The organism is Nocardia sp. NPDC052316, from assembly GCF_044547795.1.
Classification (GTDB): Bacteria; Actinomycetota; Actinomycetes; order Mycobacteriales; family Mycobacteriaceae; genus Nocardia.
On the sequence record NZ_JBIUBB010000002.1, the window covers coordinates 172,582 to 230,252 of the forward strand.

The following is a 57,671-nucleotide window of genomic DNA, read 5'->3' on the forward strand; positions in this document are numbered from 1 at the left end:
GCATGACATTGCCGGGATGCGGGTCACCGCAGAACTCGAAGTCCGCGAAGAGCGAACTGATGTAGAAGCGATAGATCAGCTCGCCGATCCGATTGCGCTCCGTGCTCGGCAACGCCCTGATCTGTTGGTACGGTTCGCCTTCGAGAAATTCGGTCACCAAAACGTGTGGCCCACAATATTCTTCGATGCTGTCCGGGACCGTGACGAACGGGTGGCCGCGATAGCGCCCGGCGACCCGGTGCTGTGTGCGCGCCTCGCGCACATAGTCGAGCTCGCCGCCGATGTTGCGCGCGATCTCGTCGAGCACGTCGGTGTCGGCGGCGCTGGGCAGCATGGACTTCCACAGCCTGCTGAACATTGCCAGATTGCGCATGTCCGCCTCGACGGCGTCGTCCACGCCCGGATATTTGACCTTGACCGCGACCGCACGCCCGTCGTGCAGCCGGGCCCGATACACCTGACCGATCGACGCCGCGGCGATCGGGATCTCGTCGAAGTCGGCGAACACCCGTGCCATCGGCCCGAGATCGTCCTCGATCACCGCGCGCATGGCCGGGAACGCCACGGTCGGTGCCTGATCGCGCAGCTCGGCGAGCTTGACCCGGAACATTTCCCGGTGCGCCTCCGGCAGCAGGTCCACGTCGAGCACCGACAGCATCTGGCCCAGCTTCATCGCCGCGCCCTTCAGCCCGCCGAGCACGGTGACGAGTTGCTGCGCCGCCTGCAGAGTCGACCGTTCGGCCAGCACCTGCCGGGCCTGTTCGGTGCGCCCGATCATCGACAACCGCGTGCCCATCCCGCGCAGCGCCTGGCCCGCCGCCAATCGGCCGAGCTTGCTCCCGCGCGCGAGCCGACCCTTCGGCACCCGATCGCCCACTGTCGTACCTCCATCGGCCCACCTGCCGCTCGTCGCGGTGGCATCACTCTCGCACATCCGAGGCCCGACTAAACTGAGCAAAGCTCATTTCGAAGGAGTACGCGATGCCGCCGAAAGCTGTGGGTCAGCGCCGCCGTCCCACGCAGGAACGGGCCAAGGCGACCCGCGAGCACATTCTGGACACCGCCGCGCAGCTGTTCGGCGAGCGCGGTATCGCCAACACCTCGACCAACCGGATCGCGGCAGCGGCCGGGGTGAGCATCGGCACGGTCTACCGGTACTTCGCCGACCGCTCGGTGATGGTCGAAGAACTGCTGCGGCGCCTGTTGGAGAACATCGAACAGCGGTTCTCCCAGCGGGTATTCGGCCTCGGCGAGAAGCCGAGCGTCGAGGTGATCACCGGGATCCTGGAGGTCATCGCCGACGAGCTGGTGGAGAACGCCCAGCTGGTGCGGGCGCTGGTCGCGGGCGTGCAGTTCTACAGCAGCGGGATCCCCGAATTCGAGCCACGGCTGCGGTTGCTGGTGAAGGTGATGGTGATCCAGATGCTGGGTCCCGGCGACGATCACGAGTACGACGTGATGACCTTCGTCATCATCAACACCGGCTTCGCCGCGGTGCTGCGGGCGACGGCGCTGGAGGTAGACAGCGCGGCGCGGGCGGAGGCGCTGCAGATGACGGCGCGGATGATCGCGGCGTGGGTCGACGTGGAGACCAGAGCGGTGCGCGGGAAAAAGTGAGCACCTCGCTATCTACTGCCGAGGTCGTCGGTACCGGGGCCTGCTGCTGATCCGGTATCTCGCCTGGTGAGCGGGTCGAAATGCCGTCGGTGACGAGCGCTGAAAGAGGAGTAGAAGGTGAGCTGGCGCTCGGTTTACCGTTGCTTCCACACAGCAGGAGTCCGATAACAGCGAAGTTCTCGGTGTGGCAGAGGTTCAGTTGCTTGCCGTCGTCGTAGTCGCTGCGGTTCACGGCAGACAAGGAGGCCACCGGTGACGATCGAAAGTCTCGACCGACCCGAGCTCGGTGTGCTCGAGCGACAGATCTCCGCGACGGCGCGCGATCTCGACGAACTGACCCGCGCGGTGCTCGACCACGTCGCGGCGGCCGGGCCGTTGCCCACGGCCGCGCTGCACGGCGAGGTCAAGGTCGTGGTCCGGATCTGCCTCGGCTGGCTGATCCACCGGTTGAACGGGCACCCGGTGCGCACCGGCACCGACGCGCTCGAAGCCGCGGCGGCGGGCTGTGCCCGCGCGGGTGTTCCCGTCGACACGGTGCTGCACGCGGTCAATGTTGGCTGCAAGATGGGCCTCGACCTGATCGCGCGTTCCGGCCCGGCCGACCCGCTCGGCGTTGTCACCGGTATGAGCCGGGTGGTCGAGCTGTCCAAGCTGGTGACGGCCACGGTGTGCAAAGCCTATGTGCGCGAACACAAAGCCGACGCGGCCGAACATCACACGGCCACGCACAATTTGACGTCGGTGCTGCTCGGCGGCCAGCCGATGCCGCCGGAGATGCGTTTCGCCGCCGAATATTTCGTGCTCGCCATCGCGCTGCCCGCGCACCCCGACGAAAGCCGTCCCGGCCTCGACCGCCAGGTGGTCGCCCGTCGTAAACTGCGCCGCCTGCAATCGGCGCTCGCGACACTGCTCGGCGGCGAGGCACTGTCGCTGCTGTCCGTCGACGGGGGAACGGTGCTCGTGCCGAGTACCGCGCGGACCGACGCCGAACTCGACGGACTGGTGCAGGCATTGGCCGAGGCGGCGTGCGTGCCGATCACCGCCACCGTGGTGACCGCCCGGCCCGACGAGGTGTCCACCGCGGCCCGTCAGGCGCACGAACTCCTCGATACGGCGCAACGAATGGGACTCGAGCCCGGTGTGCACCGCTTCGCCGAATTGGCGCTGCAGCACCAACTCAGCCGCCCCGGTGTCGCCCGCGACCTGCTCGGTGACCACCTCGCACCGTTGGATGATCACCCGGAACTGCGCGAGACCCTGCAGATCTACATCGAGACCGATTTGAGCAGGGTGCGATCGGCCGAACGCCTCGGCATCCACCCGAACACCGTCGACTACCGCCTGCGCCGGATCGGCGAGCTCACCGGTTTCGACCCGGCCCGAGCCAGCGGGGTGTGGTATCTGCGGTCGGCGCTGGTTGCCCGGATGGGTGCCGCGCACGGTCGCCGGCCGAATGGTTCGCACTAGCTGGGGCACGCCGATGTGCCGCCAGGCGAGGCGAATTCGTTCGGCGCGATCACGGTTGAGCCAGACCGAGCATCAGTCGCTTCAGGTAAGCGTGGGCGATGAGGGTGCAGTAGTGCTGCCCCTTGAAGGCCTCCGGAATGTCGGGAGTAGCGAACGGCACGTAGAGGGACTTCGATCCGATATGTAGCTTTCCCGCGGAATCCATTGTGGCGGCGGGGAAGTCGGCCAGCCAGTCAGGGCCGTTGATTGCCGAAGTATCGGGGTCGATCTGAATGGTGTTCGGTCGGTGGACCAGAGCGTCGCGTTCTGCCGGGGTGAGCATTCGCGCTGTCTCGGCGAGGGGCTGGCGGTTCGCCGCGGCGCAGGTTCCCTCCGGGCCCGCGATATCGGCACCGTAGACGGCGGTGAGGTGGTCGGCGGACTTTCCTTTGCACCGCACTTGTTTCGGCTGCGTCGCCGCCGCGTCCTCGTAGCTGTTGTAGCGAGCGACGGTGAGCGGGCGAGCCGGCGGTTTGGCGGCGGCGAAAGAGGCGAGGTCTGGATACACGGCCTTTTCGAGAGCTCCGCCCGCACGTCGGTATGCCACCACATTCAGATTCGCCGTCTGTGATTGTGCCCGAATGCACAAGTCGCCGAACATTGTCGGGTCGGGCGGAGTTGCTTGGGCGAGGGTGGGGCTCAGTAGGCCGATCAGTCCGGCGGTGAGGAGAAAAGCCAGGCGGCGGACGGATAAGAACATCGGGGGCTTCCGATTCGCGAGGAGTTTCCGAGCGTCTATGGTGAGCGGGGTCGACTCCGTTGGGGGTCAACGACTTGCGTTGACCCCCAACGGAGTCCATCGGTTATGGCAGGGTTTGGATAATGCCGGCGGATCGTTGGGCTTCGTAGTACGTGCCGCCGGGGTAGTAATCGGCGGTTGCCGAGCCGGTGACGAAATCGCCCGCCCAGGCGGTGGCGAGGGTGTGCAGGGCGGAGACGTTCTTCGCCTGCGGGGTGCCACAATTGATCTTGTCGGGGGCTGGTGCACTAGACGCCTCGACATCGATGTGCGACCCGCTGGTGAGCCGGACACCGAGGAAAGGCCGGGAGATCTGTTCGATCAGCTCCTCGGTGCCGTTGCCGTTGCGATTGCAGCCATACGGCGGAGCCGAGACGGCCAGGATCGGCAGCGTGGTGTTGCTCAGATGATTGAGCGAACTGCTGAGGTTGTTTCCCAGGAAACTCTTCACCGGGTCGAACAGGATGAGCCCGCGGACCGAGCCGAAAGCGGCTGCGTAATCCTCGCGCAATACCTGGGTGACATACGGCACGGCCTCGCCTGCGGCGGAATGCCCGGCGAAAACCTTGGCGTTCGGTAGTGCCAGGTCCGGCCGCCCGGCCTTCTTCTTGGCGTCGGCGAAGCTGCGGCCGAGTTTGTCACCGGGGTCCGCGGACTTACCGAACAGGTCGGCCACGTTGTGCAGGAAATCGGTGTTGTTGGCCAGGTTCTCTACGGTGCAGCCGAAGATATTGGCGGTGGGCAGGGTCGGCGCGAAGACCAGAAAGCCTTGCGCGGAGAACTTTCTCGCGGTCTCGTCGACCGAATCATTGGCGCTGGCGAAGCCGTGTTGCAGCCAGAGCAGCGCCTTGGGGTTGCCCGCGGGGAAGTACCAGTCGCTGCTCTGACGCAGGATGGTGAACGCGCAACGGATTTCGATGGTGTTTTCCACCTTGGTCGCCGCCGGTTGAGCGTGCGCGGTGGGGACGGTGAATGCGGTGGCGGCGGCGATCAAGCCGATGGCGACCAGCAGACGTTGGATGATAACCAACGTGACTCCTGTGTTTCACTGTGAGAAACGGCGTTTCGTGTCTCGGAAGATAAATTTGGAGCCACGGACCCCGCTGCGTCAAGAGTGCGAACCGAAAGTATTTGGTCGCTTGTTCATTTCGGCTCGCGACGGGATCGGTTCTCGTTGGCCGCGCGAGATCGGCGCGCCGCTGGTCGGGGACTCGAACAACGCTGAGGGGCAACGACATTGCGGGCCGAAGAGAAGTCCGCATCTTGACTAGGGGACTGGACGGCAGGTTTCCGGTTCAGTGCCCACGTTGCGCGACGGCGTCGAGCCAGTCGCCGATCATGTCGGCGGTTTCGGCGATCAGGAGATCGCGGTCCACCTCCGGAGTCGGGCCGAGCGCGAAGCGCAAGCACGCCGCCAGTCCGGCGTTCACCATCACGAACGCTCTGACCTCGAGTTCCTGCTGCGGTGTCGGGCCGAGCTGGTGCAGCAGGTAAGCCCTGGTGAGCAGGAGCAGGCGACGTTCGAGATCGGGCAGTCCGACGCCGTGCGCGGTGGTGTCGGCGGCGAGGGCTCGGACCAGGCCCTCCCGCTCGGATACCACGTCCAGCACCGCGGTGAGGCTGTTGGCCACCGCCTCGCGCGGCGCGACGGCCACTGCGGTCACCACGGTTTCGGCGAAACGCTCCTCCAGCTCGGTGAGCAGCTCGGCGCGGAGCACGTCGATGATGGCGTTCTTGTCGGCGAAGTACCGGTAGAGCGACCCGATGCTGATACCCGCTCGGGCGGCGATGTGATTGGTCGACGTTTCCGCGATACCGCGTTCGGCAAAAAGCTGAGCAGCGTTGGCCACGATATGCTCCCTCGTTTCCCGGGAACGTGCTTGCTGTGGACGTTTTCGCTGATCAGATCGGTCGCTGGGGGTCATCTCGGGGCCGTCACAAACTAGAGTAGAAGGTGAGCATTTACTCAACTTACAGTCTTTTCATGACGATTGACGCCGAGCGGGCTCCCGCCGAGTTCCGCTACTGGGCCCGCATCACCGATCCGCGAGTGCAGCGGATGCGCCGGTTGATTCGGCGCGTCGCACGATTCGATCCCCAACCGGACGAGGAACTGGTCCGGAATTTCGCCGCCGCCTATTATCGGGCCGACCCTGTCGCGGAGGCCTTCGTCGACGAGGTGTACCTGGGTGAGCTCGGGCCCAAGGCAGGCCGGGCGATGCTCGATCGTGCCCTCACCCACGGGATCGACGCGGTGCCCGACGCGCCGTCGTCGCTGATCCGGCTGTTCGAGGAGTTCGATACCGCGCCGGACTGGTTGAACCAGGACCTGGTCGACCTCGGTGCCCGCGTCTTCCGCCGTTGGGGCACATCCGTATTCAGCTTCGCCACCACCAGCACCCTGGAAATGTACTCGGAGAGCTCCATCGCCAAACCGCTGTCCTACACCGGCGGTTACGCCGGCGAACGCGCACACAAGCGACAGCTCGAAACCGTCCGATTCTGGATCGATGTCTCCGACGCAGGCGGCCTGGCGCCCGGCGCCCGAGGACGCCAGACCGCGATGCGAGTACGGATCATGCACGTGTTCATCCGGCGCAAACTGATGCAGCGCCCCGAATGGGACCTCGACGCCTGGGGCGTACCCATCAGCGTCGGCGACGCGACCCTCACCCTGATGGCGGGCAGCGTGGTACCCGGCCTGGCGCTCTGGAGCCTCGGCTACCAGACCACCATCCGTGAGATCGAGGCGACCATGCACTTCTGGCGCTACGTAGGCCACCTCCTCGGCGTCCAACCGGACTGGTACCCAACCGATTTCAACGCGGGCGCCCAGCTGATGTTCGCCGCGATGGTCAAGCGCGCCAAGACCGCGGGCACCGATGGCGCCGAACTGGTGGAGTCCTACCTCCCCGCCTTCGCCCCGAAACCCGGCACCCCCTGGCGCAAACGCCTCCGCGACGAAATCAACTACCGCATCCAAATCGGCTACACCGCCGTCTGGCTACCCCCCACCACCTACGCCGAACACGTGATGCCCCACCGCTTTCCCTGGATACTCCACCCGATCGCCCAAGCTCCGTTGATCTTCACCTGGGAAACCCTGCGCCGCACGCTCCCCGGAGTAGACGCCCTCACCGACCGGATCCAGTGCCGACGACGCGAGGCGTGGTACCGCCACGAGGTCGGCGACCGCCACGCGGAGTTCCGCCCGATCGAGGAGTTCCGGCGCTGACAGCGGCCCGATTCAGGGCCCACAGGGCGGTGGCGCAGGTGGCGCCGATGAGGGTGAGGGTGGCCCAGATGAGGGTGGGGTGGCCGGAGTTGGTGAGGTAGTCGAAGACGGCGCCGGTGGTGAGGTTGCCGAGGAGGATGCCGACTCCGACGATGGTGTTGTAGAAGCCGTAGTGGGTGGCGACGAGGCGGCCGCGGGCGAGGGTAACGACGGTGTCCATCTCGCAGGGGAATACGGCTGCTGTGGCTAGGGCCAAGAGTGCGGCGCAGGTGAGGAGGGCGGTGGTCGCGGCGGGGACGCCGCCGGGGATGGTGGTGGTCGGGGCGAGCAGCAGGGGGAGGAAGGCGGCCGACATGAGGGTCATGCCGAGCATCAGGCCGCGGCCGGAGCCGCCGCGGCGGGCGAGCCACCTGGTCATCGGCAGTTGCCCGGCGATGGCGACGATGCTGCTGACCGCGAAGATCGCCGCGATCAGTCCGGTGTCGGATCTACCTGGGCCGACTACGATTCCGGCCTGCAGCGGCAGAGCGAGATACACCTGGAACGACAGCACGTAGCAGCCGACCATGGCGACCGAGAACAATAGGAACGGTCGATTGCGTACCACTATGCGCCAATTGGTGAGCACCGAGTCGCGCACGTCGGAGCGGCCGGTGTCGCGGGTGGTCGGCAACCAGCGCAGCTGCACCACGGTGAGTACGGCGAACACAGCGGCGGCCACCCCGGCGGTGGCGCGGAAATCCCAAGTCGTCAAAGCCAATCCGACCAGCGGGCCCGCGAGGATGCCTGCCTGATAGAAGATGTTGAACATGGCGAAGGCGGCCACCCGGCGCTCGTCGCCTGCGTCGGCGGCCAGGTAGGCGCGCACGGCGGGGTTGAACAGTGCGCCCGCGAATCCGGTTGCCGCTACCGCGATCAGTACGGCGGGCAGGGTGTCGGCCAGTGCGAGCAGCGCGAAACTCGCTGTGCGCAAGGCGCATCCGGCGACGATGAGCGGCTTGTAGCCGAATCGGTCGGCCAGCGTGCCGCCGACCAGAAACATGCCCTGCTGGGTGAAGTTTCGCACGCCGAGCACGAGACCGACTGTCCAGGCGGCCATCCCGAGCCCGCTGGACAGATGTGCTGCGAGGTAGGGCATCAGCATGTAGAAGCCGAGGTTGATGCCGAACTGGTTGACCATCAGCACCTGGCTCGGCCGGTCGAACGCGGCCCAGCGCCGCAACAGCCCGCTCACCGCGACACCGCCGCGGCCGGTGCGACGACCGTGGTGCAGCGGGTCCAGCACCGCACCACCTGCTCGTTCGGGTCGCCGACCACGTCGGGCTCGGCGGGCACCGGCAGGTCGAAGAATCCGTGCTCGGTGCAGTAGTCGTCGTTGTAGACGGTGTCGGTGTAGCGGTGCGGTCCATCGGGGAACACCGCGGCGATCCGGGTCCCCGCAGGCTGGGTGCGCGCCAGCCACCCCGCGACCAGCGCCACCGCGCCGACGCTCCACCCGCCGCTGCAATAGTGCGTGGCCGCCAATGTTCGTGCCGCCCAGACTGCTTCGTGCGGAGCCACCCAGTGCACCTCGGCAAAGGCCGGATAATCCACGTTGGCGGGGTGGATGCTGGAGCCGAGGCCGCGCATCAGCCGGGCCGCGGCGGGTTGCCCGAAGATGGTCGACCCGATCGTGTCGACGCCGACCAGCCGCAGCTCGGGCTGGAAGCGGCGCAGCACCCGGGCCACCCCAGCCGAGTGCCCGCCGGTGCCGACCGAGCACACCAGCACGTCGATGTGCCCGAGTTGGGCGAGCAGTTCCAGCGCCAGCGACTGGTAGCCGTCGACATTGTCCGGATTGTTGTACTGGTCGGGACACCAGGAACCCGGATAGGCGGCAAGTAGCTGCGCCACCCGATCGCGCCGCGCCTGCTGCCAGCCGCCGATCGCGCAGGGTTCGGTGACCAGGTCGACGGTCGCGCCGTAAGCGGTCAGCATCCGCCGCAGCATCGGCTCCATGCCGGGGTCGGTCACCAGGGTGACCGGGTGGCGATGCGCGATACCGGCCAGCGCCAGCCCCAAACCCAGCGTGCCACTGGTGGATTCGATGATGCGCGCACCCGGCCGCAGCGCGCCGCGCGCCACCGCGCGTTCGACCATGTGCAGCGCGGGACGGTCCTTCATCCCGCCCGGGTTGTGACCCTCGAGTTTGGCCCAGAATCCTCGACCGTCCATGGCGAACGGCTCCCCGATCCAGAGCACGGGGGTGTCACCGACGAGCGTCGCCGGGCGGCGGCGGGCCTGTTCCTGAGCGTGGAGATGATCGGCGGACAAGACGACACGATCGACGACGGCACTGCACATGCGTGAACTCCTAGCATCGAATCGGCATCCGAGATGCCGGGTGAGTATCGGACGAACCCGCGCGTCGGCCCGCCGTCAACCGGCGACCGACCGGGTGCCCGTCAGCACCGATCGATACAGAGATCTCGCAGAATGCCGCGCCCGTCGGGCGCGGCGATGCGCCACGGCCCCCAGCCGGCGAATCGCGGCCGCCGACTCGTATCCGCTTGTGCGTCAGCACTATCGAGGTCTGTCGTGGTCGAGTCGACCTCGTGCTCGGCCTCGCGCTGCGGTGCCCTGGCCAGACAGCCCTGCTCGTGGCCTTCGCTGGCCGGGTCCGCATGGGTGGTCGCGCCGAGCGACTGCTCCGCGGCGACGAGGGTGGGCACCGGCTCGGCCGTCCCGGAAACCCCGGGCAGCCCCAGCACGCACATGAACAGCGCGTGGGCGAGCAACAGCGCGGCCGCCGCGAGCACGACGGCGATGCCACGCCTGCGTGGTGCCCCGACTCGCACTGTCACGAAAGTCACGATAGCGGAAAACAACGACGTACCAAGGTCGGTGGCTCCCCAGTTGCTGCCGTTTCACATAACGTTCGGCCAGCCGTCACCTCCAGCGCACCGACCTATCCAGCCAAGATTGCTGGCGAATGGATCGTAGGGGTGCGGCGTTCGCGCTCGACATACGGAACGGTCTCTATGATCGATCGGGTGACATGGGTGGGTGTTGATGTCGTGGCCGACAATCTCGCTGCGCGCGGGTCGTCGGGTTGTGCGTTCGAAAACGTGGACCTGGAGGTTGCGGCCGGCCAGTTGGCCGTGCTGGTCGGGTCGGCGGGATCGGGCCGCACCTCGCTGCTGTGGGCGTTGGCTGGGCGGATGCGGCTGGTCACCGGTCGCCTCGTCGTCGGGGGCCGCCGCTACGACGAGCAGCCCGGCGCGATCCAGGATTCGGTGGCGATCGCGCGGCTCGAACCCGGCTGTGTGCTCGATCCGTGGCTCCGGGTCGAGGAGGTGATCGCCGAGCGCGCGTTGATCGGCGGACCCCGGTTCACCGAGTCCGCCTTGGCGGCGACCTTCGCCGCGATGGGGGCGGCGGCACCCGCCGGGCAGCGGCTGGTGGGGGAGCTGGCGCCGGGCGAAGAGCTGGTATTCGCGGTGGCCTTGGCGGCCGCGCAGCAGCCCGGTGCCGTCGTGGTCGACGATGTCGGCGCCGGCTGTACCAGCAGCGAGACCCGGTGGGTGTGGGAGTGCCTGCGGGAGTTGACTTTTCACGGCTGCACCGTCATCGCATCCGCCACCGCGCCGCCGCCGTTCGACGACATCACCGTGCTGACCATGACCCCGCCGTACGCGGCGGGCGCGCAGGCCGCCGACCGATCCGACCTCCAGGAGAACGCGTGAAGGCACTACGGCTGGCGCTGCTCGAGTTTCGGCGATTCCGCGGTCCGCTGCTGCGCAAACTCGTGCCGATCGGGCTCGCGCTCATACCGCTGCTGTACGGCTCGCTGTACCTGTGGTCGAACTGGGATCCCTACGGCAAAACCGACCAGATCCCGGTCGCCGTCGTCATCGAAGACCGGCCGGTCACCGCGAACGGGCAGGTCGTCGACGCGGGCAAACAGTTCGGGCAGCAGTTGCGCGCCACTCCGAAGTTCCAGTGGCACTTCGTCGATCGGCACGCCGCCGAGGATGGACTCGTCCACGGCCGCTACTACTTCACCATCACCGTCCCGCCGGACTTCAGCCGGAAACTCATCAGCGCCGAGAAACCGATTCCGGAACGGGCCACCCTGGGCATCACGCTCAACGACGCCAACAATTTCATCGTCGGCGTGGTCGCCGACGTGGCGCGCTCCGAGCTGCAGAACCAGGTGAACAGTGCCGCCCACGCGGCCTATGCGAAAGCCATCTACGGCGATCTCACGCTGGTGAAGCAGCAGCTCGAGGTCGCGGCGACCGGTGTGCACGCGCTGGTGGACTCGTCGGTGCTCGCCCAGCAGGGCACGGCCGCGCTGGCCGCCGGACTGGACGGGTCGACCGCGGGGACGGCCCAGATCTCCGACGGGGTCGCGCGACTCGCGCAGGCGAGCAACGAGGTCGACACCGCGGTGACCCAGCTCGTCGACACCGGCACGGCGACCCTGCCGACGGCGGCCGGGGCGCTGTCCAACGCGACCGGCGCCGCCGCGCAGTCGCTCGAACTCGTCAGGGGCGGCGCCGATCTGGTGCGTCAGCAAGCCGACCAGGGCAGCGCCGACCTGCGCCAGCTGGCGGTCGCGCACCCCGAACTACTGCTCGACCCGACGTTCCGGCAGGCGCTCGATCACGTGCAGGCCGTCGGGTCCACCGCGGGCAGCGTCGCCGACACCGCCCGGCAGGCGCATGACGCCGCGGCGCAGGCCAGCGACCAGGCGGGCAGGCTGGCGGGCAGCGTCGATATCGTGCGGCAGAACCTGCGCGCCGCCGCGGCACCGTTGCACGCGCTGACCGCAGGCGCCTCGACCGTCTCCGGTGGTGCCATCCAGATCACCAACAGCCTCGCTTCCTTGCAGGCGAGCAGTCGGACGTTGCAGACCGGAGCGGACCAATTGCACTCCGGCGCAACCAAAGTCGCCGACACCGTCGACTCGGCGTTGGTGAAGATCCCCGATACCAGTCCCGAGCAGACCGCGGCCGCGGCGGATGTGCTCGGCTCGCCGGTGGGTATCGTCAGCCACAATCTCAACCCGGCCGGGTTGTACGGGCGCGGTCTGACGCCGTTTTTCTTCGCGATCGCCCTGTGGGTGCTGGGATTGCTCGCATACCTGTTCATCCAACCGCTCAATCAGCGTGCGGTGGCGAGCCGGATCAGTTCGTGGACCGTGGCGGTCGCCGGATGGCTGCCGGTGGCGGGTATTGCTGTCGCGGGCGGCCTGATCCTCTACGGGGTGGTCCAGGTGGGGCTGCGACTCGACCCCGTGCATCCGATCTGGACGGCCGGGTTGATGATCCTCGCTGCGGCGGCTTTCGTCGCGATCGATCACTTCCTTCGCGTCGCGTTCGGCGTTGTCGGAGAGGCGCTTTCGCTGGTTCTGCTGATCTTGCAGCTGACCTCGTGCGGTGGCCTCTATCCGATCGAGACAACGCCGGCGCCGTTCCGGATCATTCATCCGTTCCTGCCGATGACCTACCTGGTCGATGGGCTGCGGGTCACGATCTCCGGTGGGCTCACCGGTAATCTGGTGCGGGACTGCGTGGTCCTGCTCGGGTTCTTGCTCGGCTCGCTGGCCTGCACCGCTTTCGTCGTGCGTCGGCAGCGGGTCTGGACGATCAACCGCCTGCACCCAGCCGTCGAGGTCTGAGCGTCGGCACGGCCGGACTCCCTGCGGCGCAAAGGAGTCCGGCCCGCTGCGTGGTCGCGGTGGTTGCCTGGGCTAGAACAGGCCGCCGCCGTCGAATCCGCCGCCGACGCTCGCGAGATCGCCGAATCCGCCGCCGCCGAAGAGATCTCCGCCGCCGGACTGGTTCCGCCGGCCGCCGCCGAACCAATCGAAGTCGTCGCCGCTGCTGAACAGGTCGCCGGTGTTGAACATGTCACCGCTGTCGCCACCGCTGAACATGTCGCCGACATCGCTGAACATATCGCCGCCGGTGCTGAACGTGTCGCTGTCCCCGCCGGTGCTGAACATGTCATTGTCGCCGAACATGTCATTGTCGCCGCCGGTGCTGAACATATCGCTGCCGTCGCTGCTGAACATATCGCTGTCGCCGGTGTCGCTGAACATGTCTCCGCCGTCGCCGTCGCCGAACATGTCGCCGCCGTCGGAGGCATCATTGGTCCAACTGTCGAGCCAGTCGAATCCGTCGCCGCCGCCGCTGTCGTCGCCATACGGATTACCGCCGCTGTCGTCGCCGAACGGGTTGCCGCCGTCGCCGTTGTCGTCGCCGAACGGATTGCTGCCGTCGCCGTTGTCGTCGCCATACGGGTTACTGCCGTTGTCATCACCGAACGGGTTCCCGCCGTCAGAGGCGTCGTCACCGTCGCCGGACCAATCCGATCCGTCACCGGGCTGGCTGGACTGATCATCCCCGCTGTCTTGCCCCGGCTTACTCTGCGGTGGTTTCGGGCGCTGATTGTTCGGCCCACCCGGCTGGCTGGCGCTGTCGCCCGGTTTTGTCTGGTCGTTCGGCTTACCCGGCTTCCCGGACTTATACATACTGTTCAGCTGGTTGATCTCATTTTTACTCAGCGGAGTCGGGCCATTGTGACACCGGTTGACCGAACTGGCCATGATGCTGCAGCCGCTGTCGTTGTGATCGAGGCCGATGGAGTGGAGTAGTTCGTGCGCGGCGACTTCGGTGCGGTCCGCCGGATCGTAATTGCGCGTCTTGGGGTCGAGTTTCACGAATGGGCCGTTGTCCCACCCGCCCAGGCCGGCCACGTCGCCTTGAAAAGTTTCGTTACTGATGTCGATGGCGCCGTTGCCCGTTCCTGGTTTCAAAACGAAGTTCAGGCCCGGGGTCGAGTTCAGGTGTTTGACGGCGTTTTCGATGCCCGCGTCTTTGATCTTGTTGTTGTAGTGGATGATTGCCTTGCCGTCGGAGTCATAGCCCTGGATCTTCGCTCGGAAGCCGAAGCTCGGGGCCTGAGCCGCCGCGGTGGCGGTGGTGGTCAGGCTGAGTGCGGCGGGCCCGATCAGGGTGCCCGCGACCAGGGCGGCGAATAGCCGGGGTGTGGCATTCGTGGGTGACTTCTTGGCGCGATGTTTTCCGCGGTAGTAGCGACGGTTGGCAGCGGGCGGCATAGCGCGGAGACCTCCGATTGGTGCTAAAGGTGGGATTTCTGCCGAGCCCGAATAGCGGCTGAGGTCGGAGCCATTGTCAGCCGCGAATCATGAAGAGCGCGTTATGTGCTCGTGATCGGCACGGACGACTGTACCGAGAAAACGGCGAATGAGCACAGTATGTAAGGGAGGTCTGAACTGGTGAAGATATATCTACGCAGCAGTTAAGCCCGTATTGCAAGCTTTGTTAGTTCGCTTGCGACCCAGTGATTTCCGGCTACCGGACGCCGAGCGCACGGGCCAGCTGCGGCCAGGAGTTGCGTAGCTCCGCCTCGAATAGACCCCAGGTGTGCGACCCCGTCCGACGGTCGACGTGGACGGCAGGCACACCGAGCGCAGCCAGTCTGCTCGCGAAGGCGGCGGTGCACCTGCTCGCGATCGCCTCGACCGGTGGCATGGGCAGGCCGTTCCGGTCGATCACGCCGGGAATACCGGACGCGGCCGAGAGATAGATGGCTTTTCCGGCCAGCGCGCCCGCCCGCGCGAACGCGTCGTGCGTGCGCCACCCGTCCGAGCCCGGCGCGCCCCACATGTTCGCGGGGTTGCCGCCGCCGCGCAGCACCTGGGCGCTGACCAGCGCCATCCCCAATACGTCTGCCGACCATGGGCATCCGCTGTACGCCGCGACGGCGCGGTAGCGCTGCGGCGCCTGGATCGCGAGATCGATGGCGGAGCCACCGCTCATCGACACCCCGGCGATCGCGTTGCGGCCGGTGGTGTGCAGGTGCGCGTCGACGGCCACGGGAAGTTCGCGGGTGAGGTAAGTCTGCCAGCGGGCGCGCCCGATTACCGGATCGTCGGCGCGCCAGTCGGTGTACATGCTGAACGCCCCGCCGATCGGCAGCACCACATTCACGTTCTTACCGGCGAAGAAGTCCCGGACATCGGTGTTGTGCCACCACGAGATACCGTCCTCGCCGCCACCGATGCCGGTGAGCAGGTACAGCGTCGGCGCCGGGCCGTCGGCCGCGCGGATCACGTGGTTGCTGACCACCCGATCCATCGACGGTGAGTAGACGTCGATGCGCGTGACGGCCCGGGTGAGGGGCGTTTCGCTGATCACGCGGACCTCGGCGGGAGCCGCGTCGACGGGCGCCGACAACGCGGCGACCGCGACCGCGGTCACCAGCAAGCTGACGAGTGCCAGCCAACATCGTGGGTTCGCCATCCCCTCGGTTATACCGCCGCACGAATCGCTGCTCGGCGCCGAACACGCAGGCCACGCAGCAGTGTTATCGAACGGCGATGCATTAGGTGACCGGGGCCGCTACCGGGTATGCCGGGAGAAATAGGCAGCACACGGAAGTGAGGTTCCGCGCGATGCTCGCGGCAGAACACATCACCACGTTCATCGAAGACGGATTCGTGCACTTGGCGGGAGCTTTCCCCCGCGCGATCGCCGAGCGCTGTGTAGAGGTCATGTGGCCGGGCACCGGATGCGATCCACACGATCGGGCGACCTGGACCAAGCCGCTGATCCGCTTGCCCGAATACACCGACGAGCCGTTCCGCACCGCCCTCCGAATGCCCGATCTGGAACAAGCTTTCGACCGGTTGGTCGGCCTCGGTCGGTGGCGGCGCAGGTCTGGTATCGGCCCCATCCCCGTCCGTTTCCCGCACACCGAGTCGCCCGGCGACGACTACTGGCACTTCGAAGGCAGCTACCTCCCCGAAGGCTGGAGAGGCCACTCGTTCACGAACTACCGTTCCCGTGGCTGCGCGCTACTCATGCTGTTCTTGTTCACCGATGTCGCGGAGTCCGACGCACCGACCAGAATGCGCGTCGGCTCCCATCTGGCTGTGCCCGGTCGGCTGCGTCGCTACGGGGACGAGGGGATCGACGCCACCCGCATCGACGAGACGGGCGTACTCGAGGCCACCGCCGAGCTTCCGGTCACCTACGCCACCGGCCGCGCGGGCGACGTCTACCTGTGTCACCCGTTCCTGATCCACGCGGCCCAGCCCCATCACGGTGACACACCCCGCTTCATGGCGACTCCCACCCTGGAACCCACCGCCGCGCTGGAATTGGAGCGCGCCGACGGCACCTATTCACCTGTCGAGGCGGCCATTCGGGTGGGGCTGGGTATCCAGGAGCGGGAAAACGGGCCACTACCCGGAGCTGGGTAACAGCCGGGTGGTGTCTCGGGCAGCGGCGACGGTACGACGGACGTAGTCGGGGTGGGCGAGCGGCACTTCGAGCAGGGCTGGGGGTACGTCCAGTAGCTCTAGCACCTCACCGTGCTGGTCGGCGCACTGGTCGCTGAGGGTGGCCCGCTGGGTCAGCAGGCCACGGATTGCCGCGCCGTCGAGGAGTCCTTCCGCCACCAGATGGTCGGTCAGGCTCAGCAGACAGGTCACGGCGTAGAGGTGTCGCACGAAGTCGTCGATGGGTCCTCGGGAATGGGCTGTCCAGCGGCGCAGCGATTGGACAGCGCAGGTCGCGCCGGCGTGCGGGCGGCACAGCGCGCCGCGCTGCGACTCACGCCAGCGCTCCAACAGGCGCTGCGCCAACGCTTCCAGCAGATCGATGCCGTGCTCGCACGAGCGCAGGCCGTCCTCGGTGACGGCGGGCAGGGTGGTCGACGCGGCACCCGCCGTCGCGGTTCTCGCTGCGACGCGGACACTTTCGTAGCACAGCACGTTGTTGTCGCCACCGAAGGTGGTGTTGATCTCGCCGTCCACCCGGGCGGTGACGATCTCGTTGTAGCTGTGGAATCCGTGTCCGCCACAGAGTTCCCGCAGCACGACCAGGGCGGTGTTGGCCGCCCACGAGGCGTGCGCCTTGGCTGCGGAGGTGATGCCGTAGAGCGTGCGGCCGTGCAGGGTGATCGGCTCGGTCGGGTAGCGGGTGGTCCACTCCTTGATGAGGTGCTCGGTGAGGTGGTGCAGGGCGAGCGCCTCGGCGACCACGGGCATGAGGCGCTCGCGGTAGTGCGGGAAGGCCAGCAGGGTCTTGCCGGACGACTCCCGATGCGTGCTGTAGCGGAGGGTGGTCGCCGCGAAGCGCCGCAAACAGCAGGCCGCGCCGGTGACGGGGAAGATGCGTTCCTGGGAGAACGTCCCGAGGCACCGCAGATAGCGCTCCCGCCTTGGGATTTCGCACACATACGCGCCGGAGTCGTCGATATGCGCCCAGGCGCTCAGCAGGGCGTCCGACGGGAGCGGGTAGTGATCGAAATGGATCATGCCGGTCTGGTTCCCCGGGAGCCCGCCCTTGGGGTCGGCGCGGCGAATGCGCACACCGGGGAACGGCAGTGCGCCTTCGGCAGGCCGCAGCGGCACCCGGAACCAATGGTGGCCCTCGTCGGTGCCGTCGATCACCAAGCGGGCCAGGACCATCGCGTGCGTCGCGGAGAACAGACTGTTGCCGATCCAGTACTTCGCCGCGTCGTCGGAGGGCGTCGTGATGCGTAGCGAGCGGTCCTCGTGCCGGTAGTGCACCTCGGTCCCGATGGACATCAGGTTGGTTCCCCGGCCGATCTCGGTCGCGGCGAACGCGTAAACCCGCTCCATCCGGTCGATTTCGTCGCGGAAGGCCGCCACCTGAGCGGGACTACCGTGCGAGAGCAGTGCGTTGCCGGCCAGCTGCTGATTGCCGGTGGTCGCGACGAGTGAGATGTCGAAGGCGCTGAGCCAGCCCAGGGTGCGTACCAGGTCGGGGAAGCGGTCTTCCCGGCTCCCGCCGCACCAGGCCTCGCTGCCGACGATTCCCTTCGCGTGCAAGACCTTCGCGCGTTCGACGGTGCGCAGCATCAGGTCGTCGACGCTCAGCTCGTAGCGCACACGTGGGTCGAAGAGGGGATCGCTGAGATAGTCGGTCGCCGTTTCGGGCACCGTCACTCCTTCCGGTCGGGTTGCTTGGGCGCGGGCAGGTCATGGCGGGTCAGGTGCAGGGCCGTGAGAGTGGGCGCGACGATGTCACGCAGGTACACCTGGGCGTTGATGCCGGTGGAGCGCATCAGGTCGGTCCGCGCCTCGGCGTCCGGCAGCAGCTGTTCGGCGGGCATCCGGAACGTCCGCAGCACATGCGCCAGATCCTGCAGCGTGCCCGCTCGATCGTCGTCGAGATGCAGGGCGACCATGCGCTGATAGAACTTGGTGTGCGCCATCTCGTCCCGTCCGATGAGCCGGTAGATGTCGGCGAGCACCGGATGCCCGGTGTCGATGGCCAGGGTGCGCTGCGAGCGGTACACCACGAAGGTGGTGAGTTCCTGAATCATCCCGTAGATCACCATCTCTCGGGGACTCGCGTAGGGCCGCTCCCAGGTTTTCGCGAGGATGATGGCGGCATAGTCGTGCAGTTGTTCCTCGGTGCGCTGCCCGCTGCGCCGCAGGTACTCCCGTAGGACCAGTGAGTGTTTGGATTCCTCGTACCCCCAGTTGGCGGCGAACCAGGCCTGGGCGTAGTCGCGGCCGAACAGTTCCAGATGCGTGGTGAGGTAGTCGGGCAGGAACATCTCCACGCCGCAGAACGTCTCGGCATTGGTGGCGAGTTGCCGGTCGGCTTGCGTGGTGTCGAGTGCGTCCCAGTCGATGTCGTTGAACGGATTCCACCGGCGGGTGCGCTCGGCGTGCTCGAAGAACGTCATGTACTCGCGGTGGAAGGACTCGCGCAGCACCCTGTTCACGCGCGGCTCGCGAGTTCGGCGGAGATGAGCTCGCACAGCCCGCGGACGTCGGTCACGGTGTAGAGCTTTTCGTCGGGCAGGCGGATGTCGAGCTCCTTCTCGGTCCAGGTGACCAACTCCAGCAATTGCAGCGAGTCGATGCCTGCGGAGTGCAGATCGGATGCCGCGGTGAGCGTGGGGTGCGCGGCGGAGGTCAGCCGGCGCAGCCCGCGGCCGAGAAGGGCGAGCAGGTCGTCCTGAGTCATCGAGAGTCCTCTTTCCTGCGGTGGAACCGGTGGTGGCGGTGCGGGATTCACTCGGGATCGTCGACCCGGCGCAGGCACCACTGCGACAGGGTCATGTGTCTGCGGGCGAAGGAGTTGATGCAGCAGGTCAGATAGCGGTCGTAGGTGTCGAAGAGCTCACGGCCCCAGCGGTCGCTGATGTGTTCTTTGTTGGCACGCAGTCGATTTCGCCAGTGGGTGGTGGTCCGCTGGTAGTCCTCACGCCGGGTGCGCAGCTGCATGACCTCCCAGTACGGACCGACGGCCATGATGAGATCCTCGGCGCGGGGAGTCATGCCGCCGGGGAAGATGGTTCGGCCGAGCCAGCTCAGTTCGCGCGCGTCCTCGGCCCGTCGCGGCAGGCGATCGCGCAGCCCGGTTTGCAGGGCGAAGTAGGCGCCGGGACTCGTCCACGTCCACGCCTTGTGGAAGTAGTCGCGGTAGCGCGCGACGGCGTGGCCCGCGCGGGCCTCCTCGGGCGTGCAGACGTGTTCGATCATGCAGATGGACTGCACCGCGTCGAAGGTGCGCGACGGCGTGAAGTCGCGGAAGTCCAGGCAGGAGACGGTGACTCCCGGCAGGTCACGGCGCAGGATTTCCTGGTACTGCGCCTCGGAAAGGGTAATGCCGTGTGCCTCGGCGACGTCGCGCTCCTGCGTGAGGTAGGCGAGGTTGTTGCCCCAGCCGCAGCCGATGTCGAGGACCCGGCTCTGCGGCGTGATGTTGGCGAAGTCGTGCAGCACAGTGAGTTTCGCGAGTTGGGCGGCGTCGAGGTCGTCCGTGTCGTCGAAAACGCCGCAGGTGTAGTTCATTCGGCTGTCGAGCCACAGCCGGAAGAACTCCGGATCGAGGTCGTAACTGACCGCTATGTCAGCTCTGCTGGACATGCAGCACACCTTCCAGGTATCGGCGGCGGGTTTCCTGTCGTCGCGGCTTGCCCGAGGTCGTTCTGGGGACGGTGCCCGGCGCGACGGTGACCACGTCGTGCACGGGCAGGCCCAGTGCGGCGGCCACCGTTTCCCGCACGGCGGCAACCACATCGGGTTCGTCCGGGGTGCGGCACTCGGCGACGATGACCAATTGCTCGGACTCCGCGCCGGGACGAGTGCAGGCGACAACGCCGCCCGCACGGACGCCGGGCACGGCCTCGGCGAGCCACTCCACCCGCTGCGGATCGACGTTGCGGCCGTTGAGGATCAGTAGATCCTTGACCCGGCCGGTGACGAACAGTTCGCCCTCGGCGAGATAGCCGAGATCACCGGTGCGCAGCCAGCCGTCGGGGCGAAAGGTCGTGTGGGTTTCGGGCGGAGCTCCGGCGTAGGTGTGTGCGATGGACGGGCCGCGTACCCAGATCTCGCCGACGGCGCGCGCACCAAGGGGATTGCCGGAGCTGTCGCGGATGACGATGTCATGGCCCGGTAGCGGTGGACCGCAACCGACAAGGGTTTCCACGCCGTCGGCGGCGGTGGCAGCACTGGTGGGAAGAGCGGTGGCGTGCCCGGCGGACAAGGCCGCCGCTTCGACGTGGTCGACTCGGTAACGGCGGCCCAGCGGAGCTAGTGCGACCGCCAGGGTGGCCTCAGCCAAGCCGTAGCACGGCGTCAGCGCCTCGGGTTGCAGGCCAGCGCCGGCGAAGGTGCTCAGGAAACGCTGCAGCACAGCGTGATTGATAGGCTCGGCCCCACAACCCAGAACCCGCACGTGGCGCAGATCGAGAGCGGCAAGCTCCGCAGGCGAGGTTCGGCGAGCGGTGTGCGCGAACGCGAAGTTGGGAGCGAAGCTGATCGTCGCGCGCCGCTCGGACATGCCGCGCAGCCACAGTCCCGGATCCCGGACGAAAAAGCGGGTCGGCACGAAGGAGACCGGGACGCCGACCAGCAACGGCGCCAGCACGAATCCCACCAACCCCATGTCGTGATTCAACGGCAGCCAGGACAGCCCGCGATCGGTGGCGGGGTCGCTGCGCAGGCCGTCGCGCATGATGGCCAGGCCGTTGGCCAGGACCGCGGCGACGCGCGCCGGGACGCCACGGGGCAATCCGGTACTGCCGCTGCTGAACTGGATGTAGGCGGTGTCGTCCGGCTCCGGGTGGTGCGGTGCCGAGCCGTCCGGTGCCGTGGCGACCACGTGGTCGAGGACCACCGGACGTCCACTGTCGGTAGGCGGTTCGGTGCCCGCGCGCAGCGCGATCACCTCGGGCTGCGCCGTCTGCGCCAAGGCCGACACGTGGGCGCTCCATGCGGCTCGGCGTTCCGTGGTCGGCGGCAACGGCACGGGGACCACGCCGGACCACAGTGCGCCGAGAAAGGCGGGGACGAAGACATCTGGTTCGGTTGCCTCGATGGCAACCCGGTCGCCGGGTCCCAGACCGGCCTCGCGCCACCCTCGTGCGGCCGACCGGACGCGTCGGACCAGCTCGTGTCGGCTGACCGTGTCCCAGGAACCGTTGTCCCGCAGGTATTCGTGTGCGGGCCCGTGGTCGTTCTCGTAGCCGGCCAGCACGTCGGTCACCCAGTCCGTGCGCGTGGGTAGCGGACCCGTGTCTGCGCGATCGATAGTCAATTCTCCAGAGCTCCCGATGTAGGTCGTGCCCCGGCGCGCATTGCTGACCGGGCGGTGGATCTAGATCAGTCGTGGAGTCCAGTACACGTGGCCTGCGGGCGCGAGACCATGCGGGGAATTGCTGAAGATCGATGGGTTGTTGCGGTGCGCCGCGGCTTGGAGTGACCGTGCCGCAGGAGGTTTCGTCTCGGTCAGGCGGCGATACGCACCACGTCAGCCGTCCTCGGCGAGTATCCGCAACGTTTCGCCGAGCTTTGCGGCCAGATGCTCGAGTTGGTCCGGGGTAATGCTCTTGCCGAAGGCGGCGGTATCGAGGAGCTGGCGCCGGACTTCGTCGATCTGTGCTTGCGCGAACGCGATTCGAGAGAGTTCGAGCGCCGGGGGAGTGGGTGTCATCGGGGAATCCGTTCTTTCGGTGCGTGCTGTTCACAACTGCTGGTTGGGTATTGGGGTGTGTCGTTTGTTGGACACCGGGCGGCGAATCGAGTCGAATCAACCTCGTGTCGGGTCTGGATTGCGAGTTGGTGCTGCTGGATATGCCATGCCACCGGTGCGGTGAAGTTTTGCTCTGCGCGGTGCGGGCGCCACATTCGTTTTTGCGCGCCGATGGCACCGAGGTGCGTGGGACCAGGACGGTCGGTCTTTGCGCAGGCTGCGACAAAGAGAATCCGGCAGCCCGAGCACTTATCGACTATTTCGCGGGCTGCCGCGAGATGGCCGGTGCGCCCGAGGCGGCGATACTGCTCGGGGACTGGCTGCGCGAGGTCTTGCCCGCGCCGATCGACGACGCTCAGCTGGCGATGCTCCGGACCGAGGGCACCGTCCGCACCTGATCGCCGGTGCGGACGATGCCGAAACAACCTGTCATGTCAGCACTTTGACGCCGCGCACGGCCCGCAGCTCACCGAGCAGTGCCGAGCTGACCGTCACCGGATAGTTGTCGACCGCCAGCGTGGTGCGCCGGTCGCGGTAGCACAGCACCAGGCGCACCGGGGTCCCGCCGCGGTGGGATCGCAGCGCCGATTTCAATTCCAGGACACTGTCTCGACGGGTGGACTCGGCATTGATCTCCAGCATCAGCGGAGGTGCGTGCTCGCCACGTTCCACGGAACTGATATCCAGCGGAGCGAGATGGGTGCCGAAGATGCCCATCCTGTCCTCCCGCCAGTTCACCCGACCTTCTACTGCCACCACGGCGTCCACGACCAGATCGGTGGTGAACAGGTTGTAACTCTTTGGGAAGAACAGCACTTCGACCGAGGCGTCCAGGTCCTCGATCACCGCGATCGCCCAGCTTTCCCCCTTCTTGTTCACCCGGCGTTCCAGTGCGGAAATCATCCCCGAAATCACGATCGTCCCCTCCCGTGGCGCATTGGCCAGCACATGGGCGATCGGTTTCGGGGCGGCCTTGCGGAGAATGTGATTCGTGCCGTCGAGTGGATGCCCGGAAACGTAGAGCCCCAGCATTTCTCGCTCCAGTCCGAGCAATATCTTGCGTGGCCACTCCTCACCGTCGAATTTCAGATGACTCAGCGGCGAGGAATGACTGGACGTCTCCTCGGTGTCGCTCTCGACGCCGAACAAGTCGAACTGCCCCATCGCCTCTTGACGCTTGAGTCCGGTGACTGCGTCCACCGCTTCTTCGTGCACGTCGATGAGCGCCTTGCGCGGATGATCGAACGAGTCGAACGCACCGGCCTTGATGAGCGACTCCAGCACGCGTTTGTTGCAGCAGACCAGCTCCGACTTCTCGATGAAATCCGCGAACGAGGTGTATTTGCCCTTGGTGGTGCGGGTTTTGATGATCGACTCGACGACGTTGGCCCCGACGTTGCGGATACCGCCGAGCCCGAATCTGATGTCGGTGCCGACGGCGGAGAACCGCAGCGACGACTCGTTGACGTCCGGCGCTAGTACTTTGAGGCCGAGCTGGCGGCACTCGGCCAGATAGATCGCCGACTTGTCCTTGTTGTCGGCCACCGAAGTGAGCAGGGCCGCCATGTATTCGGCCTGATAGTTGGCCTTGAGGTAGGCGGTCCAGTAGCCGACCAGCGCGTACCCCGCCGCGTGCGACTTGTTGAACGCGTATCCGGCGAACGGCAGCACGGTGTCCCACAGGGCCTGCACCGCTTCGTCGGAGAACCCGTTCTCGCGCATGCCCGCGCGGAAGCCCTCGAACTCCTTCTCCAGCACCTCGAGCTTCTTCTTGCCCATCGCCCGGCGCAGCACATCGGCGCGGCCCATGGAGAAGCCCGCCACCCGCTGGGCGATCTGCATGATCTGTTCCTGGTACACGACCAGGCCGTAGGTCTCGGCGAGGATGTCGCGCAGCGGCTCGGCCAGTTCCTCGTGGATCGGCTCGATCGCCTGCCTGGCGTTCTTGCGGTCGGCGTAGTTGTTGTGCGTGTTCATCGCCATCGGCCCCGGCCGATACAGCGCGTTGACGGCGATGATGTCCTCGAACCCGGTGGGCCCCAACCGCCGGAGCAGTTCGCGCATCGCGTTGCCGTCGAGCTGGAACACGCCGAGGCTGTCACCGCGGCCGAGCAGCTCGTAGGTCTTCGGATCGTCGGTGCCGAGCGAGTCGAGGTCGACCGTCTCGCCGCGGTTGGCCTCGATGTTCTCGATCGCGTCGCCGATGACGGTGAGGTTGCGCAGCCCGAGGAAGTCCATTTTGAGCAGGCCGATGGCCTCGCAGGACGGGTAGTCCCATCCGGTGATCATCGAGCCGTCCTCGCGCCGCCACAGCGGGATGACGTCGGCCAGCGGCTCCGAGGACATGATCACCGCGCAGGCGTGCACGCCCGCGTTGCGGATCAGACCCTCCAGGCCGCGGGCGGTCTCGAAGATGGTGGCGACGTCCTTGTCGGTCTCGATCAGCGAACGCACCTCGGCCGCTTCGGGGTAGCGCTCGTGCTTCGGATCGACGATGCCCGACAGCGGGATGTCCTTCGCGGCGACCGGCGGCGGCAGCGCCTTGGAGATCCGGTCGGCGATGGCGAAACCGGGCTGACCGAAGTGGACCCGCGCGGAATCCTTGATCGCGGCCTTCGTTTTGATCTTGCCGAAGGTGATCACCTGGGCGATGCGGTCGCTGCCGTATTTCTCGGTCGCGTAGCGCACCATCTCACCGCGGCGGCGATCGTCGAAGTCCATATCGATATCAGGCATCGACATGCGCTCGGGATTCAGGAATCGCTCGAACAGCAGACCATGGTGGATGGGGTCCAGATTGGTGATACCCATTGCGTAGGACACCAGCGATCCCGCCGCCGAGCCACGCCCCGGACCGACTCGAATGCCTTGCTGGCGTGCGTAATTCATCAGGTCCGCGGTGATGAGGAAGTAGGCGGGAAAGCCCTTCTGCACGATGATGTCGATCTCGAACTCGGCGCGGCGCAGGTATTCCTCGGGCACCCCACCGGGCAGCCGCCAGGCCAGTCCACGCATGACCTCCGCGCGGAACCACGAGGTCACGTCGTAGCCCTCGGGTGCCTCATAGATCGGCATCCGGTCGGTGTGCTCCCACACCTCGGCGTAGGACTCGACCCGTTCGGCGATCAGCAGGGTGTTGTCGGCCGCGCCGGGCACCTCGGTATCCCAGTACGCCCGCATCTCCTCGGCCGACTGGAGGTAGTAACCGTCGCCGTCGAACTTGAACCGCGTCGGATCGCTGAGTGTCTTCCCCGCCTGGACACACAGCAGCGCGGCATGCGCCTCGGACTGATCCTTGGTGACGTAGTGAGAGTCGTTGGTGGCCAACGGGGGAATGCCCAATTTCGCGCTGATCTCGAGCAGCCCTTCGCGGACCGACCGCTCGATGGGCAGGCCGTGGTCCATCAGTTCGACGAAGAAGTTCTCCTTGCCGAAGATGTCGCGGTAGTCGGCGGCCGCCTGTATCGCCTCGGCGTGCTGACCGAGCCGCAGCCGCGTCTGCACCTCGCCGGACGGGCAGCCGGTGGTGGCGATGATCCCCTCGGCGTGCCCGGCGACCAGCTCGCGGTCCATCCGCGGCTTGCGGTAGTAGCCCTCGATGCTGGCCAGCGAGGACAGCTTGAACAGGTTGCGCAACCCGCGCGCGTCGCGCGCGAGCATCGTCATGTGCGTGTACGCACCGCCACCGGAGACGTCGCCGCCGACGCCCTCCCCATTCGACCCGCGTTGATTGGCCTGCCCCCAGAACACCGGCTTCTTGTGGAATCGGCTGCCGGGGGCGAGATACGCCTCGATGCCGATGATCGGCTTGATCCCCATCTTCGTGGCGACCTGATAGAACTCGTCGGCCCCGAACATGTTGCCGTGGTCGGTCATCCCCACCGCGCTCATCCCGAGCCGTCCGGCCTCCTCGAACAGCGGCTTGATCTTCGCCGCACCGTCCAGCATCGAGTACTCGGTGTGAACATGCAGGTGAACGAACGAGGACAACGGACGCCTCCAGATGGACTCAGACTCGGAAAGGCCTATTCGAGCCGAGTGGGCGATCTTGGGTCAAACAATCAACACGCACCAAACGACAACCAGTGGTTGTTCTGGCTGGCTCTGCGCCGCAAGCTATTCCGGCCGGGAGCCGGATGCGCAGAGCAAGGAGTCCGTGATGGTGTCGATGACGGCGGTCCGGTGGGCGGTCAGATAGAAATGGCCACCCGTGAAGACCTGGGTCTCGCACCTCGAGGTGGTGTGCCGCGCCCAGTCGCGCGCCTCCGCGACCGTGGTTTTAGCGTCGTCGTCCCCGACCAGCACGGTGATCGGAGACCGAACGGTGGCCCCAGGCCCGCAGCGGTAGGTCTCGATCGCCCGGTAGTCGCTGCGGATCGCGGGCAGGATCATGCGCAGCACCTCCTCGTCGCCGAGTAGTGCGGCGTCGGTACCGCTGAGCTGCCGAATCTCCGCGACGAGCGCGTCGTCACCGCGGGTGTGCACGTTCTCGTCGCGATACCGGGAGGGCGCCCGACGGCCGGAGGCGAAGAGCATGGCCAGCACTATTCCGTCACGTTCCTCGAACAGTCGGGCGACCTCGAAGGCCACGATCGCACCCATGCTGTGGCCGAAGAAGGCCATGGGCAGGGCGGTCCACGGTTTCAGCTCGGCGTAGATCTGTTCGGCGAGTGCGCCGATGTCGTCGATAACCGGGTCGAGGCGGCGGTCCTGCCGCCCCGGGTACTGGACGGAGAGCACCTCTATCGAGCCCGAACCGGACAGCGCGGCCGACACGGGGAAGAAGAAGCTCGCTGAGCCGCCGGCGTGCGGAAAGCAGACCAACCGGATTGTCGCGGCGGGCGCGGGATGGGGCCTTCGGATCCAGCGGGCATTGTCCACGGTAGATTCCGGCATGTGCTGGTACTCCTGTGATCTCTCGGTCGAAAACCCCGCTCCGCCAGCCGAATCGGACAGCGGAGCGGGTTGATTCCGGTCAGTAGCGGCGTTCGCCGTCACCGCTCAGCGGCGACCACCACTGGGTGTAGTTCGTGGTGCCGTCACCGAAGATCCCGCCTGCGCCCTCGACCACTTTTCCGTTCTCCCACTTGAGCATCTGCACGCCGGAGATATCGAGCACGTCGAACGGGGAGGTGCTGCCGTCCGGCGCGCCCTTGCGTACCGCGTGGATCCGGTTGGCGTCGATCGAGTAGCCGTCCTCGTTGTTGATGAGCAGCGTGACGGGCTGCATGCTCCACGTGCCGCCGGAAGCCTCCAGCATTCCCTGCACATAGGACATGAAGTCGTCGATGCCGACCCGCCAGCCTGCCTGCGCGTGGCTACCCGGCGCCAGGAAGCGCAGGTCCTCCGACCAGTACAGCGCGGTCTTCTCGCGGTCTCCTGAGCTGACCGCCTGGTAAGCGGCGGCGACCAGTTCGGGGGTGATCTCGGTCATTTCGTCCTCTCTTGTTCGGTTGTTACCGGCAGTGCGGCGAGCCACGAATCCACCGCCAGCGCGGCGTCTTCGGCGTGTTCGCCCACGATCGTGAAGTGGTCGCCCGCGACCGCGAGGTCGGCGTCGCAGAGCTTCCAGGACGGTCCCCAGTCGGCCTCGGCCAGTGGTGTTCCGTCGGTATCGGGCAGCGCGTCGGCGGCGCGCAGGAACAGCGTCGGGGCATCGATGCGGCGCGGCTCCCATGCGCCGAAAACCTCGAAGTAGCCACCCATCGCGGTGAGCGACACGTGATCCATCGACACCAGTTCGCTGCGCCGTCCGAACAATCCGTGTGTGAACGCCCGGCTCAGCCGCGGATTCATCTCCAGGGGTAGATAGGTGTCGATGAGCACGACCGCGGCCGGCGGTGTAGCGGTCTGCTCCAGGTGGGCGGCGACCTCGTGGGCGATCCAGCCACCCGACGAGTAGCCGAGCAGGACGTACGGCTCGCCTGCCGCGTGCGCGAGCACCGCCCGCGCTTGCGCCTCGGCGAGTGCCGCTACTGTGCTCGGCAGCTTTTCGCCCGCGCCGAATCCCGGTTCGGGCAAAACGACGGTGTCGCGGCGGTCCCGCAGCGTCGCCGCGAACCGCGCGTACTGGTGCGCACCGGACATCGCCACCACCGCGGGAAAACAGATCAGCCGCGGCCGCAGTGGTCCACGGGCCAGCGGTACCGGATTCGGCCACCGGTCGAGCTCGTCCGGTCCGTGGAACACCGGCCGCAGCCGTGCCGCGACCCGCGCCAGCTCCATGCCCGCGTCGATCCGGTCCTCGACACACGCGAGGCGGAACAGGGCACCGAGCGTGTCGTCGGCGGCGGCAGGCGGCGCGGCCGTCTGTGCCAATTCGTCGGACAGGAATCGGATCAGCGCGGGCGGCGTCGGATGGTCGAACACCAGGCTCGCGGGCAGTCGCAAGCCGGTCGCGCGTTCGAGCCGGTTGCGCAGATCTACCGCGGTCAGCGAGTCGAAGCCGAGCTCGGTGAACGCCCGCCCGTCGTCGAGCGCCGCCGGTGCGGAGTGACCGAGCACGGCGGCCACCTCGCGCCTGGCCAGCTCGAGCAGCGCCACTTCGCGTTCCCCGCCGGACAATTCGGCGAGCCGGGTGGACAGATCGTGCCGCAGTGCCGTGGCGGTGTCGGCCCGAGTGGGCCGGACCAGTCCGTGCCAGATCGGCGGCAACGGCTCGCGTGCCGCCGTGGCCCGCAGTGCCGCGATATCCGCGTGCACCGGCACGAGCAGGGATTCGGGCCGGGTTAGCGCCGCGTCGAACAGTGCGAGGCCTTCCTCGGTGCGCAACGGAACGAGCCCACCGCGCACGAGTCTGCGGCGTTCGGTCGCCATGCCGTCTTCGATATCCCACGGGCCCCAAGCCAGCGATACCGCGGGCAGCCCGTTCGTGACCCGGCGCGCGGCGAGTGCGTCGAGGAAGGCGTTACCCGCCGCGTACGCGGCCTGCCCAGCCGAGCCGAGTATGCCCGCCACCGACGAGAAGAGGACGAAGGCCGCAGCGTCACCGCAGAATTCGTGGAGGTACCACGCCGCGTCCACCTTCGGGCGCAGCACCCTGGCGAGTTGGTCGGCGGTGAGCGACTCGACCACACCGTCGTCGAGCACACCAGCGGCGTGGATCACCGCGTGCACCGACCGGCCCGCCAGCAGGGCGGCGACCTGGTCGCGCTCGGCGACGTCGCAGGCGGCCACCTCGATCCGGGCACCCGCCACCGCCAAGTCGGCACGCAGTGCGTCCATCGCGCCACTTCGGCTGACCAGTAGCAGATCGCGCACGCCGTGCGCGGCGACGAGGTGGCGGGTCAGCAATTGCCCGAGTGCCCCGGACGCACCGGTGACCAGGACGGTGCCGCCGCTCAAATCGACCGCGGTCGAGGCGGATCCGGTGAGCTGGGCGAGCCGGGGCACGTGCACTCCGCCATCGCGGATGGCCACCTCCGGTTCGCCTGACGCGAGCGCGGCAGCGAACTGCCGCCAGTTCGGAGTCTGCCCACTCGACGCGATATCGAGTGTCAGCACCCGGCCGGGGTGCTCGGCGTGGGTCGCGCGCACCAGACCGGTGAGCGCGGCCATGATCGGGCTCGTCGCGGCGTCTCGGGTCACCAGCACCAGGCGGCCGGCGGCGAAGCGTTGGTTGGCGAGCCACAGCTGCAGGATCGTCAGCACGCGGGTGGTCAGCTGGGTGGTTGCCGACGGCAGATCGCCGCCGGGGGCGGCGGGCGCGAAGTACACCGCGTCCGGCACGGCGCCGGAAGCCGTTGCCGCCGACGCCAGTTCCGTCAGATCGGCATACCGCTCCACTTGGCCGCCGCTGCCCCGCAGCATCGAGAGCAGCCACTGTTCGTCACCGAGCACGGCCGACCACGAGGGGGCCGTGACCTGTTTCGCGGGCAGCTCCGGCCAGCGCAGACCGAGTAACGCCCGGGGGGTTCTGGTCCGTTCATGGTCGATGGCGGCGCGGCGCAAGGTCAGTGCGGCAACGCTGCCGACCTCGTGGCCGTCGAGATCGGCGAGGTGCAGTTCCACCGTGTCGTTGCCGACCTGTTGGAGGCGCACCCGTAGTGCGGTGTGGCCTGCGGATGCGATACGTACACCGCGCCAGGCGAACGGCAGGCTCGGAGCGGCGTCGTCGGCCGCGACGAAGTCGCCGAGTCCGATGGCGTGCAGTGTTGCGTCGAGCAACGCGGGGTGCACCAGGTGGCCGGTCGCGTCGATGCCCTCCGGCAGTGCCACCTCGGCGAAGACCGCCTCGGCGGTGCGCCATGCGGCACGCAGTCCACGGAACGCGGGACCGTAGTGCAAGCCGTTGTCGGTCAGCCGATCGTAGATTCCCGCGAGCTCCAGCCGCTGCGCGTCCTGCGGCGGCCATGGCGGCACGGACACGGCGGTCTGCGGCGCATCCGATTCGGTGAGGACCGCGGTGGCGTGGCGCTGCCAGGTGTGCTCGGTGCCGGATACCCGGCTGTGCACGCGTGCGGTTCTGCGGCCTGCGTCGTCCGGCTCGACGGTTACCCGAATGTCCAGTGGCGCACCGGGGTCGAGCACGAGCGGCGTCTCCAGAATCAGGTCGTCGAGCGCGCCGTGTCCGCAGGCCGAACCCGCGTGCAGGATGAGATCGACATGCGCCGTGCCGGGTAGCACGACCTGTTCGCCGACTGCGTGATCGACGAGCCAGGAGTGCGTGTCGAGACCGATGCGCCCGCAGAACATCAGCGCGCCCGACTCCGGATCGGCGACCACCGCGGTCAGGATGGCGTGCTCGGCGCGGTCGACACCGGCTGCCGCTAGATCGGCCGGACCGGAGACGCGATGGTCGAGCCAATAGCGTTGGTGCTGAAAGGAGTAGGTCGGAAGGGCCGTGGTGCGTGCACCGGTGTCGGCGAAGTAGTTGCGCCAGTTCGGGTTCGCGCCTCGGGTAATGAGGTGGGCGAGCGCGACGGTGAGGGCGTGCGGCTCCGAGTGTCCGGTGCGGACGTTGAGGCTCGGCACGGCTCCGGCAGGTAGATGGGCGATGAGCGATGGCTCAGGACCTATCTCGAGATAGGTGCCTGAGGTGATCGTGGCGACGGCGTCGGCGAACCGGACGGTGTTGCGGGCGTGCCGGATCCAGTGCTCCGGGTCGGCGAGGGTGGTCGCATCGACGGGTTTGCCGGTGACGGTGGAGATCATCGGGAGCAGGGGCGGGGCGAAAGTCAGTTGTGCGAGGACGTCACGGAACTCGTCGAGGATGGGGTCCATCAAGGGGGAGTGGAAGGCGTGGGAGACGCGCAGCCACGTGGTCCGATGTCCGGCGAGCTGATCGATGACGCCGGTGAGTACGGCGCGATCGCCGGACAGGACCAGGGATTCGGGCCCGTTGACCGCGGCGACGCCGACTGTGTCGCGATGGTTGTCCAGGTAGGGCAGCACGTCGGCTTCGGTGGCGGCCACGGCGACCATGGCGCCACCTTCGGGTAGCGATTGCATGAGCCTGCCCCGGGCGGTGATCAGTGTGGCGGCGTCGGGGAGGGTGAGGACGCCCGCGATGTGCGCGGCGGTGACCTCGCCGATGGAGTGGCCGGTGATGGTGGTTGGTGCGATGCCCCAGTGTTCCCAGAGTCGATAGAGGGCGACCTGCAGCGCGAACAGTGCCGGTTGCGCGTGGCAGGTCTGGTCGAGCAGGTCGGCGTCGTCGCCGAAGACGATCTCGCGCAACGGTTCCGGGAGATGCCGGTCGAGCTCCGCGCAGACGGTGTCGAAGGCCTCGGCGTAGACAGGGTAGGTGTCGTAGAGCTCGCGGCCCATGCCGAGGCGCTGGGTACCCTGCCCGGCGAACACCATGGCCACCCCGCCCGGGGACACTCGGCCGACCGTGACATCCGGATGCGAACCACCCCGCGCGAACGCCAGCAGCGCCTGCCGGCACTGCACCGGATCGTTCGCAACCACCACCGCCCGCTCGTCCAGCGCGGCGCGGCCAACGGCCAGCGAGTAGCCGACGTTCGCGAGGTTGCCGTCGTTGCCGTCGTCCGCGAGCCGAGCCGCCTGGGCGCGCAACGCCGTCGGCGTGTGCGCGGACAGCAACCACGGTACGACGGGCACGGTACGCGCGCCGTCAGATCCGGTGTCGGAAACCGGCGGTTGTTCGAGGATGATGTGGGCGTTGGTGCCGCTGATGCCGAAGGAGGAGACGCCTGCCCGGCGGGGTCGGTCGTGCTCGGGCCAGGGCTGATTCTCGCTGAGGAGCGCGACTTTGCCGGTGTCCCAGTCGACGTGTGGTGTGGGTTGGTCGATGTGCAGGGTGCGGGGCAGGGTGCCGTGGCGCATGGCCATGATCATTTTGATGATGCCTGCGGCGCCGGCGGCGGCTTGGGTGTGGCCGATGTTGGATTTGATCGAGCCGAGCCAGAGTGGTTGGTCTCGTTCTTGTCCGTAGGTGGCCAGGAGTGCTTGGGCTTCGATGGGGTCGCCGAGTCGTGTTCCGGTGCCGTGGGCTTCGACGGCGTCCACCTCCGCGGGTTGCAGGCCCGCACTCGCCAGCGCTTGGCGGATTACTCGTTGCTGGGCAGGCCCGTTGGGTGCGGTGAGCCCGTTGGAGGCGCCGTCTTGGTTGATCGCCGAACCACGGACGACGGCGAGTACCGGGTGGCCGTTGCGGCGGGCGTCGGACAAGCGTTCGAGCAAGAGCAGGCCGACGCCCTCGCCCCAGCCGGTGCCGTCGGCGTTGTCGGAGAACGCTTTACAGCGGCCGTCAGGGGAGAGCCCGCCCTGTCGGCTGAATTCGGTGAAGGTGGTGGGCGTCGCCATCACGGTGACCCCGCCGGCGAGTGCCATGGTGCATTCACCGTTGCGCAACGCCTGTGCGGCCAGGTGCAAGGCGACCAGCGACGACGAGCATGCGGTGTCGATGGTGACGGCGGGGCCTTCGAGGCCGAAGGTGTAAGAAATACGCCCGGAGGCGATGCTGCCCGCGCTGCCGTTGCCCAGATACCCGGCGACTTCCTCCGGGGCTCGTTCGAAACGTGCGGCGTAGTCGTTGTACATGACGCCGGTGAAGACGCCGGTCTTGCTGCCGTGCAACGACATCGGGTCGATGCCCGCGCGTTCGAAGGTCTCCCAGGTTGTTTCGAGCAGTAGTCGCTGCTGTGGGTCCATCGCGAGCGCCTCGCGCGGCGAGATGCCGAACAGCGCGGCGTCGAATTCGGCTGCCTCGTGCAGGAATCCGCCTTCCCCCGTCGTGGAGCCGCCGGGGCCGTAGATGCTCGCCTCGTCCCAGCCGCGATCGGTGGGGAACGCGGTGACCGCATCCTGACCGTCGGTCACCAACCGCCACATCTGCTCCGGGCTGCCGATGCCGCCCGGGTACCGGCACGCCATGCCCACGATGACGACGGGATCGTCCTGGGCAGCTACGGCAATGTCCGCGGTGGCGTCGAGTCCGACCGTGCCGAGCAGTTCGCCGCGGAGGTATTCGACCAGCGCGACTGCGTTGGGGTGATCGAAGATCAGGGTGGCCGGAAGGTCGAGTCCGGTCACCGCGTTCAGACCGTTGCGGAACTCGACGGCGGTGAGCGAGTCGAAACCGAGATCGTGGAAGGCCCGCGCGGGAGCGATCGCGGACGAGTCGGCATGACCGAGCACGGCCGCGGCCCGCTCGCTGACCAGGGCGAGCAGTGCGGTGTCCCGATCCGCCGGAGCCATCCGGCGCAGCCGCCCGCGGAACGAATCCGCCTCGTCCGCAGCGGCTTTACGCGGCGCCGTGGACACGAGAGCACGCAGTAGCGGAGGTACCGATCCGGCGGCGGCGAGCGCGTGCGGGTCGAGATGCATCGGCATCGCAACGCCGCCGCCCACGGTCAGCGCCGCGTCGAACAGCCGCAGACCCTCCTGCTCGGACAGCGCCCGCATGCCCCGTCTGGTGGTGGCGGTGTGCGCCATGCCGGTGTTCCAGAGTCCCCAGGCGATGCTGGTGGTGGGGTGTCCGGTGGTGGTGCGGTGGTGGGCGAGGGCGTCGAGGTAGGCGTTGGCTGCTGCGTAGTTGGCTTGTCCGGGGGAGCCGAGTGTTGCTGCGGCGGAGGAGAAGAGGATGAGGGTGGTGTTGTGGTGTGTGGTGAGTTGGTGGAGGTGCCAGGCGGCGGTGGCTTTGGGTGCGAAGCTTCGGTGCAGATGCTCCGGCGTCTGATTGGTGAGCACGGCATCGTCGAGGACGCCCGCGCAGTGCACGATGGCGGCCACATCGCGTCCGTGCAGGACGGCGGCGAGCTCCGCGCGGTCGGTGACATCGGCGGTAACGGCGGCCACCCGCGCGCCGGCGGCGGTCAAATCCGCGAGCAGCGCCGCGGGAATCTCGCGGCGCGCCGCGAGAACGAGGTCGCGCGCACCATGCGTGTACACGAGGTGGCGAGCCAACAGGCCGCCGAGCGCGCCGGTGGCGCCGGTGATCAGCACCGTGCCCGCCGTCCAGTCCGGGCCGGCAGCGGTACCGGCCGCCGCGCGCACCAGCCGGGGCGCGTAGGTGGCACCGCGCCGAACCGCGATCTGGTTCTCCCCGGCTGCCACCGCGGCGGTGACCCGCTCCTGCCATGCGGAGTCGGGGTCGTCGACGTCGACAAGCACGAACCGCTCGGGGTGCTCGGACTGGGCCGACCTGGTCAGCCCCCACACCGCCGCATTCGCCAGGGCTGCGGGCACATCGGCGGGCTCGTCGTCGTCGAGCAACTGCGAACCGGTGGTGACCACCGCGAGTTGTGCGACCGAGGCTCGGTCGTCGGTCAGCCAGCTCTGCAGGAGCGACAGTACCTGTGCGGCAGCGTCTTCGGCGTCATTGGTGGCCGGGCGCACCGGGAGGAACACCACCTCCGGTGCCGCGGCAGCTGCCGAATCCGGCAGCGGAACCCACGAGGTCCGAAACAGCGAGCGGTGGAGCTGATCCGTCGCCGCCGACCGGGGTAGCGGCCGCAGCGTGAGCTGTGCGATGTCGAGAACCGGGCGATCCGAGGCATCGGTGAGCAGCAATGACACCGCGTCCCGCCCGACAGGCGAGATGCGTACCCGCAGGTGCCGGGCGTTGACGGCGTGCAGCGTGACGCCGCGCCAGGCGAACGGCACGACGGGCGTGTCGGCCTCGTCGAGCATTTCGGTGAGGCCGATGGGGTGCAGCGCGGCGTCGAGCAGCGCCGGGTGCACCGCGAAGCGGTCCGCGTCCGCGTGTTGCGCCTCGTCCAACTCGACCTCGGCGAAGATCTCGTCGCCTAGTCGCCACGCTCGGCGCACGCCCTGGAAGGCCGGGCCGTAATGCAGGTCGGGCCGATCGCCGTAGAGCCCGTCGATATTCAGCGGCGTCGCCTCGGCGGGCGGCCATGCGGCGCTGTCCTCACGTGGCCGGGCGAGCGCCGCGGTCAGCCGTCCTTCGGCATGCTTGGTCCACGGCTCGTCGGGGGTCGCGTCGGTAGCGCGGGAGAAGACGGTGACGGTACGCCCGGTGGCGTCCGGTTCGTCCACCAGGATTTGCAGCTGGAGCTCGGTGTCCCTCGGCAGGACCAGGGGCGCGCCGAGGGTGAGCTCGGCCAGGTGCGGATAGTTGAGGTGTTGCCCCGCCTGCAGCGCGAACTCGACGAACGCGGTGCCGGGCAGCAGTACCTCACCGTGCACGGTGTGGTCGGCCAGCCACGGGTGGGTGCGCGGGGAGAGCGTGCCGGTGAGCAGGGCGCGATCGCCGTCGGCAAGGCCGACCGCGGTATCGAACAGCGGGTGTGCCGAGTGACCGACGGCCTCGGCCGATTCGAGCCAGTAGCGCGCGTGTTGGAAGGGGTAGGTCGGTAGCGGCACGTCTTGTGCGCCGCTGTCGGCAAAGTAGTGGTGCCAGTTCGCATTCAGTCCGCAGGTGACCAGGCGGGCGAGGGCGGCGGCGAGGGCCCGCGGTTCCGGTTGGCCTCGGCGAAGGCTGGAGACGGCTCCGGCGGGCAGGTGGGGGAGCAGCGCGCTGCCTGGACCGATCTCCAGGTACCCGGCCGGGTCACTGGCGGCAATGGCGGCGATGGCGTCGGTGAAGCGGACGGTATTGCGGGCGTGGCGAATCCAGTGCTCGGGATCGGTGAGCGTGTGGTGGTCGACCGGACGGCCGGTGACGGTGGATACCAGCGCGACGGTGGGTGTGTGGAACGTCAGTCCGGTGACGATGTCGCGGAATCGGTCGAGCATGGGGTCCATCAAGGGGGAGTGGAAGGCGTGTGAGACGCGTAGCCACTTGGCCCGGTGCCCGTCGAGCCGACCGATCAGTTCGGTGAGCGCGGCCTTGTCTCCCGACAGGACAACGGCATCCGGTCCGTTGACGGCGGCGATGCCGACCCGGTCTTCGTACCCGTGCAGCTGCGTGCGGATGTCGTCCTCGGTGGTGTCGATGGCGAGCATGGCGCCGCCCTCGGGCAGCGACTGCATCAGCGCGCCGCGGTGGGCGACGAGGGTGGCGGCGTCGGCGAGGGTGAGTACGCCCGCGACATGCGCGGCGGCGATCTCGCCGATGGAGTGCCCGGCCAGCACGGCGGGCACGACGCCCCAGTGTTCCCAGAGTCGGAACTGCGCGACCTGCATGGCGAACAGTGCGGGCTGGGCGTACTGCGTGCGGTCGAGGAGCTCGGCGTCGTCGCCGAAGACGATGTCGCGCAAGGGTTGTGTGAGGTGCTGGTCGAGTTCGGCGCAGACGGTGTCGAAGGCTTCGGCGTAGACGGGGTAGGTGTCGTAGATTTCGCGGCCCATGCCGAGGCGTTGGGTGCCCTGCCCGGAGAACACCACGGCCACACCGCCCTTGGCCGCTCGGCCGGTGACCGCCGCCGCAGGCTGCTCGCCCGCGGCCAGGGCGCGCAGGGTCTGCCGATACTCGGCGCTCTCGCCGCACAGGACGACGGCGCGCTCCTCGAACGGAGCACGGGTGGTCGCGAGCGAATAGCCGATATCGAGCGGGTCGGCGTCGTCCACCCGGTCGGCCAGACGGGCCGCGTACGCGCGCAGCGCCTCCGGTGTCCTGGCCGACAGCAGCCACGGCACGACCGTCGGGCGGGTTCTGGTGTCCGCCGACGACTCCTGCTCCGGTGCCTGCTCCAGGATCACGTGGGCGTTGGTTCCGCTGAAGCCGAACGAGGACACCCCCGCCCGGCGGGTGCCGTCACGCTCGGCCCAGGCAACGGGTTCGGTCAGCAGTTCGACAGCACCGGAGCCCCAGTCGATTTCGGTGCTGGGTGTCTCGGCGTGCAACGTCCGCGGCAGGGTGGCGTGCCGCATGGCCAGCACCATCTTGATCACGCCGGCGATGCCCGCCGCGGCCTGGGTGTGGCCGATATTGGACTTGATGGAACCCAGGCGCAGCGGGTGTTCGCGATCCTGCCCATAGGTGGCCAGCAGCGCCTGCGCCTCGATCGGGTCGCCCAGCCGGGTTCCGGTGCCGTGCGCCTCGACCGCGTCGACCTGATCGGCGCGCAGCCCGGCATCGATCAGGGCGTCCCGGATAACGCGCTGCTGTGACGGCCCGTTCGGCGCGGTGAGGCCATTGGACCGGCCGTCCTGATTCACCGCCGTGCCGCGCACGACCGCCAGAATCGGATGACGATTGCGGACGGCATCCGAGAGCCGTTCGACCACGAGCACGCCGGCACCCTCGGCCCAGCCGGTGCCGTCGGCATTGTCGGAGAACGACTTACAGCGGCCGTCCGAGGCCAAGCCTTGCTGCCTGCTGAAGTCGATGAACGGCGCCGGGCTCGCCATCACGGTGACGCCGCCGACCAGGGCGAGCGAGCATTCCGCGCGACGCAGCGCCTGGCCGGCCAGGTGCAGAGCCACCAGCGACGACGAGCAGGCGGTGTCGATCGTGATCGCGGGGCCCTCGAGCCCGAGCGTGTACGCCAGCCTGCCGGAGGCGATACTGCCCGAGTTGCCGGTACCGAGGAAGCCCTCGACCACAGCCGGGATCCGCGCCAGGCGCGAGGCGTAGTCGTGGTACATGACACCGACGAAGACCCCGGTGCGGCTACCGCGCAGCGCGCCGGGCACGATACGCGCGCGCTCCACCGCCTCCCACGCGGTTTCCAGCAGTAGTCGCTGCTGCGGGTCCATGGCGAGCGCCTCGCGCGGGGAGATGCCGAAGAACTCCGCGTCGAACTCCGCCGCGTCGTAAAGGAATCCACCCTGCAAGGTGTCGACACTGCCCGATTCACCGGGCCGCGCGTTACGCAGTCCGTCGATGTCCCAGCCCCGATCGTCGGGGAACCCGCCGATCGCATCCCGACCGGACGCCACCAGCTGCCACAGCTGTTCGGGTGTCGTCACTCCGCCCGGATACCGGCATGCCATACCGACGATGGCCAGCGGTTCCCGGCTGCTTTCCTCGGCGTCGCGCAGCCGCTGGCGGGTGTCGCGCAGCTCGGCGGTGAGCCGCTTGAGGTACTGAAGGGTCTTTTCCTCGTTCACGTCACGTCACTCTCGTCAGGACAGGCCGAGCTCGTCGTCGATGATGTCGAAGACCTCGTCCAGATTTGCGTTGGCCAATACGTCGCCGTTGCCGTTGTCGGTCGCGGTGTGCTCCCGTGCGTCGAGCAGGGACCGCAGCCTGCTACGCGCCCTGGCCGCGTGCTGCGGTTCGAGGTGCGCGAGATTCGCTGCCAGCCGGTCGATCTCGGCGAAAAGTGATTCCGCCGTCGCGGATTCGGCGGCCAGCAGCGTGCTGGACAGATGCTCCTGCAGCGCGGCGGGGGTGGGGTGGTCGAAGACCAGCGTCGCGGGCAGGCGCAAGCCCGTCGCGGTGTCCAGGGCACCGCGCAGTTCGACGGCCATCAGCGAGTCGAAGCCGAGCTCGGTGAAGGGCTGGTCCATCTCGACCGCCTCGGCCGAGCCGTGACCGAGCACCGCGGCGACACGGCTGCGGATCAACTGCTCGATCCGCTGGCGTTGCTCGTGCGCGGGCAGCCCGCGCAGGGTGTCGGCGAGGGCGTGGCGCGGCCCGGCCGAGGTGGTGGCCGGGCGAGCCGATCTCGGAACCAGATCGCGGAGCACAACGGGGAGCCGGTCGTCCAGCGCGCGTCGGCGCAGCACCGCCCGGTTCACCGGCAGCGGTACGACGACCGGTTGGCCACCGGTCACCGCGGCGTCGAAGAGCGCGAGTCCGTCCGCTTCGGTGATCGGCGCGAGACCGGTGGCAGCGAGCCGCCGCCGATCGGAGGTGCTCAACCTGCTCGCCATGCCGGTGTTCCAGAGTCCCCAGGCGATGCTGGTGGTGGGGTGTCCGGTGGTGGTGCGGTGGTGGGCGAGGGCGTCGAGGTAGGCGTTGGCTGCTGCGTAGTTGGCTTGTCCGGGGGAGCCGAGTGTTGCTGCGGCGGAGGAGAAGAGGATGAGGGTGGTGTTGTGGTGTGTGGTGAGTTGGTGGAGGTGCCAGGCGGCGGTGGCTTTGGGTGCGAAGCTTCGGTGCAGATGCTCCGGCGTCTGGTGCTCGATCGTCGCGTCGTCCAGCGCGCCCGCACCGTGCACGATGGCGAGCGGACGGTCCCGCGGGATCGTGTCGAGCACGGCGGCGATCTGCCGCGGATCGGTGAGATCGCAGGCGAACTGGGTGACGGCGGCGCCCTCGGGTTCCGGTGCGTTACCGCCGCGGCTGAGCAGCACCAGCTCACGGACGCCGTGTACGTCGACGAGATGCTGTGCGATGAGGGTGCCCAGTGCGCCGGACGCGCCGGTGATCAGGACGGTGCCTGAGCTCCAGTCCGGACCTGCCGATGCGGTGGCGGGTGCGGAAACGAGGCGGGGCACGTGAATCCGGCCGCCGCGCAGCACCATCTGCGGCTCGTCGCAGGTCAGCGCGTGTGGCAACGCGGCCAACGACCGCTCGTCGTCATCGATGTCCACCAAGAGCAGACGGCCCGGTTGCTCGACCTGTGCCGTGCGGGCCAGGCCCCACACCGCCGCCCCCGCGGGCGAGGGCTCGCCGTCCACCGCCACCGCGTTCGAGGTCACGACCACGAGCGTGCGATCGTCGGCGAAGGACTGGATGGTGTGCAGTACCTCCGTCACCGCGGTCAGCGCGACGTCGGGGTGCGGGTCGTGTCCATGGTTCGTCCGCAGCAGCACGTGCGTGGCGTCCGCAGGGCCGTTCTCGTCGTCGATGTCGGTGAAAACCGCGGTTGCCCTTGGTGTTTCCAACACGGGCCAGGACGGAACGAACATCGACCGTCCGGCGCCCGCGAACTGCTCCGGAGCGATCTTGCGCATGGTGAGGCGCTCGACCTCGGCAATGGGCCTGCCCATGGCATCGGCGACCAGCAGCGCCACGGCATCCTCACCCTTGGGCGAGAGCCGGGCCCGCGCCACCGGCGAACCGGCGGCGTGCACGGTCACGCCGGACCAAGAGAACGGCAGGCGCGCTTGGCCGTCCTCGCCGAACATCCGGCCGACGCCGACGCCGTGCAGTACGGCGTCCAGCAGCGCCGGATGCAGGTCGAACCCGTCCGCGCGATGCCCCTCGTCCGGCGGGAACGCCACCTCGACGGCCACGTCCTCACCGACCCGCCACGCGGCGCGCAGGCCCTGGAACAGCGGCCCGTAATCGACCCCGGCCGTAGCGAATCGCGGGTAGACGTCCTCGACGGACAGCTCGACCGCGCCGGGCGGCGGCCAGGTCTCGAGCGACCACGACGGTTCGGTGACGGGCGCGGCGTCCAGGACGCCGGTGGCGTGCGGCTGCCACGCTTCGCCCGGTGCGTCGAGTCGAGAGTGGACGCTGACGCCGCGGCGGCCGTCGGCGTCCGGCTCGGCCACCGCGATCTGCACGTCGATGGCGCCGGTCTCCGGCAGCGTCAACGGGTTCTCCAGGGTGAGCTCCCGTAGACCGCGCAGTCCGGCCGCCTGCGCGGCCTGCAGCACGAGCTCCACGAACCCGGTGCCGGGAAACACCACCGTGCCCGCGATGTTGTGGTCGGCCAGCCAGGGGTGAGCGGCGAGGGACAACCGAGCGGTGAGCACGACACCGCCGGTATTCGCGAGTTCCAGGCGCGCGGCCAGCAGCGGATGATCGGAGTCCGCCCGCCCGGGTACGGCGGTGACGTTCGGCCAGTAGCGGGTGCGCTGGAAGGCATAGGGGGGCAGGGCAACTCGACGTGCGCCTGCCCCGGCGAAGTAGCCGTGCCAGTCGGGGTCGACCCCACTCGTGACGAGCCGCGCCAGCGCGACGGTGATCGCCTCGATGTCACCCTGTTTGCGGTGCAAAGACGGGATCGCCGTGCCGGGCAGATGCGGAACCAGCGCGGCATCCGGGCCGATCTCCAGATAGGCCGACGCGGTGGTGCGCGCCATGGCCTCGGCGAAGCGCACCGTGGCGCGGGCGTGCCGGACCCAGTACTCGGGGTCGGCCAGGGTCGCCGCGTCGACGGGGCCGCCGGTGACGGTGGAGATGAACGGCACCGTCGGCGCGGAGTACGTCAGCCGCGCGAGGACATCGCGGAACTCGTCGAGGATCGGATCCATCAACGGCGAGTGGAACGCGTGGGAGACGCGTAACCAATGGGTGCGTCGCCCGGGCAAGCGGTCGGTAATGGTGGCGAGCGCGCCGTGCGCACCCGACAGGACAAGGGAATGCGGGCCGTTGACGGCGGCGAGTCCCACCTCGTCCGCGAATTCGTCGAGCAGTGGCGTGATCTCGTGTTCGGTCGTCTCGATGGCGACCATGGCGCCGCCCGCGGGCAGCGACTGCATGAGCCTGCCGCGGGCACTGACGAGGGCGGCCGCATCGGTGAGCGTGAGGACACCCGCGACGTGCGCGGCCGCGATCTCGCCGATCGAGTGCCCGGCCACCACCGTCGGTGTGACGCCCCAGCTTTCCCACAGCCGGTAGAGCGCGACCTGCACGGCGAACAGTGCAGGTTGGGTGTAGCGGGTGCGGTCCAGCAGTGCCGCGTCGTCGCCGAACACCGCGTCGCGCAACGGATGTGGCAGCTCGACGGCGGCGCAGGCGGCATCGACGGCCGCGGCGTACACGGGATAGGTGTCGTACAGTTCGCGGCCCATGCCCAGGCGCTGGGAGCCTTGGCCCGAGAACACCATCGCCACACCACTGCTCGTGCCGCGACCGGTGAACACCCCTGGCGGGACCTCTCCGGCGGCCACCGCGGACAACGTGCGCCTGCGCTCCGCGAGATTGCCGCCGAGCAGCACCGCGCGGTGTTCGAACGAATGGCGGGTGGTGGCGAGCGAGTACGCGATATCCAGCATCGAGGGGTCGGCGTCGGCGTCGAGCCAGCGCGCCAACTGGTCCGCCTGCGCGCGCAGCGCGGCCTCGTCCCGCCCCGACAGCACCCACGGCACCGGGACCGGCGCGGGCCGTGGTGCGTCGGATTCGACAGGGGCAGGGGCCTGTTCGAGGATGATGTGGGCGTTGGTGCCGCTGACGCCGAACGCGGAGACGCCCGCCCGGCGGGGCCGGTCGACCGCAGGCCAGCTTTGATTCTCGGTGAGTAGGGAGATGGCGCCCGCGGTCCAGTCGACGTGGGGTGTGGGTTGGTCGATGTGCAGGGTGCGGGGCAGGGTGCCGTGGCGGATGGCCATGATCATTTTGATGATGCCTGCGGCGCCTGCGGCGGCTTGGGTGTGGCCGATGTTGGATTTGATCGAGCCGAGCCAGAGTGGTTGGTCTCGTTCTTGTCCGTAGGTGGCCAGGAGTGCTTGGGCTTCGATGGGGTCGCCGAGTCGTGTTCCGGTGCCGTGGGCTTCGACGGCGTCCACCTCCGCGGGTTGCAGGCCGGCATTGGTGAGCGCTTGGCGGATGACGCGTTGCTGGGCGAGACCGTTGGGTGCGGTGAGCCCGTTGGACGCGCCGTCCTGATTGACCGCTGAACCGCGCAGGATCGCCAGGACGGGATGGCCGTTGCGTCGCGCCTCGGAGAGACGTTCGACGAGCAGCAGGCCGACGCCCTCGGCCCAGCCGGTGCCGTCGGCGGTGCTGGAGAACGCTTTGCAGCGGCCGTCGGGGGAGAGCCCGCCCTGTCGGCTGAATTCGGTGAAGGTGGTGGGTGTCGGCATCACGGTGACCCCGCCGGCGAGTGCCATGGTGCATTCACCGTTGCGCAACGCCTGTGCGGCCAGGTGCAAGGCGACCAGCGACGACGAGCATGCGGTGTCGATGGTGACGGCGGGGCCTTCGAGGCCGAAGGTGTAAGAAATACGCCCCGACGCCACACTGGTGGTGTTGCCGGTGAGCAGATACCCCTCGGTGCCGTTGGCTCCGTTCTGTAGCAACGAGACGTAGTCCTGGCTGTTTCCGCCAACGAACACGCCGGTCTTGCTGCCGCGCAACGACAGGGGGTCGATGCCCGCGCGTTCGAAGGTCTCCCAGGTTGTTTCGAGCAGTAGTCGCTGCTGTGGGTCCATCGCGAGCGCCTCGCGCGGCGAGATCCCGAAGAACGCCGCGTCGAAATCCGCTGCCCCGTCCAGGAAACCACCGCGGGTGGCCGTGCTGCTGCCGTGTGCGCCGTCCGCCGATTCCAGCAGCGCGCCGAGGTCCCATCCGCGATCGGTCGGGAAGTCGGCGACCGCGTCGCGGCCGGCCAGCGTCAACTCCCACAGATCTTCCGGGCCGCGAACGCCGCCGGGGAAGCGACAGCCGAGGGCGACGATGGCCAGCGGCTCGTCCGACTCCATGCCTGTCGTGCCGAGTTCGGCCTGCGACTCGTCGGCGAACAGCGAGCTGAGATGGGCGACCAGCCTGGCCGGGCTCGGATGATCGAAGACCGTGGTGGCGGGCAGGGTGATGCCGAGTGCCGCGCCGAGGCGGTCGCGCAGCTCCACGGCGGTCAGTGAGTCGAAGCCGAGGTCACGGAACGCTCGGTCGAGCTCGACCTCGCCGTCGTCGGTGTGCCCGAGCACGGCCGCCACTTGCGCGTTGACGAGCTCGTGCAGGTGCGTTCGTCGTGCCGCGCTGTCGAGCGCGGAAAGAGGGTGCCGCGCTGCGCTTTCGGACACCGCGCGCCCATCGAGCAGTGCCCGGGCCGCAGGCAGGTCGGCCAGCAGCCCGCTCGGCCGGGCGGAGACGAACAGCGGCAGAAAATCCGGCCAGTGCACATCCGCGATGGTCGAGCAGGGCTCGTCGTCGCGGACCGCCTGCTCCAGCGCCGCGACGGCGAGGTCGGGCGAGAGCGGGATCACGCCGCGGCGACGCATGTGCTCGCCGGATTCGCCCTCGGCCATGCCTGCTTCGGCCCACGGGCCCCAGGCCACCGATGTCGCGACGAGCCCGCGATCGCGGCGATGCCGCGCGAGCGCGTCGAGATAGGCGTTGGCCGCGCCGTAGGCGGCCTGCCCGCCGGTGCCCCATACGCCGGACACAGAAGAGAACAGGACGAAGGCGTCCAGCTTGCGGTCGGCGGTGAGTGCGTCGAGATGAGCCGCGCCCGCGGTCTTGCCCCGCACGATCTCGGCGAACTCGTCGAGCCCGAGATCGGACAGCGGCGTCAGCTGGCCGACACCGGCGGTGTGCACCACGGCGGTCAACGGCGTGTGATCCGGCACGGTCGCAAGCAGTTCCGCGACGGACGCCCGGTCGGCCACGTCGCAGGCCCGGGTGGTCACCGTCGCGCCGAGTGCCGACAGCTCGGCCGTCAATTCGGCCGAGCCCGGTGCCGCGGGGCCCCGGCGGCTGACGAGCAGTAGCTGCTCGGCCCCGCGGCGGGCCAGCAGGCGGGCAACGTGCGCACCGAGCGCGCCGGTGCCACCGGTGATCAGGATGGTGCCCCGCGGCTGCCACGGCGCGGCGGCGGCAGCGGGCTGCGGTGCGTGGGTGAGCCGAGCGGCGAACACGCCCGAGGCCCGCACCGCGAGCTGGTCCTCACCCGCGGGATCGGCCAGCAGCGCGGGCAGGCGGGTGAGTGTGCGGTCGTCGAGCGTCGGGGGCAGATCGATGAGCCCGCCCCAGCCCTGCGGCCACTCCAACGCGACGGCGCGCCCCATGCCCCAGAACTGGGCCTGTGCGGGCGAGTGCAGCCGTTCGGCACGGCCGATCGCGGCCGCGCCGCGGGTAAGGCACCACAGGGGAGCACCGAACCCATTGCGCTGCAACGCTTGCGCCAGCGCAACGGTCGCGGTGAGCCCGCGCGACAGCATCAAATGCCGGTGGTCGGGTTCCTCGTCGAAGGCGAGCAGCGACACCACTGCGGCGAGCCCGGAGCCGTCGCCGAGGTCACCGGCCTGTCCGACCAGCACCTGCGCGCCTGCGGCACGCAAGGCGGCAATCACGGCGAGCACGTCCGCGTCGTCGTGGGCGGACTCGGGTACCACGACGCCCCAGGTGCCCGAGAGCTCGCGCGCGACGGTGGTGAGTGGTGTCCACGTGACGCGGTAGCGCCAGGAATCCACTACCGACTGTTCGTGTTTGCGGCGGCGCCAGCCCGCGAGCACGGGCAATGCGGCCGCCAGCGTCTCGTGGTCCTCGCTGGCCAGTTCCCGCGACAGCGCAGGCAGATCCGACCGTTCGATCGCATCCCAGAATCGAGACTCGGCGGCGTCCGGCCGAACCGCCGCACCGTGCGACGGCTCCTCCTGCTCGAGCCAGTAGTGCTTGTGCTGGAAGGGGTAGGTCGGCAGGGGCGTGGTATGTGCGCCCGTGTCGGCGAAGTAGTTGTGCCAGTTCGGGTTCGCGCCGCAGGCGATCAGCCGGGCGAGGGCACTCGCGAGAGCGTGTGGTTCTGGTTGCTCGGTACGCAGGCTCGCCACGGCTGCGGCGGGCAGGTGCGGGAGCAGCGAGCGCGTGGGGCCGATCTCCAGGTGGATGGCCGGTTCCCGGGTCGCGATGGTGCTGATGGCGTCGGCGAAGCGGACGGTGTCGCGGGCGTGGCGGATCCAGTGTTCCGGGTCGGTGAGGGTGGTTGCGTCGACAGGCTCGCCGGTGACAGTGGAGATCATCGGCAGGACGGGTGCGCGCAGCTCCAGTCCGGTGATGGTGTCGCGGAATCGGTCGAGGATGGGGTCCATCAAGGGGGAGTGGAAGGCGTGTGAGACGCGTAGCCACTTGGTCCGGTGCCCGTCGAGCCGGCCGATGATCTCGGTGAGCGCGGCGTGTTCTCCGGACAGCACAAGGGAATTCGGGCCGTTGATGGCGGCGATGCCGACGCGATCCTCGTAGCCGAGCAGGCGGGGGAGAATGTCGTGCTCGGTGGTGTCGACGGCGACCATGGCGCCGCCGCCGGGGAGCGATTGCATCAAGCTGCCGCGGTGGGCGATGAGGGTGGCGGCGTGGGGGAGGCTGAAGACACCCGCGATGTGTGCCGCAGTGATCTCGCCGATGGAGTGCCCGGCGAGCACCGCGGGGGCGACGCCCCAGTGTTCCCAGAGCCGGTAGAGGGCGAGTTGTAGTGCGAACAGTGCTGGTTGGGCGTGTCGGGTCTGGTCGAGTAGTGCGGGATCCTCGCCGAAGACGATGTCGCGCAAGGGTTGTGTGAGGTGCTGGTCGAGTTCGGCGCAGACGGTGTCGAAGGCTTCGGCGTAGACGGGGTAGGTGTCGTAGAGCTCGCGGCCCATGCCGAGGCGTTGGGTGCCTTGGCCGGAGAACACCACCGCCACCCCGCCTTCCGCGGCGCGACCGGTGATCACCCCCGGTGCGGTCGATCCGTTGGCGAACGACCGCAGCGCGTGCGCGCGTTCGGCCGCGTCGCCGGCGACGAGCACCATCCGCTCATCTAGAGCGGCACGCGAAGTCGCGAGGGAGTATCCGAGATCGAGCACGTCGGTATCCGTGCCGATCCGATCGGCGACCCGGGTTGCCAGTGCGGACAGGGCCACCTTGTCCCGGGCCGACAGCACCCACGGAACCACCGGCGGTGGCGCCTGTGTGGTGGGGACGGGCGTCGGCTCGGGCGCCTGCTCGAGGATCACATGCGCGTTGGTGCCGCTGACACCGAACGCGGAGACGCCCGCTCGACGCGGCCGGTCGCGGTCGGGCCACGGTTGGTCCTCGGCGAGCAGCGAGACCGCGCCCGCCGTCCAGTCGACGTGCGGGGTTGGTTCGTCGACGTGCAGGGTGCGCGGCAGGACGCCGTACCGCATGGCCATGACCATCTTGATGACACCCGCGGCGCCGGCGGCGGATTGAGTGTGCCCGATGTTCGACTTGATCGTGCCGAGCCACAGCGGCTCGTCGCGATCCTGTCCGTAGGTGGCCAGCAACGCCTGCGCCTCGATCGGATCGCCGAGGCGGGTGCCGGTGCCGTGTGCCTCCACGGCGTCGACCTCCACCGGCCGCAAGCCCGCGTTCGCCAGTGCTTGCCGGATGACGCGCTGCTGCGCTGGGCCGTTGGGCGCGCTGAGGCCGTTGGACGCGCCGTCCTGATTGACCGCCGAACCCCGAAGTACGGCGAGTACGGGGTGACCGTGCCGTCGGGCGTCCGACAACCGTTCCAGCAGCACCACTCCGGCGCCCTCGCCCCATCCGGTCCCGTCCGCTGCGGCGGCGAAGGCCTTGCAGCGGCCGTCGGCTGCCAGACCGCGCTGGCGGCTGAACTCCACGAACGCCGCGGGCGTCGACATCACCGTCACGCCGCCCGCGAGGGCGAGCGAACATTCTCCCGCACGCAACGACTGCGCCGCCAGATGCAGCGCCACCAGCGACGACGAACAGGCGGTGTCGATGGTGACGGCGGGGCCTTCGAGGCCGAAGGTGTAGGAGACGCGGCCGGAGACAACAGCCGTCGCCGTCCCCGTGATCAGATAGCCCTCCGCGTTCTGCGCGGCGGCACCGGTGCCGTAGTGCGAGGTGGCAGCGCCGATGAATACGCCGGTTCGGCTCTCCCGCAAGCTATCCACCGCGATGCCTGCCCGTTCGAACGCCTCCCACGAGGTCTCCAGCAGCAGCCGCTGCTGCGGATCCATCGCGATCGCTTCCCGAGGCGAGATCCCGAAGAGCGCGGCATCGAACGCCGCGGCCGGGACGAAGGCGCCTTCGCGGGCGTAGGTGGTGCCGGGCCTGGACAGGTCAGGGTCGTAGATGCTGTCGACATCCCAGCCGCGATCGGTGGGGAATTCCGTGACCGCGTCGTCGCCGCGAGTCACCAATTCCCACAGGGTCTCCGGCGAGTCGACGGCACCGGGGAACCGGCAGCTCATCGCGACGATCACCACGGGATCGTCGTCCTCGGCCGCCGCCTCGACCGTCGGGGCGGCGGCGACGTCGCCGGACAGTTCCCGGGCCAGGTGGTTCGCCAGCGCGGCCGGTGACGGATGGTCGAAGACCAGTGTGGCGGGCAACGCCAGTCCGGTCGCGGCCCGCAGGCGGTTGCGCAGCTGGACCGCGGTGAGCGAGTCGACACCGAGGTCCCGGAACGCGGCCCGCGCGGACACCGCGTCCGGCGTGGCGTGCCCGAGCACGGTGGCCGCCTCCGCGCGCACCAGCTCGAGCAGCACCCGGTGACGTTCGGTGGCGGCGAGTCCGGCTATCCGCTGCCGCGCGCTGCGCTCACCCGAATCGGCTGCGGCAGTGCGCGGTTCGTCCAGGGCGGAGCGCGCCTCGGCCAGGTCATCGATGAGCGGGCGGCGCCGCGATGCGCTCAGCACCGGTGCGAAGGTGCTCCATTCGATGTTCGCGACGGTGACGGTAGTGTCGTCGCCGTCGAGTGCCCGCCGCAGCGCCGCGACGGCGAGCTCGGGTGCCATGGCAGGTAAACCGTTGCGGCGCAATACCTCTTCGGCCGCGCCCTGTGCGGCCATGCCGTCACCGCCCCATGTCCCCCACGCGACGGCCAAGGCGTGCAGGCCGCGGTCGCGGCGAGCCTGGGCCAGCGCGTCCAAGTAGGCGTTGGCGGCGGCGTAGGCGCCCTGCCCGCTGCCGCCCCAGATGCCCGCGCCCGAGGAGAACAGCACGAACGCGTCCAGTCGGGTGTCGGCGAACGCGTCGTCGAGGTTGCGGGCGCCGCGTGCCTTACCCGCCCAAGCCTGGGCCAGCAGTGCGCGGTCGGTGTCGGGCAGCGACGCGGTGGTGCCGACGCCCGCGGTGTGGAACACCGCGGTGATCTGGTGGTCCAATCCGGTGAGCAGTTCGTCCAGTGCGGTGCGGTCGGCGACGTCACACGCCACCACATCGACGCGAATGCCGGGAGCGAGTGCTGCGAGTTCGGCCTGCAACTCGCGGGTGCCGGGAGCGTCGATACCGCGTCGGCTGGTGAGCACGAGGTGTCGCACCCCTGCCTGGGCCAGCCAGCGTGCGACATGGCCGCCGAGTGCGCCGGTTCCGCCGGTGACGAGCGCGGCGCCCGCGGTGGTCCACGAGCGTTCGGTGACCCCGGCAGCGGCGCGGGTCAACCGCCGGGCGAAGACACCCGAGGCACGCACGGCGAGTTGGTCCTCGGCCCAGCCGCCCGCCAGGATCGTCGCGAACCTGGCGGCCGCCCGATCGTCGACCTCCGGGGGCAGGTCGACGAGACCACCCCACCAGCGCGGGAATTCGAGGCCGGCCACCTGGCCGAGGCCCCAGACGGCGGCCTGATCCGGATCCCGAAGGCGGTCCGCACGCCCGACGGCGACCGCGCCGGACGTCACGCACCACAGCACGCCCGCCAGGTCGGCGTCGGCGCACGCGTGCAGTAACCCGAGGGTAGCGGCGGCCGGCTCGGCGTCGAACGCGAGGAACGAGAGCACATGGCGCGGTTGGTGTTCGGTGAGCAGCGCGGTGATCGAGTCGTGTGCGAGCGTGCCGTCGACCGGGACTCGGACGACGTCGGGCAGTGCGGCCAGCGCGGCGGCGATCGCAGGGTGCGCGGTGTGCTCGGCCGGGACGAAGGCGAGAACCCGTCCGCATGTCGTCGCCGTGCGCGACGTCGGCAGTGGACGCCAGGTGATCTGGTACCGCCACCGGTCGACGGTCTCGCGCGTAACGCGGCCACGCCGCCAATCCGACAGCAGCGGCAGCGCCGGGCGCAGCACGTCCCGCGAGTCCTGATCGCCGACCGCCAGCATCGCCGCCAGCGCCTCGAGGTCCTCGTGCTCGACCGCATGCCAGAACTGCGCGTCGGCGGTGTCGTCGGCCGTCATGGCGCGGGCCGGTGCGTCGAGCCAGTAGCGGGTGCGCTGAAAAGCGTAGGTGGGCAGGGGGATTCGACGAGCGCCGACCAACTGCGCGGTCCAGTCGACGTCGATTCCGTTGGTCCAGGCCTCGGCCGCAGCGGCGTGTAGCCGCGTGGGTGTGCCGTCGTTGCGGTGCAGGGTGCCGATCGCGACCACCGTGTCGGCGGACTCCTGGATGGCCGCGGTCAGGACGGGGTGTGGGCTTGGTTCGATGAAGGTGGTGTGGGTGGGCAGCAGGGACTGGACCACGGGGTGGAACAGGACGGTCTGGCGGAGGTTGCGGAACCAGTAGTCGGCGGTGAGTTCGGTGCCGTCGAGCCGGGTGCCGGTGACAGTCGAGTGGAAGGGAATGCGCCCGGCGCTCGGGTGGACCGGGGCAAGCGCGGAGATCAGTTCGGTGCGCAGGGCGTCGACGTGCGCCGAGTGTGAGGCGTAATCGACCGGGATGCGGCGCGTGCGGACGTCCTGCGTTTCCAGTGTCGCCAAGAGGTTTTCGAGGGCGTGGGCGGAGCCGCTGACAACCGTGGACCGCGCTCCGTTGCGGGCGGCGATGCCGAGGTCGGGGTGCTCGGTGAGGAGGAGCTCGACGTCCTCGGCGGGTAGCGCGACGGCGGCCATGCCACCGTGTCCGGCCAAGTGCTGAGCGATGATCTTGCTGCGCAGCGCCACGATGCGGGCGGCGTCGTCGATGGTGAGAATCCCCGCGACGGTGGCGGCGGCGATCTCGCCTTGGGAGTGGCCGATGACGGCCGACGGCTCGACGCCGAGCGTGCGCCAGAGTTCGGTGAGCGAGACCATGATGGCCCAGAGGGCGGGCTGCACCACCTCGACGCGTTCCAGCGCCGAATGGTCGGTGCGCAGCACGTCGGTGAGCGACCAGTCGACGAAGGGTGCGAGCGCGTGTTCGCAGCGGGCGATGGATTCGGCGAAAACCGGTGCGGCGTCCAGGAGTTCGGCGCCCATCCCCGCCCATTGCGACCCCTGGCCGGGGAAGACGAACACGATCTTGCCCGTCGAATCGACGGTGCCCTCGATCACCGCGGGGTGTGGGTTCCCGTCCGCCAGTGCCCGCAGTCCAGCGAGTAGGCCGGCGCGGTCGGCGCCGACCACGACCGCGCGGTTGGCCAGCGCCGCGCGCCCGGAAGCCAAGGACCAGCCGACGTCGACCGGATCGCGATCCGGATCGTCGAGGGTGATCAGTCGGCGGGCCTGCGCACGCAGGGCCGCCGCGGTGGTGGCCGACAGCGCCCACGGGACGGACTTCGGTGCCGGACGTGCCGCGGTCTCTGGCGCGGCGTCCGCTGCCGCCTCGGCCTGTTCGAGGATGATGTGGGCGTTGGTGCCGCTGATGCCGAAGGAGGAGACGCCTGCGCGGCGAGGTCGGTTGTTGTCGGGCCAGGGCTGGTGTTCGGTGAGGAGCGCGATTTTGCCGGTGTGCCAGTCGACTTCGGTGGTGGGTCGGTCGATGTGCAGGGTGCGGGGCAGGGTGCCGTGGCGCATGGCCATGATCATTTTGATGATGCCTGCGACACCGGCGGCGGCTTGGGTGTGGCCGATATTCGATTTGACCGAGCCCACCCAGAGCGGATGCGTGCGATCCGCGGCGTAGGCGGCGATCAGCGCCTGGGCTTCGATCGGGTCGCCGAGTCGTGTTCCGGTGCCGTGGGCTTCCACCGCGTCCACGTCGGCCGGTCGCAGTCCGGCGTTGGTGAGGGCCTGTCGGATAACCCGTTGCTGGGCAGGGCCGTTGGGCGCGGTGAGTCCGTTGGACGCGCCGTCTTGATTGACCGCTGAGCCGCGCAGGACCGCCAGCACCGGGTGGCCGTTGCGCCGGGCGTCGGACAAGCGTTCGAGCAAGAGCAGGCCGACGCCCTCGCCCCAGCCGGTGCCGTCGGCTTTGTCGGAGAACGCTTTACAGCGGCCGTCGGGCGCGAGTCCACCCTGCCTGCTGAACTCCACGAATGTGCGCGGAGTCGACATTACGGTCACCCCACCGGCGAGTGCCATGGTGCACTCGCCGGTGCGCAACGCCTGCGCGGCCAGGTGCAACGCGACCAGCGACGACGAGCACGCCGTATCGATGGTGACCGCCGGACCCGCCAAGCCGAAGGTGTAGGAGATACGGCCGGAGGCGATACTGCCGGCACTCCCGTTACCGAGGTGCCCGGACACCTCGTCCGGGACTCGCTCGAAACGGCCCCCGTAGTCGTTGTACATGACGCCGGTGAAGACGCCGGTCTTGCTGCCGTGCAACGACATCGGGTCGATGCCCGCGCGTTCGAAGGTCTCCCAGGTTGTTTCGAGCAGTAGTCGCTGCTGTGGGTCCATCGCGAGCGCCTCGCGCGGCGAGATGCCGAACGGCGCCGGATCGAATTCGGCCGCGTCGTGCAGGAATCCACCGGCCCGCGCGCCGGACGCGCCCGGCGCGTCCTGGTCGGCGCCGAACAGTTCGTCGAGCGGCCAGCCACGATCCTGTGGGAACGCCGAAATAGCGTCACCACCCGAGGACACCAGGCTCCACAGTGCTTCCGGGCTGTCGACACCGCCCGGAAAGCGGCACGCCATCGCCACGACCGCGATGGGCTCGCGGTCCCGGTTCTCGACCTCGGACAGCCGTTCCCTGGTCTGTTGGAGGTCAGCGGTGACCCGCTTGAGATAGCTGAAGAGCTTTTCGTCCTGCTGCGCCATGCGCACAACCGCCTGTCGATTCGAACGGATTTCGGTAGGGGACTGGGTCAGAGGTTGCGGTCGATGAACTCCATCAATTCCTCCGGCGTTGTGGTGTCGGCGAGGTCGATGTCATGGCTCCCGTTCCCGTTCCCGTTCCCGTTCCCGTTCCCGTTCCCGTTCGCGGCGCCGCGCCCGTGCCATGTGGTGAGCAGACTGGTGAGGCGTTCGGTGACCTGCTCGTGGTCGGCCGCCGACTCGGCCTGCAGCAGCACCGCCAACCGATCCAGCTCCGCGAGCAGCGTGTCGGTGGCGCCGGGCAACTCGTCGTCGAGGAACGCGGCGAGCGCCTCCGGTGACGGATAGTCGAACGCGAGGGAGGCGGGCAGCGGCAGACCGGTGCGCGCGGTGAGCCGGCCGCGCAACTCGACCGCGGTGAGCGAATCGAAGCCGAGATCGGTGAAGCTCCGGCGAGGATCGAGCGCGGCGGGCGAGGCGTGGCCGAGCGTCGCGGCCACCTCGGTACGCACCACGTCGAGCAGCAGGCTCCGGCGCTCCTCCCCACTGACACCGCCGATCAGGTCCCGCAGCGAGTCCGCGCCCCGCTCAACGGTTTCGAGCTCGTTCGCGGCAGCGGGGACGAATCCGCGCAACACGGCGGGAACCTCGGCCGCGTCCCGCAGCGCCGCGCGGTTCAACAGCAGCGGGACGACGAGCGCCTGCTCGGAGCCGAGGGCGTCGTCGAACATCGCCAGGCCCTGCTCTGCCCGGATCGGCACCACACCCGTGCGGGCCAGGCGGCGACGGTCGGCCTCGGTCAGTTCACCCGCCATGCCTGCCGTGGCATCCCACAGGCCCCACGCCAGCGAGAGCGCGGGCAGCCGCTGCTCCCTTCGGATCTCGGCGAGCGCGTCCAGAAACGCGTTTGCGGCAGCGTAATTCGCCTGCCCGGCCGAGCCGAGCACACCGGCGGCTGAGGAAAACAGCACGAACGCAGAGAGATTCAGTTCTCTGGTGAGCTCGTGCAGATGCCAGGCCGCGTCGGCCTTGGGCGCGAACACCTTCCGCAGGCGCTCACCGGATTGACCAGCCAGCGTGGCGTCGTCGACCAAGCCCGCGCAGTGCACGACCGCCGACAGCGGCCACTGCTCGGGTACCTCGGCCAACAGCCGTGCCAGCGCCGCCCGGTCGGCGACGTCGCATGCCGCGAAGGTCACCTCGGCGCCCAGCGCACCCAGTCGAGCGGCCAGACCGTCGGCGCCGGGGGCGTCGCCGCCTCGGCGGCTGACCAGCAGCAGCCTGCGAATCCCGTGCGACTGGACCAGATGCTCGGTCACCAGGGCGCCCAATGCGCCGCTCGCGCCGGTGACCAGCACCGTGCCGCCCCAGGAGGCAGCCGCGGCGGCGGACGGCACGTGGCGAACGAGCCGCGGTGCGTAAGCCTGATGACCGCGTAGCGCGATCTGTCCCGCACCGGACGCCGCGGCCGCGGCGAGCCGCGCGGTATCACCGTCGGTGTCCACCAACACCAGCCTGCCGGGATGCTCGACCTGGGCCGACCGCACCAGCCCCCACACCGCGGCGGCGGGCAGGCGGCGATGCGGGTCGCCGGATCGGACGCCCGTGGTCACCACGATCAACCGGGAGGTGGTGCTGGACTGCCGTTCGAGCCAATCCTGCACCGAATGCAATACCTGCTCCGCGGTGCGCCGGGCCGATTCGGCGAGATCGTCTCGGTCCGCAGGCGGCACAACGACTTCGAGCACCGTGTCACCGGCCGGTAGATCCGTCGCTACCGGCAGCGCGACCGGCTGCCAATCCATCCGCAGCGAAGCGGCTCGCGCCGAGCGCGCCAGGTCAGCGGAGGCAGGCCGGCCGATCAGCGCGGCGATCGAGGCGAGCGCGGCGCCGGAGGCATCGGCCAGGTCGAGCGAGACCTGGTCGGGTCCGCGGCGAACCAGGCGGACCAGGAGTTCGTTACCCGCACGATCGTGCAACCGCACATCAGACCACTGGAACGGCAGGCTCGCTTGCGCGCCCGCGTCCACCGCGGTGATGTGCAGCGCGGCGTCGAACAGCGCCGGGTGTATCGCGAAACCGGCTGTCGCATAGTCGGAGTGGATCGAGGCGAACATCTCCTCGCCGCGGCGCCATGCCGCACGCAGCCCACGGAACGCCGGACCGTAGCCGATGCCTGCCTCATCCATCCGCGCGTAGAAATCGGTGATGTCCACCGGCGTCGCGTCCGCAGGTGGCCAGCGCACGGGCTCGCCGGATCGGTCGCCGGCCCCGGTAGCCAACACGCCGTCGCAGTGCCGCGTCCACGGCTCATCGGGGACCGCGCCCGTCGGCCGGGAGAACACCGCGACCGTCCGGCGGCCGTCCACGGGCTCGTCGACCTCGACGCGGATCTGCACACTCTCGGTCTCGGCGAGGGTCAGGGGGACGCCGGTGACGAGCTCCGCCACCCGCGGGTAACCGCTGCGGTGTCCCGCGTGCAGCACCAGTTCGAGGAACGCTGTGCCGGGGAACAACACCGTGCCGTGCACGGTGTGGTCGGCCAGCCACGGCTGGGTCGCTAGCGACACCCGGCCGGTGAACAGCATCCGATCGGCCGAGGCTGCGGTCAGCGCCGCCCCGAGGATCGGGTGGTCGGCACTGTCCAGTCCCGCGGCGTCCAGATCTATCGACTCGGCTGGCTGGTTGTCGAGCCAGAGGTGCGTGCGCTGGAACGGGTAGGTCGGCAATGGTGACGGGCGTGGGTTCGTCTCGGCGAAGTAGGCGTGCCAGTCCGGATCGACACCGCCGACGACGAGGTGCGCGAGCGCGGTGGCGAGCGCCACCGGCTCGGGTCGGTCGTGCCGCAGTGAGGCGACGGCGGCGCCGTCGACATGGCCGATCAGCGTTGCGGTGGGGCCGATCTCCACATGCACGGCGGGGGTGTAGGTCGCGATCGCGGCGACCGCGTCGGCGAAGCGCACCGTCTGTCGCGCGTGCCGGACCCAGTGCTCGGGATCGGCGAGGGTGGTGTCCTCGATCGGCGCTCCCGTGACGGTCGAGACCATCGGGAGGTGCGGCGCCGAGAATGTCAGATCAGCGACGGCGCTGCGGAACTCGTCGAGGATGGGCTCCATCAGCGGTGAGTGGAAGGCATGCGAGACGCGCAGCCACTTGGTCCGGTGCCCGTCGAGGCGCGTGAGGATCTCGGTGATGGCCTCGTGATCACCGGACAGCACAAGGGAATTCGGACTGTTGACGGCAGCGATGCCGACGCGGTCCTGGTATCCGTCCAGCAGGGGGCGGACGTCGTCCTCGGCGATCTCGACGGCCACCATCGCCCCGCCTTCGGGCAGCGACTGCATCAACCGGCCGCGGACCGCGATGAGGGTGGTCGCATCGGTGAGGTCGATAACCCCCGCGATGTGCGCGGCGGCAACCTCGCCGATGGAGTGTCCGGCGACGACGGTGGGCGTGATGCCCCACGATGCCCACAACCGGTAGAGGGCGACCTGTAGCGCGAACAAGGCGGGCTGGGCGTACCGGGTCTGGCTCAGTACAGCTGGATCATTGCCGAAGATGATGTCCCGCAGTGGCTTCGGTAGCTGCGGGTCGAGGTGTGCGCACACCTCGTCGAAGGCTCGCGCGTACACCGGGTAGGCCTCGTAGAGTGCCCGCCCCATGTCGAGTCGTTGGGAACCCTGGCCGGAGAACATCATCGCCACCCCGCCGCCGGCGGCACGTCCGGTGATCACCGACGGGTGCGTAGTCCCCTCGGCGAGCGCCCGCAGCGCCGCTCGCCGGTCGGTCTCGTCGGACACGAGGACGACCGCGCGCTCCTCCAGCGCCGCACGGGTGGTGGCCAGCGACCAGCCGACATCGAGGGCCGAGTCGGTGTCGACGATTGCGTCCGCCAGCCGAATGGCCTGGGCCCGCAGTGCGGCTCGGCCGCGACCGGACAGTGGCCATGGCACGACGGGCAGCGCACGTGGTTCATCGAGCGCGGTGTCGCCCGCCGGTGCCTGCTCGAGGATCACGTGCGCGTTGGTGCCACTGACGCCGAACGCGGAGACCCCGACTCGGCGCGGTCGCTCGCCGCCCGGCCAAGGCCGGGCTTCGGTCAGTAGCGCGACTTTGCCGGTGTCCCAGTCGACGTGTGGTGTGGGTTGGTCGATGTGCAGGGTGCGGGGCAGGGTGCCGTGGCGCATGGCCATGATCATTTTGATGACACCGGCGGCGCCTGCGGCAGCCTGGGTGTGGCCGATATTCGATTTGACCGAGCCCAGCCAGAGCGGTTGATCCCGTTCTTGTCCGTAGGTGGCCAGGAGTGCTTGGGCTTCGATGGGGTCGCCGAGTCGTGTTCCGGTGCCGTGCGCTTCCACCGCGTCGATGTCGGCGGGTCGCAACCCGGCATTGGTCAGTGCTTGGCGGATCACCCGTTGCTGGGCAGGCCCGTTGGGTGCGGTGAGCCCGTTGGACGCGCCGTCCTGGTTGACCGCCGAGCCACGCAGGATCGCCAGCACCGGATGACCGTTGCGCCGAGCGTCCGAAAGGCGTTCCAGCAGCAGCAGACCCGCGCCTTCACCCCAACCGGTGCCGTCGGCGGTGGCGGCGAACGCCTTGCACCGGCCGTCCTCGGCCAGCCCGCCCTGCCTGCTGAACTCCACGAAGGGGGCGGGCGTCGCCATGACAGTGACACCACCGGCCATCGCCATGGTGCATTCACCGTTGCGCAGCGCCTGCGCGGCCAAGTGCAACGCGACCAGCGACGACGAGCACGCGGTGTCGACGGTGACCGCCGGTCCCTCCAGACCGAAAACGTAGGCGACCCGTC

The 57,671-nt window shown here is 68.8% G+C and carries 28 protein-coding genes (2 of these 28 only partly in view); 7 read left to right on the forward strand and 21 right to left on the reverse strand.

The window, feature by feature from the left end; genetic code table 11:
• Positions 1 to 877: the 5' portion of an ABC1 kinase family protein gene (locus ACIHA7_RS07970; protein WP_397286881.1), read on the reverse strand. 500 nt of this gene lie to the left of the window's left edge; 877 of the gene's 1,377 nt are visible here — the first part of the coding sequence; it begins with the start codon at positions 875 to 877; its stop codon lies off the left edge, out of view.
• A 104-nt stretch (positions 878 to 981) separates the two neighbouring features.
• Between ACIHA7_RS07970 and ACIHA7_RS07975 the strand changes: the two genes are divergently transcribed.
• The gene (locus ACIHA7_RS07975; protein ID WP_397286883.1) at positions 982 to 1,617 is read left to right on the forward strand and encodes a TetR/AcrR family transcriptional regulator; all 636 of its coding nucleotides are present in this window, start codon (positions 982 to 984) and stop codon (positions 1,615 to 1,617) included.
• A gap of 252 nt (positions 1,618 to 1,869) precedes the next feature.
• Positions 1,870 to 3,084 carry a PucR family transcriptional regulator gene (locus tag ACIHA7_RS07980; protein WP_397286885.1) on the forward strand — a complete coding sequence of 405 codons (1,215 nt, stop codon included), beginning with the start codon at positions 1,870 to 1,872 and terminating at the stop codon, positions 3,082 to 3,084.
• A 49-nt stretch (positions 3,085 to 3,133) separates the two neighbouring features.
• Here the strand turns inward: ACIHA7_RS07980 and ACIHA7_RS07985 are convergent, their stop codons facing one another.
• From ACIHA7_RS07985 to ACIHA7_RS07995, 3 genes are all read right to left on the reverse strand, one after another.
• Entirely contained in the window at positions 3,134 to 3,823 is a 690-nt protein-coding gene (locus ACIHA7_RS07985; protein ID WP_397286887.1) for a hypothetical protein, read from the reverse strand.
• 103 nt (positions 3,824 to 3,926) lie between these two features.
• Entirely contained in the window at positions 3,927 to 4,892 is a 966-nt protein-coding gene (locus tag ACIHA7_RS07990) for a hypothetical protein (RefSeq protein WP_397286889.1), read from the reverse strand.
• Between the two features lie 265 nt (positions 4,893 to 5,157).
• On the reverse strand, positions 5,158 to 5,712 hold the full coding sequence (locus tag ACIHA7_RS07995) for a TetR/AcrR family transcriptional regulator (protein ID WP_397286891.1): 555 nt from the start codon (positions 5,710 to 5,712) through the stop codon (positions 5,158 to 5,160).
• A 134-nt stretch (positions 5,713 to 5,846) separates the two neighbouring features.
• Here ACIHA7_RS07995 and ACIHA7_RS08000 point away from each other — a divergent pair, with 134 nt between their 5' ends.
• Positions 5,847 to 7,097 (forward strand): oxygenase MpaB family protein, encoded by a 1,251-nt coding sequence (locus tag ACIHA7_RS08000; RefSeq protein WP_397286893.1) that lies wholly within the window; start codon positions 5,847 to 5,849, stop codon positions 7,095 to 7,097.
• Here the strand turns inward: ACIHA7_RS08000 and ACIHA7_RS08005 are convergent.
• The 3 genes from ACIHA7_RS08005 to ACIHA7_RS08015 form a co-directional block, all read right to left on the reverse strand.
• Positions 6,997 to 8,331 carry an MFS transporter gene (locus ACIHA7_RS08005; protein ID WP_397288681.1) on the reverse strand — a complete coding sequence of 445 codons (1,335 nt, stop codon included), beginning with the start codon at positions 8,329 to 8,331 and terminating at the stop codon, positions 6,997 to 6,999. The genes ACIHA7_RS08000 and ACIHA7_RS08005 overlap by 101 nt on opposite strands.
• Positions 8,328 to 9,440: a PLP-dependent cysteine synthase family protein gene (locus ACIHA7_RS08010; protein ID WP_397286895.1), complete on the reverse strand. Its 1,113-nt coding sequence runs from the start codon at positions 9,438 to 9,440 to the stop codon at positions 8,328 to 8,330. The genes ACIHA7_RS08005 and ACIHA7_RS08010 overlap by 4 nt, the downstream gene beginning before the upstream one ends.
• Positions 9,441 to 9,541: 101 nt before the next feature.
• Positions 9,542 to 9,940: a hypothetical protein gene (locus ACIHA7_RS08015; protein WP_397286897.1), complete on the reverse strand. Its 399-nt coding sequence runs from the start codon at positions 9,938 to 9,940 to the stop codon at positions 9,542 to 9,544.
• 189 nt (positions 9,941 to 10,129) lie between these two features.
• Here ACIHA7_RS08015 and ACIHA7_RS08020 point away from each other — a divergent pair, with 189 nt between their 5' ends.
• Together ACIHA7_RS08020 and ACIHA7_RS08025 are read left to right on the forward strand one after the other, a co-directional pair.
• Positions 10,130 to 10,822, forward strand: a complete 693-nt coding sequence (locus ACIHA7_RS08020; RefSeq protein WP_397286899.1) for an ATP-binding cassette domain-containing protein — start codon at positions 10,130 to 10,132, stop codon at positions 10,820 to 10,822.
• Entirely contained in the window at positions 10,819 to 12,762 is a 1,944-nt protein-coding gene (locus tag ACIHA7_RS08025; protein WP_397286901.1) for a YhgE/Pip family protein, read from the forward strand. The genes ACIHA7_RS08020 and ACIHA7_RS08025 overlap by 4 nt, the downstream gene beginning before the upstream one ends.
• Before the next feature lie 72 nt (positions 12,763 to 12,834).
• Here the strand turns inward: ACIHA7_RS08025 and ACIHA7_RS08030 are convergent, their stop codons facing one another.
• Entirely contained in the window at positions 12,835 to 14,205 is a 1,371-nt protein-coding gene (locus ACIHA7_RS08030) for a matrixin family metalloprotease (protein WP_397286903.1), read from the reverse strand.
• A gap of 256 nt (positions 14,206 to 14,461) precedes the next feature.
• Complete coding sequence (locus tag ACIHA7_RS08035; protein WP_397286905.1) at positions 14,462 to 15,412, reverse strand: alpha/beta hydrolase; 951 nt, start codon at positions 15,410 to 15,412, stop codon at positions 14,462 to 14,464.
• A 152-nt stretch (positions 15,413 to 15,564) separates the two neighbouring features.
• Here ACIHA7_RS08035 and ACIHA7_RS08040 point away from each other — a divergent pair, with 152 nt between their 5' ends.
• Positions 15,565 to 16,374 carry a phytanoyl-CoA dioxygenase family protein gene (locus ACIHA7_RS08040; RefSeq protein WP_397286907.1) on the forward strand — a complete coding sequence of 270 codons (810 nt, stop codon included), beginning with the start codon at positions 15,565 to 15,567 and terminating at the stop codon, positions 16,372 to 16,374.
• Here the strand turns inward: ACIHA7_RS08040 and ACIHA7_RS08045 are convergent.
• From ACIHA7_RS08045 to ACIHA7_RS08070, 6 genes are all read right to left on the reverse strand, one after another.
• A complete protein-coding gene (locus tag ACIHA7_RS08045) occupies positions 16,357 to 18,081 on the reverse strand; it encodes an acyl-CoA dehydrogenase family protein (RefSeq protein WP_397286909.1) in 1,725 nt (574 codons plus the stop codon). The two genes, ACIHA7_RS08040 and ACIHA7_RS08045, sit on opposite strands and share 18 nt — an antisense overlap.
• A 2-nt stretch (positions 18,082 to 18,083) precedes the next feature.
• A complete protein-coding gene (locus ACIHA7_RS08050) occupies positions 18,084 to 18,875 on the reverse strand; it encodes an acyl-ACP desaturase (RefSeq protein ID WP_397286911.1) in 792 nt (263 codons plus the stop codon).
• Complete coding sequence (locus ACIHA7_RS08055) at positions 18,872 to 19,120, reverse strand: acyl carrier protein (RefSeq protein WP_397286913.1); 249 nt, start codon at positions 19,118 to 19,120, stop codon at positions 18,872 to 18,874. Before ACIHA7_RS08055 ends, ACIHA7_RS08050 begins: the two co-directional genes overlap by 4 nt.
• Positions 19,121 to 19,167: 47 nt before the next feature.
• Positions 19,168 to 20,025: a class I SAM-dependent methyltransferase gene (locus ACIHA7_RS08060; protein WP_397286915.1), complete on the reverse strand. Its 858-nt coding sequence runs from the start codon at positions 20,023 to 20,025 to the stop codon at positions 19,168 to 19,170.
• Entirely contained in the window at positions 20,009 to 21,700 is a 1,692-nt protein-coding gene (locus tag ACIHA7_RS08065; protein WP_397286917.1) for a fatty acyl-AMP ligase, read from the reverse strand. Before ACIHA7_RS08065 ends, ACIHA7_RS08060 begins: the two co-directional genes overlap by 17 nt.
• A gap of 213 nt (positions 21,701 to 21,913) precedes the next feature.
• Positions 21,914 to 22,096, reverse strand: a complete 183-nt coding sequence (locus ACIHA7_RS08070) for a DUF6374 family protein (RefSeq protein ID WP_397286919.1) — start codon at positions 22,094 to 22,096, stop codon at positions 21,914 to 21,916.
• A 140-nt stretch (positions 22,097 to 22,236) separates the two neighbouring features.
• Here ACIHA7_RS08070 and ACIHA7_RS08075 point away from each other — a divergent pair, with 140 nt between their 5' ends.
• Positions 22,237 to 22,533: a DUF6300 family protein gene (locus ACIHA7_RS08075; protein WP_397288683.1), complete on the forward strand. Its 297-nt coding sequence runs from the start codon at positions 22,237 to 22,239 to the stop codon at positions 22,531 to 22,533.
• Between the two features lie 31 nt (positions 22,534 to 22,564).
• Here the strand turns inward: ACIHA7_RS08075 and dnaE are convergent, their stop codons facing one another.
• The 6 genes from dnaE to ACIHA7_RS08105 all read right to left on the reverse strand — a co-directional run.
• Complete coding sequence (gene dnaE / locus ACIHA7_RS08080) at positions 22,565 to 26,125, reverse strand: DNA polymerase III subunit alpha (protein ID WP_397286921.1); 3,561 nt, start codon at positions 26,123 to 26,125, stop codon at positions 22,565 to 22,567.
• Between the two features lie 126 nt (positions 26,126 to 26,251).
• A complete protein-coding gene (locus tag ACIHA7_RS08085; protein WP_397286923.1) occupies positions 26,252 to 27,031 on the reverse strand; it encodes a thioesterase II family protein in 780 nt (259 codons plus the stop codon).
• Between the two features lie 79 nt (positions 27,032 to 27,110).
• Positions 27,111 to 27,569, reverse strand: coding sequence for a nuclear transport factor 2 family protein (locus tag ACIHA7_RS08090; RefSeq protein ID WP_397286925.1), 459 nt, complete (start codon positions 27,567 to 27,569; stop codon positions 27,111 to 27,113).
• The gene (locus ACIHA7_RS08095) at positions 27,566 to 38,557 is read right to left on the reverse strand and encodes an SDR family NAD(P)-dependent oxidoreductase (RefSeq protein WP_397286927.1); all 10,992 of its coding nucleotides are present in this window, start codon (positions 38,555 to 38,557) and stop codon (positions 27,566 to 27,568) included. Before ACIHA7_RS08095 ends, ACIHA7_RS08090 begins: the two co-directional genes overlap by 4 nt.
• 15 nt (positions 38,558 to 38,572) lie before the next feature.
• Positions 38,573 to 52,861 (reverse strand): type I polyketide synthase, encoded by a 14,289-nt coding sequence (locus ACIHA7_RS08100; RefSeq protein WP_397286929.1) that lies wholly within the window; start codon positions 52,859 to 52,861, stop codon positions 38,573 to 38,575.
• Positions 52,862 to 52,908: 47 nt separating this feature from the next.
• Positions 52,909 to 57,671, reverse strand: partial view of a type I polyketide synthase gene (locus ACIHA7_RS08105; RefSeq protein ID WP_397286931.1) — the end only. 13,129 nt of this gene lie beyond the right edge of the window; 4,763 of the gene's 17,892 nt are visible here — the last part of the coding sequence; its start codon lies beyond the right edge, outside the window; its stop codon occupies positions 52,909 to 52,911.

Bases quoted from the DNA above. Each gene is read 5' to 3' on its own strand.
- ACIHA7_RS07975 (WP_397286883.1), top strand. From the start codon at position 982: ATGCCGCCGAAAGCTGTGGGTCAGCGCCGCCGTCCCACGCAGGAACGG.
- ACIHA7_RS07985 (WP_397286887.1), bottom strand. From the start codon at position 3,823: ATGTTCTTATCCGTCCGCCGCCTGGCTTTTCTCCTCACCGCCGGACTG.
- ACIHA7_RS08000 (WP_397286893.1), top strand. From the start codon at position 5,847: ATGACGATTGACGCCGAGCGGGCTCCCGCCGAGTTCCGCTACTGGGCC.
- ACIHA7_RS08010 (WP_397286895.1), bottom strand. From the start codon at position 9,440: ATGTGCAGTGCCGTCGTCGATCGTGTCGTCTTGTCCGCCGATCATCTC.
- ACIHA7_RS08030 (WP_397286903.1), bottom strand. From the start codon at position 14,205: ATGCCGCCCGCTGCCAACCGTCGCTACTACCGCGGAAAACATCGCGCC.
- ACIHA7_RS08035 (WP_397286905.1), bottom strand. From the start codon at position 15,412: ATGGCGAACCCACGATGTTGGCTGGCACTCGTCAGCTTGCTGGTGACC.
- ACIHA7_RS08040 (WP_397286907.1), top strand. From the start codon at position 15,565: ATGCTCGCGGCAGAACACATCACCACGTTCATCGAAGACGGATTCGTG.
- ACIHA7_RS08055 (WP_397286913.1), bottom strand. From the start codon at position 19,120: ATGACTCAGGACGACCTGCTCGCCCTTCTCGGCCGCGGGCTGCGCCGG.
- ACIHA7_RS08060 (WP_397286915.1), bottom strand. From the start codon at position 20,025: ATGTCCAGCAGAGCTGACATAGCGGTCAGTTACGACCTCGATCCGGAG.
- ACIHA7_RS08070 (WP_397286919.1), bottom strand. From the start codon at position 22,096: ATGACACCCACTCCCCCGGCGCTCGAACTCTCTCGAATCGCGTTCGCG.
- ACIHA7_RS08075 (WP_397288683.1), top strand. From the start codon at position 22,237: ATGCCATGCCACCGGTGCGGTGAAGTTTTGCTCTGCGCGGTGCGGGCG.
- ACIHA7_RS08085 (WP_397286923.1), bottom strand. From the start codon at position 27,031: ATGCCGGAATCTACCGTGGACAATGCCCGCTGGATCCGAAGGCCCCAT.
- ACIHA7_RS08090 (WP_397286925.1), bottom strand. From the start codon at position 27,569: ATGACCGAGATCACCCCCGAACTGGTCGCCGCCGCTTACCAGGCGGTC.
- ACIHA7_RS08100 (WP_397286929.1), bottom strand. From the start codon at position 52,861: ATGGCGCAGCAGGACGAAAAGCTCTTCAGCTATCTCAAGCGGGTCACC.